At 44.6% G+C, this 57,671-nt stretch carries 53 protein-coding genes, 2 tRNA genes and 1 riboswitch (2 of these 56 cut by a window edge); of the genes, 33 read left to right on the top strand and 22 right to left on the bottom strand.

Annotated elements, in window-relative coordinates:
- The 5 genes from moaE to moaA all read right to left on the bottom strand — a co-directional run.
- Positions 1-8: the 5' end (the start) of a molybdopterin synthase catalytic subunit MoaE gene (gene moaE, locus VEA_RS07105; RefSeq protein ID WP_012841579.1), read on the bottom strand. It extends 448 nt beyond the left edge of the window; the window shows 8 of its 456 coding nt (coding positions 1-8); its start codon is at positions 6-8; its stop codon lies beyond the left edge, outside the window.
- Position 9: 1 nt separating this feature from the next.
- A complete protein-coding gene (moaD, locus tag VEA_RS07100; RefSeq protein WP_005396646.1) occupies positions 10-267 on the bottom strand; it encodes a molybdopterin synthase sulfur carrier subunit in 258 nt (85 codons plus the stop codon).
- Positions 264-743, bottom strand: coding sequence for a cyclic pyranopterin monophosphate synthase MoaC (gene moaC / locus VEA_RS07095; protein ID WP_005396647.1), 480 nt, complete (start codon positions 741-743; stop codon positions 264-266). The genes moaD and moaC overlap by 4 nt, the downstream gene beginning before the upstream one ends.
- 26 nt (positions 744-769) lie before the next feature.
- Positions 770-1,282 carry a molybdenum cofactor biosynthesis protein B gene (gene moaB, locus VEA_RS07090; RefSeq protein ID WP_012841578.1) on the bottom strand — a complete coding sequence of 171 codons (513 nt, stop codon included), beginning with the start codon at positions 1,280-1,282 and terminating at the stop codon, positions 770-772.
- Between the two features lie 105 nt (positions 1,283-1,387).
- Positions 1,388-2,377 (bottom strand): GTP 3',8-cyclase MoaA, encoded by a 990-nt coding sequence (gene moaA / locus VEA_RS07085; protein ID WP_006742808.1) that lies wholly within the window; start codon positions 2,375-2,377, stop codon positions 1,388-1,390.
- Positions 2,366-2,500: riboswitch (molybdenum cofactor riboswitch) on the bottom strand. (Overlaps the previous gene by 12 nt.)
- A gap of 175 nt (positions 2,501-2,675) precedes the next feature.
- Between moaA and VEA_RS07080 the strand changes: the two genes are divergently transcribed.
- Positions 2,676-3,572, top strand: a complete 897-nt coding sequence (locus VEA_RS07080) for a YvcK family protein (protein WP_006742807.1) — start codon at positions 2,676-2,678, stop codon at positions 3,570-3,572.
- 112 nt (positions 3,573-3,684) lie between these two features.
- On the opposite strand, the gene luxU is transcribed toward VEA_RS07080, so the two are convergent.
- The 3 genes from luxU to uvrB all read right to left on the bottom strand — a co-directional run bounded on the left by luxU (position 3,685) and on the right by uvrB (position 7,756).
- Positions 3,685-4,029, bottom strand: a complete 345-nt coding sequence (gene luxU / locus VEA_RS07075) for a quorum-sensing phosphorelay protein LuxU (protein ID WP_012841577.1) — start codon at positions 4,027-4,029, stop codon at positions 3,685-3,687.
- Positions 4,026-5,432, bottom strand: a complete 1,407-nt coding sequence (gene luxO, locus VEA_RS07070; RefSeq protein WP_012841576.1) for a quorum-sensing sigma-54 dependent transcriptional regulator LuxO — start codon at positions 5,430-5,432, stop codon at positions 4,026-4,028. The genes luxU and luxO overlap by 4 nt, the downstream gene beginning before the upstream one ends.
- Positions 5,433-5,725: 293 nt before the next feature.
- The gene (gene uvrB, locus VEA_RS07065; protein WP_006742805.1) at positions 5,726-7,756 is read right to left on the bottom strand and encodes an excinuclease ABC subunit UvrB; all 2,031 of its coding nucleotides are present in this window, start codon (positions 7,754-7,756) and stop codon (positions 5,726-5,728) included.
- A gap of 559 nt (positions 7,757-8,315) precedes the next feature.
- On the opposite strand from uvrB, the gene VEA_RS07055 reads away from it, so the two are divergent.
- The 10 genes from VEA_RS07055 (at position 8,316) to VEA_RS07010 (ending at position 16,775) form a co-directional block, all read left to right on the top strand.
- Positions 8,316-8,391 (top strand) — tRNA-Asn (locus tag VEA_RS07055).
- 328 nt (positions 8,392-8,719) lie between these two features.
- On the top strand, positions 8,720-9,298 hold the full coding sequence (gene rsxA, locus VEA_RS07050) for an electron transport complex subunit RsxA (protein ID WP_005380762.1): 579 nt from the start codon (positions 8,720-8,722) through the stop codon (positions 9,296-9,298).
- A 3-nt stretch (positions 9,299-9,301) separates the two neighbouring features.
- Positions 9,302-9,898, top strand: a complete 597-nt coding sequence (gene rsxB / locus VEA_RS07045) for an electron transport complex subunit RsxB (RefSeq protein ID WP_012841575.1) — start codon at positions 9,302-9,304, stop codon at positions 9,896-9,898.
- Positions 9,899-9,906: 8 nt separating this feature from the next.
- Complete coding sequence (gene rsxC / locus VEA_RS07040) at positions 9,907-12,657, top strand: electron transport complex subunit RsxC (protein WP_012841574.1); 2,751 nt, start codon at positions 9,907-9,909, stop codon at positions 12,655-12,657.
- Complete coding sequence (gene rsxD, locus VEA_RS07035; protein ID WP_012841573.1) at positions 12,657-13,703, top strand: electron transport complex subunit RsxD; 1,047 nt, start codon at positions 12,657-12,659, stop codon at positions 13,701-13,703. The genes rsxC and rsxD overlap by 1 nt, the downstream gene beginning before the upstream one ends.
- A gap of 7 nt (positions 13,704-13,710) precedes the next feature.
- On the top strand, positions 13,711-14,343 hold the full coding sequence (rsxG, locus tag VEA_RS07030) for an electron transport complex subunit RsxG (protein ID WP_006743364.1): 633 nt from the start codon (positions 13,711-13,713) through the stop codon (positions 14,341-14,343).
- Positions 14,343-15,035: an electron transport complex subunit E gene (locus VEA_RS07025; protein WP_005396543.1), complete on the top strand. Its 693-nt coding sequence runs from the start codon at positions 14,343-14,345 to the stop codon at positions 15,033-15,035. The genes rsxG and VEA_RS07025 overlap by 1 nt, the downstream gene beginning before the upstream one ends.
- Before the next feature lie 64 nt (positions 15,036-15,099).
- On the top strand, positions 15,100-15,741 hold the full coding sequence (gene nth / locus VEA_RS07020) for an endonuclease III (RefSeq protein WP_005396542.1): 642 nt from the start codon (positions 15,100-15,102) through the stop codon (positions 15,739-15,741).
- 32 nt (positions 15,742-15,773) lie between these two features.
- On the top strand, positions 15,774-16,190 hold the full coding sequence (gene gloA, locus VEA_RS07015) for a lactoylglutathione lyase (RefSeq protein ID WP_005380739.1): 417 nt from the start codon (positions 15,774-15,776) through the stop codon (positions 16,188-16,190).
- A gap of 150 nt (positions 16,191-16,340) precedes the next feature.
- A complete protein-coding gene (locus VEA_RS07010; RefSeq protein WP_005384886.1) occupies positions 16,341-16,775 on the top strand; it encodes a DUF2753 domain-containing protein in 435 nt (144 codons plus the stop codon).
- A gap of 120 nt (positions 16,776-16,895) precedes the next feature.
- Here the strand turns inward: VEA_RS07010 and motY are convergent, their stop codons facing one another.
- Entirely contained in the window at positions 16,896-17,777 is an 882-nt protein-coding gene (gene motY / locus VEA_RS07005; protein ID WP_012841571.1) for a flagellar protein MotY, read from the bottom strand.
- A gap of 263 nt (positions 17,778-18,040) precedes the next feature.
- Between motY and rnt the strand changes: the two genes are divergently transcribed.
- Both rnt and VEA_RS06995 read left to right on the top strand, forming a co-directional pair.
- Complete coding sequence (gene rnt, locus VEA_RS07000; protein WP_012841569.1) at positions 18,041-18,685, top strand: ribonuclease T; 645 nt, start codon at positions 18,041-18,043, stop codon at positions 18,683-18,685.
- Positions 18,686-18,713: 28 nt separating this feature from the next.
- Positions 18,714-20,039, top strand: coding sequence for a Na+/H+ antiporter family protein (locus VEA_RS06995; RefSeq protein ID WP_041852912.1), 1,326 nt, complete (start codon positions 18,714-18,716; stop codon positions 20,037-20,039).
- Positions 20,040-20,114: 75 nt separating this feature from the next.
- Here VEA_RS06995 and VEA_RS06990 read toward each other — a convergent pair whose 3' ends face one another.
- Both VEA_RS06990 and VEA_RS06985 read right to left on the bottom strand, forming a co-directional pair.
- On the bottom strand, positions 20,115-20,744 hold the full coding sequence (locus tag VEA_RS06990) for a DsbA family protein (protein ID WP_012841567.1): 630 nt from the start codon (positions 20,742-20,744) through the stop codon (positions 20,115-20,117).
- A 74-nt stretch (positions 20,745-20,818) separates the two neighbouring features.
- On the bottom strand, positions 20,819-21,154 hold the full coding sequence (locus VEA_RS06985; protein ID WP_017635833.1) for a Grx4 family monothiol glutaredoxin: 336 nt from the start codon (positions 21,152-21,154) through the stop codon (positions 20,819-20,821).
- Between the two features lie 284 nt (positions 21,155-21,438).
- Between VEA_RS06985 and sodB the strand changes: the two genes are divergently transcribed.
- From sodB to VEA_RS06970, 3 genes are all read left to right on the top strand, one after another.
- Positions 21,439-22,023, top strand: a complete 585-nt coding sequence (gene sodB / locus VEA_RS06980) for a superoxide dismutase [Fe] (protein WP_005396533.1) — start codon at positions 21,439-21,441, stop codon at positions 22,021-22,023.
- A gap of 155 nt (positions 22,024-22,178) precedes the next feature.
- On the top strand, positions 22,179-22,682 hold the full coding sequence (locus VEA_RS06975) for a VC2046/SO_2500 family protein (protein ID WP_012841566.1): 504 nt from the start codon (positions 22,179-22,181) through the stop codon (positions 22,680-22,682).
- 193 nt (positions 22,683-22,875) lie between these two features.
- Entirely contained in the window at positions 22,876-23,559 is a 684-nt protein-coding gene (locus VEA_RS06970) for an SDR family oxidoreductase (protein ID WP_012841565.1), read from the top strand.
- Positions 23,560-23,700: 141 nt separating this feature from the next.
- Here VEA_RS06970 and adhE read toward each other — a convergent pair whose 3' ends face one another.
- Positions 23,701-26,403: a bifunctional acetaldehyde-CoA/alcohol dehydrogenase gene (adhE, locus tag VEA_RS06965; RefSeq protein ID WP_012841564.1), complete on the bottom strand. Its 2,703-nt coding sequence runs from the start codon at positions 26,401-26,403 to the stop codon at positions 23,701-23,703.
- Between the two features lie 650 nt (positions 26,404-27,053).
- On the opposite strand from adhE, the gene VEA_RS06960 reads away from it, so the two are divergent.
- Positions 27,054-27,692: a YchE family NAAT transporter gene (locus VEA_RS06960; protein ID WP_005396528.1), complete on the top strand. Its 639-nt coding sequence runs from the start codon at positions 27,054-27,056 to the stop codon at positions 27,690-27,692.
- A 35-nt stretch (positions 27,693-27,727) separates the two neighbouring features.
- Positions 27,728-28,591, top strand: a complete 864-nt coding sequence (locus tag VEA_RS06955) for an ion transporter (protein ID WP_005396527.1) — start codon at positions 27,728-27,730, stop codon at positions 28,589-28,591.
- A 55-nt stretch (positions 28,592-28,646) separates the two neighbouring features.
- On the opposite strand, the gene asd is transcribed toward VEA_RS06955, so the two are convergent.
- On the bottom strand, positions 28,647-29,762 hold the full coding sequence (gene asd, locus VEA_RS06950) for an aspartate-semialdehyde dehydrogenase (protein ID WP_005396526.1): 1,116 nt from the start codon (positions 29,760-29,762) through the stop codon (positions 28,647-28,649).
- Positions 29,763-30,192: 430 nt separating this feature from the next.
- Here asd and nhaC point away from each other — a divergent pair, with 430 nt between their 5' ends.
- Positions 30,193-31,626: a Na+/H+ antiporter NhaC gene (nhaC, locus tag VEA_RS06945; RefSeq protein ID WP_005396525.1), complete on the top strand. Its 1,434-nt coding sequence runs from the start codon at positions 30,193-30,195 to the stop codon at positions 31,624-31,626.
- 88 nt (positions 31,627-31,714) lie between these two features.
- On the opposite strand, the gene VEA_RS06940 is transcribed toward nhaC, so the two are convergent.
- From VEA_RS06940 to yejK, 3 genes are all read right to left on the bottom strand, one after another.
- Complete coding sequence (locus VEA_RS06940) at positions 31,715-32,878, bottom strand: hypothetical protein (RefSeq protein ID WP_006743275.1); 1,164 nt, start codon at positions 32,876-32,878, stop codon at positions 31,715-31,717.
- A gap of 104 nt (positions 32,879-32,982) precedes the next feature.
- Entirely contained in the window at positions 32,983-34,299 is a 1,317-nt protein-coding gene (locus tag VEA_RS06935; RefSeq protein WP_006743276.1) for an Hpt domain-containing protein, read from the bottom strand.
- A gap of 81 nt (positions 34,300-34,380) precedes the next feature.
- A complete protein-coding gene (gene yejK / locus VEA_RS06930; protein WP_006743277.1) occupies positions 34,381-35,379 on the bottom strand; it encodes a nucleoid-associated protein YejK in 999 nt (332 codons plus the stop codon).
- Positions 35,380-35,464: 85 nt separating this feature from the next.
- On the opposite strand from yejK, the gene VEA_RS06925 reads away from it, so the two are divergent.
- From VEA_RS06925 to VEA_RS06915, 3 genes are all read left to right on the top strand, one after another.
- Positions 35,465-35,692, top strand: a complete 228-nt coding sequence (locus VEA_RS06925) for a YejL family protein (RefSeq protein WP_005380722.1) — start codon at positions 35,465-35,467, stop codon at positions 35,690-35,692.
- Between the two features lie 22 nt (positions 35,693-35,714).
- Positions 35,715-37,523, top strand: coding sequence for a DUF3413 domain-containing protein (locus VEA_RS06920; RefSeq protein WP_006743278.1), 1,809 nt, complete (start codon positions 35,715-35,717; stop codon positions 37,521-37,523).
- A gap of 154 nt (positions 37,524-37,677) precedes the next feature.
- A tRNA-Ser gene (locus VEA_RS06915) sits at positions 37,678-37,768 on the top strand.
- Positions 37,769-37,959: 191 nt separating this feature from the next.
- Here VEA_RS06915 and VEA_RS06910 read toward each other — a convergent pair.
- Positions 37,960-38,883 (bottom strand): histone deacetylase family protein, encoded by a 924-nt coding sequence (locus VEA_RS06910; RefSeq protein ID WP_006743279.1) that lies wholly within the window; start codon positions 38,881-38,883, stop codon positions 37,960-37,962.
- Positions 38,884-39,153: 270 nt separating this feature from the next.
- Between VEA_RS06910 and VEA_RS06905 the strand changes: the two genes are divergently transcribed.
- Together VEA_RS06905 and VEA_RS06900 are read left to right on the top strand one after the other, a co-directional pair.
- Entirely contained in the window at positions 39,154-39,843 is a 690-nt protein-coding gene (locus VEA_RS06905; protein WP_006743280.1) for an SDR family oxidoreductase, read from the top strand.
- Between the two features lie 183 nt (positions 39,844-40,026).
- Positions 40,027-40,233, top strand: a complete 207-nt coding sequence (locus tag VEA_RS06900) for a hypothetical protein (RefSeq protein ID WP_005380717.1) — start codon at positions 40,027-40,029, stop codon at positions 40,231-40,233.
- 44 nt (positions 40,234-40,277) lie between these two features.
- On the opposite strand, the gene VEA_RS06895 is transcribed toward VEA_RS06900, so the two are convergent.
- Together VEA_RS06895 and VEA_RS06890 are read right to left on the bottom strand one after the other, a co-directional pair.
- Complete coding sequence (locus VEA_RS06895) at positions 40,278-42,245, bottom strand: DNA topoisomerase III (RefSeq protein WP_006743281.1); 1,968 nt, start codon at positions 42,243-42,245, stop codon at positions 40,278-40,280.
- A gap of 104 nt (positions 42,246-42,349) precedes the next feature.
- Positions 42,350-42,898, bottom strand: coding sequence for an NAD(P)H nitroreductase (locus VEA_RS06890; protein WP_005380711.1), 549 nt, complete (start codon positions 42,896-42,898; stop codon positions 42,350-42,352).
- A gap of 173 nt (positions 42,899-43,071) precedes the next feature.
- Between VEA_RS06890 and VEA_RS06885 the strand changes: the two genes are divergently transcribed.
- On the top strand, positions 43,072-44,388 hold the full coding sequence (locus VEA_RS06885; RefSeq protein ID WP_012841562.1) for an MFS transporter: 1,317 nt from the start codon (positions 43,072-43,074) through the stop codon (positions 44,386-44,388).
- A gap of 60 nt (positions 44,389-44,448) precedes the next feature.
- Here VEA_RS06885 and VEA_RS06880 read toward each other — a convergent pair whose 3' ends face one another.
- Complete coding sequence (locus tag VEA_RS06880) at positions 44,449-46,461, bottom strand: NADPH-dependent 2,4-dienoyl-CoA reductase (protein ID WP_012841561.1); 2,013 nt, start codon at positions 46,459-46,461, stop codon at positions 44,449-44,451.
- 224 nt (positions 46,462-46,685) lie between these two features.
- Here VEA_RS06880 and sppA point away from each other — a divergent pair, with 224 nt between their 5' ends.
- Both sppA and ansA read left to right on the top strand, forming a co-directional pair.
- Complete coding sequence (gene sppA / locus VEA_RS06875) at positions 46,686-48,536, top strand: signal peptide peptidase SppA (RefSeq protein WP_012841560.1); 1,851 nt, start codon at positions 46,686-46,688, stop codon at positions 48,534-48,536.
- Between the two features lie 164 nt (positions 48,537-48,700).
- Positions 48,701-49,714: an asparaginase gene (ansA, locus tag VEA_RS06870; RefSeq protein WP_012841559.1), complete on the top strand. Its 1,014-nt coding sequence runs from the start codon at positions 48,701-48,703 to the stop codon at positions 49,712-49,714.
- 99 nt (positions 49,715-49,813) lie between these two features.
- Here the strand turns inward: ansA and VEA_RS06865 are convergent, their stop codons facing one another.
- Positions 49,814-50,098 (bottom strand): YeaC family protein, encoded by a 285-nt coding sequence (locus VEA_RS06865; protein ID WP_005380700.1) that lies wholly within the window; start codon positions 50,096-50,098, stop codon positions 49,814-49,816.
- Positions 50,099-50,199: 101 nt separating this feature from the next.
- Between VEA_RS06865 and VEA_RS06860 the strand changes: the two genes are divergently transcribed.
- Positions 50,200-51,021, top strand: a complete 822-nt coding sequence (locus VEA_RS06860; protein WP_012841558.1) for a DUF2989 domain-containing protein — start codon at positions 50,200-50,202, stop codon at positions 51,019-51,021.
- 115 nt (positions 51,022-51,136) lie between these two features.
- Here VEA_RS06860 and msrB read toward each other — a convergent pair whose 3' ends face one another.
- Positions 51,137-51,547: a peptide-methionine (R)-S-oxide reductase MsrB gene (gene msrB / locus VEA_RS06855; protein ID WP_012841557.1), complete on the bottom strand. Its 411-nt coding sequence runs from the start codon at positions 51,545-51,547 to the stop codon at positions 51,137-51,139.
- A gap of 337 nt (positions 51,548-51,884) precedes the next feature.
- Here msrB and gap point away from each other — a divergent pair, with 337 nt between their 5' ends.
- The 5 genes from gap to VEA_RS06830 form a co-directional block, all read left to right on the top strand.
- The gene (gene gap / locus VEA_RS06850; protein ID WP_012841556.1) at positions 51,885-52,880 is read left to right on the top strand and encodes a type I glyceraldehyde-3-phosphate dehydrogenase; all 996 of its coding nucleotides are present in this window, start codon (positions 51,885-51,887) and stop codon (positions 52,878-52,880) included.
- A 158-nt stretch (positions 52,881-53,038) separates the two neighbouring features.
- The gene (locus VEA_RS06845) at positions 53,039-53,923 is read left to right on the top strand and encodes a D-hexose-6-phosphate mutarotase (protein WP_012841555.1); all 885 of its coding nucleotides are present in this window, start codon (positions 53,039-53,041) and stop codon (positions 53,921-53,923) included.
- A gap of 199 nt (positions 53,924-54,122) precedes the next feature.
- A complete protein-coding gene (locus tag VEA_RS06840; protein WP_006741743.1) occupies positions 54,123-56,159 on the top strand; it encodes a methyl-accepting chemotaxis protein in 2,037 nt (678 codons plus the stop codon).
- Between the two features lie 96 nt (positions 56,160-56,255).
- A complete protein-coding gene (gene rlmA / locus VEA_RS06835) occupies positions 56,256-57,083 on the top strand; it encodes a 23S rRNA (guanine(745)-N(1))-methyltransferase (protein ID WP_006741742.1) in 828 nt (275 codons plus the stop codon).
- Between the two features lie 97 nt (positions 57,084-57,180).
- Positions 57,181-57,671 carry the 5' portion of a ChaN family lipoprotein gene (locus VEA_RS06830; protein WP_006741741.1) on the top strand. The gene runs 457 nt beyond the window's last position, so 491 of the gene's 948 nt are visible here — the first part of the coding sequence; the start codon lies at positions 57,181-57,183; its stop codon lies off the right edge, out of view.

Genomic DNA, 57,671 nt, shown 5'->3' with positions numbered 1-57,671 from the left:
GGGTCCATCTTAACCTCCGGTTACCGGTGGGAAAAATGCAACTTCATCCCCCGCTTTTACTTCGGTATCAAGTGGGACAATAGATTGATTAACAGCAGCAAGTAGCTTTCCTGGCTCTAAAGCCAAATCCCACTTACCATTTTTATCAGCGCCCTCTTCCACGAGATGTGCGCGAATCGCTTCAACCGTTTCAAATTGATCATCTAATTCGACACTGTCGATACCAATCAGCTCACGAGTCTGAGCAAAAAAAAGTACTTTAATCATGATTCCGCCTTGAAGTGTCCAGATTTTCCACCCGTCTTTTCTAGGAGACGAACTTGACCGATAACCATGTCTTTTTGCACCGCTTTACACATATCGTAAATCGTCAGTGCAGCAACAGAAGCCGCCGTGAGCGCTTCCATTTCTACGCCCGTTTTACCTGCAAGCTTACAAACAGATTCAATACGAACTTTGTTTTCTGACTCAATAGCCTCCAACTGAACTTCGACTTTAGAAAGCAACAGAGGATGACAAAGTGGAATCAAATCCCACGTTTTCTTTGCAGCTTGGATACCAGCAATTCGAGCCGTCGCGAACACATCACCTTTATGATGCTGACCGGAAACAATCAGTTGCAAGGTTTCTGGGGCCATGTGAACAAATGCTTCTGCACGTGCTTCACGAACCGTTTCAGCTTTTGCAGACACGTCGACCATGTTAGCTTCGCCAGACGCGTTGATATGGGTAAATTGAGTCATTGTTTTTCCTTCGCTTTTAGGAAAGGTTATACAGATAGGTGCGGCATGAAGTTACAAGGGCGATGGCTTGCATCTAACTGCTGCTTGATGATCTTCGTCCAGCCAGTGCGGCACGCACCTGTTGAACCAGGCATTGCGAAGATAACTGTATGGTTAGCAAAACCTGCAATTGCACGCGATTGGATCGTTGACGTACCAATTTCTTCGTAAGACACCATGCGGAATAACTCACCAAAACCTTCTACTTCTTTATCAAACAGAGGCTTCAGCGCTTCTGGCGTGCTGTCACGTGACGTGAACCCTGTACCACCAGTAATAATGATCGCTTGAACATTGTTGTCCGCAATCCACTGAGAAACAATTGCGCGAATTTTGTACATATCATCAATAACAATTTGCTTATCGACAACATTGTGACCCGCTTCTTGAGCGTGTTCAACAAGGTAGCGACCAGAGGTATCGTTTTCTTCGGTACGAGTGTCAGATACCGTTAGAACGGCAATATTTGCAGGTTGAAATTTGCTTTCAGCGTGACCCATGTGTTCACCTATTCTCTTTTAACTTTGATACGTTTGGTATCGATTCTAGAAAAGCGAGGGAAAGCTAGCCTATAAATAAGCTTTCCCTACAAAATTTGAGTTGATTTAGCCGCCGATAGACGCCAGATGTGGCGTCATGCCCGTATTACCATCGTGCAAGAAGTGGCTCACCGACTTAGTTTGTAACTGCGCTTGGATGCGTTCAATAAGCTCACTTTCTTGCTCATCACGTTCCAGTAGATCACGCAGTTCTACACCGTGGTCTCCAAACAAACACAGATGCAGCTTACCCATCGCAGAGACGCGTAGTCGGTTGCAGCTCTCACAAAAGTCTTTTTCATAAGGCATGATTAGACCAATTTCACCCTTGTAATCTGGATGAACAAACACTTGCGCGGGGCCGTCATTATGAGAGCGCACTTTAAGCAGCCAACCGTTTGCAATCAACTGATTACGAATTGCTACGCCGGACACATGATGCTTATTGAATAAATCATCCATCTCACCCGTTTGCATCAATTCGATGAAGCGCAGTTGGATTGGACGATCTTTTATCCAGTTAAGAAACGCTGGCAGCTCGTGATGGTTCAGATCTTTCATCAACACCACATTAACTTTGACTTGCTCATAACCGACCTCGAACGCACGTTCGATACCATTCATGACTTCAGTAAACTTATTTTCACCCGTGATTTGATGGAACATGCGCGGATCAAGGCTGTCCACGCTGACGTTGATGTGAGTTAAGCCCGCTTCACGCCAGTCTGCGACTTGCTTTGCCATGCGGTAACCATTGGTCGTAGTTGCAACTTTTTGGATACCAGGCGTCGTCGCCACTGAGTGGATAATGTCGGTAAAATCTTTGCGTAAACTTGGTTCACCGCCAGTGATGCGCACTTTTGACGTGCCACAATCAGCAAACGCTTTTACGACCCGTTTGATTTCAGGAAGAGATAAAAAAGACGAGTTTTTATTGCCCGAAGGCTTATAGCCATCAGGAAGGCAATAGGTACATTTGAAATTACATACGTCGGTCACAGACAGACGCAAGTAATAGAACTTACGATGAAATTTGTCTTCGAATTGTTGCGCCACGGAACACCTTTCCAAACACGGGAGGCATGGCCATTTCCAATCATGCCCTTGTGACAGTACGCCACTGGCTCAAAACGCTTATCCTCGGACTTAGCAATAGTGAGCTCGGAGTTATGGCAACCAGAGATATGAAACCTCTGATAGCTTTGCGGTGTAAAATACTTAATATTTGTACTGGAATCCAGACTTGAGTGATAAAAAACTCTCTAGAGACACAATTTACCGCTAAGTGAGTACCTTTCGAGCACTCCTTAAGATAAATTGTAGCCGTTTTTTACAAGATTATTAGAAGAACGTAATGAATATCTACACGGATAAAAAAGTGGTCGCTGTTGGCGGTGGTCATGGCTTAGGTCGAATGTTAGCCGCACTACGGGATTTTGGCGGCAATGCAACTGGCATTGTCGCCACAACAGACAATGGTGGCTCAACAGGAAGAATTCGTCACTGCCAAGGTGGAATCGCCTGGGGCGACACACGGAACTGCATTAATCAGCTGATCACAGAACCGTCGATCAGTTCAATGATGTTTGAATATCGCTTCAAAGGTACTGGCGAGCTTGATGGTCATAACCTCGGTAACTTGATGCTTACGGCGCTCGATAACTTATCGGTCAGACCGTTAGATGCCATCAATCTGATTCGAAACATGTTAAAAGTCGACGTTAACATTCTTCCAATGTCTGAACACCCTTCCGATCTTTCCGCGTTATCCGTGGATGGAAAGTGGGTCACGGGAGAAACGAATGTAGACGAGATGGACACCGATTTACGTCGTCTCGATCTATCACCAGAAGTTCCTGCAACTAAAGAAGCAGTGACTGCACTGGCAGAAGCAGACGCTATTATTCTTGGTCCTGGCAGCTTTTTAACCAGCATCATGCCTCCTTTGCTGTTGCCTGAGCTCGGCAAAGCCATTGCCGCCAATGAGAAAGCCAAAGTCATTTTCGTTGCCAACTTGAGCCCGGAGTACGGCCCAGCCGGACGAATGACCATGGCACAAAAATTAGAATGGTGTGAGCGTGCCTGCCAAGGTAGGAAGATAGACGTGGTTCTAGCAGAGGAAACCGAGCAAGAAGTCTTGAGCCAGTGGAATGTAGTGACGGAATCGTTAGCTTCGTCGAACCGAGATTGGCGTCACGACCGAGATAAACTCAAGCTCGCTATTGAAAGCCAGCTAAGGCTTTCGATTTAAAAAAACGCCCTCTAAAGCTAGGGGATAGCTTCAAGTTTACTCGCTGTCAACAATGAAAAAACCCTTCACGTACGTGAAGGGTTTTGTGTAAGAGCCTCATCAGAACAATGCATTACTGCTGCCAATCACGATAAGCGTCGCGTGTTTCGTGCAAAAGATCGAACATCGTTTTTAACTCGTCTGACTCTTCAGCTAACTCACCTGCTTTGGCTTTTTTATCTATCGACATCGCCAATTGACAAAGACGGTCTGCTCCAAAGCTCGCTGCACTGCTTTTTAACGCGTGACTGATTTCTTTTAGGTAACGCAATCGCTCTGTCCCTTGAAACTGAGATAAATTCTCGATGTAGGTATCCATCTCCCCTAAGAAAATATCGAGTAAAACAGGAACATTATCACTGCCAATCTCCATCGACAGTTCATCAATTTTTTGCTGATTTAATACATTCACACTCATACTTTTTGCCGCTCTTCCTTGCCATTCCAAGCCTGTAACTTGCGGTAAATCGTCGACGGACTGACATCAAGGTATCCCGCCGCTCGGGGAATATTGCCATCACACGCTTCAATCGCTTGCTCTATCGCCATTTTTTCTGTCATCCACAACGGCATAATCTCAGACGCAGTCATCACTTTCGGCTCAATGAATTTCGCCACAGAAGACGGACGGTCAAGCGGTTGATTCAGTGGTGGCGGTAACATATCCAACGTGATTTCTTTACCGTTGTTTAGAACAACGATATTGCGCAGCACGTTTTGTAGCTGACGAACGTTGCCAGGCCACTCATAGCTATTAAATCGGTCGATTACATCAGGCGCAAAACGTACGAAGCTTTTTCCTTCTTCGTGCGACATATAGTCTAACAGTGAATATGCAATTTCAATGACATCTTCACCTCGTTCACGTAAAGGTGGCAAATGCAAAGGAATGACATACAAACGATAGTACAAATCTTCACGAAATCGACCTTCTTGTACCTCTTTCCATGGGTCACGGTTAGTTGCACAAACAAAGCGAACATCCACGCTCTTCATTTTTGATGAGCCCACTTTTTGGAACGTGCCAGTTTGAATAAATCGCAGCAATTTGGTTTGCAAATCTAAGTCCATCTCACACAATTCATCAAGGAAAAGTGTGCCACCATCCGCTAATTCCGCTGCACCCTGACGATCATTTGCTGCACCGGTAAAAGCACCTTTCACGTGACCAAACAGCTCACTCTCAATCAAATCTTTTGGAATTGCAGCACAGTTAATCGCAATAAAAGGCTTGTCACCACGCTTGCTTGCCGCATGGATTGCCTCGGCACATACCTCTTTCCCCGTACCACTTTCACCAGTGATGAAGATGCTCGCTTTACTGCTCGCTGCTGAATCAATCGTACGGTAAACCTGTTGCATAGTTTGGCTGCTGCCAATAAAGCCTTGATAACTTTGATTGCCCGGGTTATCCGCCTCGTTTTTTAACTTAGTCGCTTTACGAATCGCATTGTTAACCGTGACACGTAAACGGTCTGCTTCACACGGTTTGATCAAAAAGTCTTGAGAGCCATGACGCATTGCTTCTACCGCGGTATCGATAGAACCGTGAGCGGTCATAAAAATAATAGGTACGTCTGGATGACTCTTTTTTACAGCGTGTAAAACGTCCATCCCCGTCATATCTGGCAGACGAAGATCGAGCAGAATAAGATCTGGAATTCTATGGTTAAGACTTTCAATGGCATCCCTACCTGTACCTACAATATTGATATCTATACCAAGCGGTGTCAGGTATGAGCGGTACAGTGCCGCAACAGATGCGGTATCCTCAACCATTAAAAGGTAACGAGATTTAGGACCTTCAGATTTTTGTTGCATAACCTAGCTAATATTTTGTTGTGTTTTAAACAATAATCGCATTACGCTTTGCATTTTGCAAATAACATTAGCTAAATTATGGGTAAGAGAAAGGATTCAAAAATAATATCAATTATTTAAAAAATGGCATAAACCATGCTGATAGTTTAGTGACCCCTCGGGTCACCTAGCCAACTGACGTTGTTAGTGAACGAGATGTTCACAAAACAAGCCAATAGACCCGACTGCCTATTGGCTTCTTTTTTTTTGCAAGCAATCTAAAACACTTTGCTAAGCTAGATCATTAAGCTTACTTAACTATTTGCGATGAACTGCGCTCTTAGTTTTTCAATCTCGTCACGCTTTTGCGCCGCTAATTCAAACTCTAAATCTTGCGCGTGCTGATACATTGCCGCCTCAAGTCGACTGATTTCTTTTTCCAACTGTTGAGGAGACATGACCTCGTATGTTTGCGAAGGCTCCGCCACTTTCGACAACGGTACCTGTTTAGTATTACGCTGACGTTTAGACTTGGTAATATCGCCCAATTCCATAATATCTTTGATATTTCGTTTGAGCGCTTGCGGCGAAATGCCCATTTCTTCGTTGTACGCTTTCTGCTTCTCGCGGCGGCGGTTGGTTTCATCCATCGCCTTTTTCATGGAGTTGGTGATTCGGTCAGCATACAAAATCGCCTTACCTTCAAGATTTCGCGCAGCACGACCAATGGTCTGAATCAGTGAACGCTCGGAGCGCAAGAAGCCCTCTTTATCTGCATCCAATATTGCAACCAGCGAAACTTCAGGCATGTCCAAGCCTTCTCGTAGCAAGTTAATTCCCACCAGCACGTCAAACTCGCCAAGACGAAGATCACGGATGATCTCCACACGTTCTACGGTATCAATATCTGAGTGTAAGTAACGTACCCTAACATCATGTTCGTGCAAGTACTCAGTGAGATCTTCGGCCATCCGTTTGGTCAATGTTGTCACTAGAACTCGCTCATCTTTAGCAGAACGGAGACGAATTTCAGACAACAAGTCGTCTACTTGGGTCGCTACTGGGCGAACTTCCAATTCTGGGTCAAGCAAGCCTGTTGGACGAACAACTTGATCCGCTACATCACCAGCCGATTTTTCTAGTTCATAATTTCCTGGCGTCGCAGAGACAAAAATCGTCTGCGGTGCTAACGCTTCAAACTCTTCAAACTTGAGGGGACGATTATCTAACGCAGAAGGTAAGCGAAAACCAAACTCCACCAGTGTTTCTTTACGAGAGCGGTCACCTTTATACATGGCACCAATCTGCGGCACCGTCACGTGAGATTCATCGATGATCAACAAACCGTCATGAGGCAAGTAATCAAACAATGTCGGTGGCGGCTCGCCTTCCAATCGTCCGCTGAGATAGCGAGAATAGTTTTCGATACCTGAGCAAAAACCTAACTCATTCATCATCTCGATATCGAATTGAGTCCGCTGGCTAATACGCTGTTCTTCCAGTAGCTTGTTGTTGTCTAGAAGCTGTTTTTTGCGTACTTCTAATTCAACCTTAATATTTTCAATCGCTTCAAGAATGCGATCTCTTGGTGTCACGTAGTGCGTCTTAGGATAAATGGTGTAGCGTGGTAAATCTCGCTGTTTCACCACACCAGTCAATGGGTCAAAAACACTGATGCAGTCAATTTCATCATCAAACATTTCGACACGAACTGCGTCTTGGTCAGATTCCGCTGGAAAGATATCAATCACTTCGCCACGAACCCGAAACTGCCCTCGCTCAAATGCCACGTCATTTCTCGAATATTGTAGCTCTGCCAAACGTCGTAGCATGTCCCGTTGATCAATCACGTCACCACGACGTAAATGCAACATCATTTGCAAGTAAGATTCTGGGTCACCCAAACCATAGATAGCAGAAACAGACGCAACGATAATCGCGTCTTTACGTTCCAATAGTGCTTTCGTTGCGGAAAGGCGCATTTGCTCTATGTGAGCGTTAACCGATGCGTCTTTTTCAATGAAAGTATCCGTCGTCGGGACATAAGCTTCAGGCTGGTAGTAATCGTAGTAGGAAACAAAGTACTCCACCGCATTATTGGGAAAGAATGATTTCATCTCGCCATATAATTGCGCTGCGAGCGTTTTGTTTGGAGCAAGTAATATTGCAGGTCGTTGGGCTTGAGCGATAACATTCGCTAGTGTGAACGTTTTACCCGATCCCGTTACCCCCAATAGTGTTTGATGTGCCAGTCCAGCATCGAGCCCCTCAAGCAGCTGCTTGATCGCTCCCGGCTGGTCACCCGATGGCTGATAATCGGAGACCAATTCATAGACTTTACTCATACCCTTCCTCAACTTTACTGCGCTTTGGCTGTATATATATACACCTTAGCCAATGAAATCTACGTCTATTGAAAATTTACCCACCATTGTTAATAAATTTTCTTGTTTGTCTAGAATGCTGTAGCCATACAAAACCTACTCTGATATAGTACTTCGCCCTAGCTGAAGAGCCACACCCATTCTTCACATTGCAGTTTCCACAACTTTTCCCCAAAAATTGGCCTAAACACTCTTTATCCCCAAAAGCTAGATTTTTATCCACCTTGAATACATTTTGCTTAACATCAATAAATCTATGTTTTAATTGCATATTCTCTGTGTAACTCTGATTAAAAATTCACTAAATAAAAACCAGGTTGCATATAAAAGATCTTTACTCAGATCTCATCAACATAGTTATCCACAAAATTAGTGGATAAGTAACCTCACCCCTTTGCTGACAAGCAGTACAGAAAAGTAAAGCCCTTCCCTCAATATTTTTTGCTAAAAATGTATTTTTTTACTGTTGACAGTAGTTTGGCTGCTCGGTAAGATTCGTCCCGCTTTCAAGCAAAGCAATTCCTCCTTAGCTCAGTTGGTAGAGCGACGGACTGTTAATCCGCAGGTCGCTGGTTCGAGCCCAGCAGGAGGAGCCAAATTCCAGAAAAGCCGTGTCGCAAGACACGGCTTTTTTCGTTTTGAAATAAAAAACTTCTTTCACCATCAATATCTCAAGTGACGACTTAAAATTACTCGCTAAATGTAATTCCCGCCTTCTGAGCAAAAGATTCTTTGAGGAAAGGCAGCACCAGCGTCTTTGTAAAATCCATTCAGCAAGCTGTTCAATTTCTTATTGATTCATCAAAATACCTCACATAGACGACTATTTTTCCATCGTGTATGTAAAACCACATCGTTCACTGGTTGTTATTGGTGTCACAAAACACGATAATATCAAGATCGGATTTTAAGAACGTAATAACTATGACCGAATATGTTTTGTTGTTGGTCGGCACTGTGCTGGTGAACAACTTTGTACTGGTGAAGTTTTTGGGCCTCTGTCCTTTTATGGGTGTGTCCAAAAAACTGGAAACAGCAATAGGTATGGGCTTAGCGACAACTTTTGTGCTAACGCTCGCGTCAGTGTGTGCGTATTTAGTGGAAAGCTACATTCTTCGTCCACTGGGTATTGAGTACCTTCGAACCATGAGTTTTATTTTGGTGATAGCAGTTGTGGTGCAGTTCACCGAAATGGTTGTGCACAAAACAAGTCCAACACTTTATCGCTTGCTTGGTATTTTCTTACCGCTGATCACTACAAACTGCGCGGTATTAGGTGTCGCGCTTCTTAATATTAATGAGAACCATAACTTTATCGAATCGATTATCTACGGCTTCGGCGCCGCTGTTGGTTTCTCATTGGTGTTGATACTTTTTGCATCCATGCGTGAGCGCATAGCTGCCGCCGACGTACCAGTGCCTTTTAAAGGTGCATCGATTGCAATGATTACAGCGGGTTTAATGTCACTAGCCTTTATGGGCTTTACAGGTTTGGTGAAGTAAACAATGAGTACGATTTTAATTGCGATCATCGCGTTAGCGGTTCTTGCTGCGATTTTCGGCGCGATACTTGGTTTTGCTTCTATTCGCTTCAAAGTCGAGGCAGACCCAATTGTGGATCAAATCGACGCAATCTTACCTCAAACTCAATGCGGTCAATGTGGCTACCCTGGTTGCCGCCCTTATGCTGAAGCGATTGCAAATGGCGACCACATCAACAAATGTCCGCCAGGCGGTCAGGCAACAATCGAAAAGCTCGCCGACTTAATGGGTGTTGAGCCAGAAGAATCTGCGCACGATCTCGACAACAAAATTCCAACCGTTGCGTTTATCCATGAAGATATGTGCATTGGCTGTACTAAGTGTATTCAAGCGTGTCCAGTGGATGCAATTGTAGGCGGAACCAAAGCGGTTCATACCGTAATTAAAGACGAATGTACGGGGTGTGACTTATGTGTTGCACCATGTCCAACTGATTGTATTGAAATGATTCCTGTGGCAACCACCACGGAAAGCTGGAAGTGGCAACTTAACTCCATTCCAGTACTCAACATTACGGATGCTGCCGACGATGCAGCGAACGTGAAAGATTCAATTAAGTAAGGTTTCGCATGTTGTCTTTGATTGAACAAATTCGTACAGGCTCGCTTTGGGATTTCCCTGGTGGTGTGCATCCGGCAGAAAACAAAAAGCAGTCCAACAAAACTGAGCTCGTTCACGCGGCTATCCCATCAGAAATTGTATTACCGCTAAAACAGCACATTGGTAAGGCTGGTAACTTATTGGTTGCCGAAGGTGACCACGTATTAAAAGGCCAGCCATTAACGCAATCCGAAACTGGTTTTACCGTTCCAGTGCATGCTCCTACATCGGGTACGATCACCGCCATTGAGCCTAGAACCGTTGCTCACCCTTCAGGTCTGAGTGAACTCTGTGCGGTCATTACCCCTGATGGTAACGATACATGGTGTGACAGAAAACCCGTCGCGGATTACAAACAAGAAACACCTGACGCACTGATCGATATTATTCGTCTCGCAGGCATTTCAGGTATGGGTGGCGCAGGTTTCCCTACCGCAAAAAAAATCCAATCAGGTTTTGCTCGCACAGAGATTCTTATCGTCAACGCAGCTGAGTGTGAGCCATACATCACATCAGATGACAAGCTCATGCAAGAGCATGCCGAAGAGCTCATCCAAGGTATCGAGATTGTCGAACATATCCTGACACCAAAGCTCACGATTATTGGTATTGAAGATAACAAACCAGAGGCAATTAAAGCGTTAGAAGCTGCGGCTCTAAACAAAGATATCGTCATTCGCGTTATCCCGACTAAATACCCTTCTGGTGGTGAAAAACAGCTGATCAAAATTTTGACCAATAAAGAAGTACCAAGCGGCGCAATTCCAGCCGATATTGGTATTTTGGTTCAAAATGTCGGTTCTCTTTACTCAATCAAACGCGCAATCATCGATGGTGAACCGATGATAAAACGCGTGGTGACTCTCACCGGTAAAACATTCAAACAACCACGCAATGTTTGGGCATTATTAGGTACACCAGTACAGGCGTTATTGGATGAGTTTGGCTATAAAGCCGATAAGAAGTTACAACGTTTAATCATGGGTGGACCAATGATGGGCTTCACCCTTCCCCACTCTCAAGTGCCGATTACCAAGACAGCAAACTGTATCCTTGCCCCGACTCGTCGTGAGATCTCTCCACACCAACATGAGATGGAATGTATTCGCTGTAGCCAATGTGCTGAAGCTTGCCCTGCTTCACTGCTACCTCAGCAACTGCAATGGCATGCAAAAGCTGAAGAGTATGACAAACTCGAAGAACTAAACTTAAAGGATTGTATCGAGTGCGGTGCTTGTGCGTTTGTGTGTCCAAGTGAAATTCCTCTCGTACAGTACTACCGCCAAGCAAAAGCGGAAATTCGCACCAGAACACAAGAAGCGGAAGCTGCTGAGCGAGCGAAGCTGCGTTTTGAAGAGAAGAAAGCGCGCATGGAGCGCGAAAAAGCAGAACGTGAAAGTCGCTTTAAGAAAGCAGCCGATCAGCGCCGTAAAGACATGAAATCTTCTGGTGGTGATGATGCGATTGCAGCAGCGATCGCACGAGTGAAAGCTCAGAAGACAGAAACAACAGAAAAAGCAGAGCCAGCCGTGAAACCTGCCGTCGCAGCAGCCATTGCCAAAGCGAAGGCAAAACAGGCCGCAGCCGCTAAAGCAGGCTCTAGTGAACCTGATAACTCAGAAATGGCAAAACTGCGCGAAGAACGCAAACGTCTAGCCCGCGAACGTAAAGCACAAAAAGAGCAAGGCGAAACACCAGACAACAACGCTGATGATAAGAAATCGGCAGTTGCAGCAGCCATCGCCCGAGCTAAAGCGAAAAAAGCTCAACAAGAAGAACCAACCGAAACGTTAGAAGCTCAAGCACCTGCTGAGCAAACCGACGATCCGAAGAAAGCCGCGGTTGCTGCTGCCATTGCACGTGCCAAAGCACGTAAAGCGAAACAAGCAGACTCAACTGAAACTGAAGAAGCTGAAACGCCTACTGAGAAAACCGAAGATCCGAAGAAAGCCGCGGTTGCTGCTGCCATTGCACGTGCCAAAGCACGTAAAGCGAAACAAGCAGACTCAACTGAAACTGAAGAAGCTGAAACGCCTACTGAGAAAACCGAAGATCCGAAGAAAGCCGCGGTTGCTGCTGCTATTGCTCGCGCTAAGGCTCGTAAAGCGAAACAAGCAGACTCAGCTGAAACGGTAGAAGCAGAAGCGCCTACTGAGCCAACCGACGATCCGAAAAAAGCCGCGGTTGCTGCTGCCATTGCGCGTGCCAAAGCGCGTAAAGCGAAACAAGCAGACTCAACTGAAACGGAAGAAACTGAAGCGCCTGCTGAGAAAGCTGAAGATCCGAAGAAAGCCGCGGTTGCTGCTGCCATTGCACGCGCCAAAGCGCGTAAAGCTAGGCAAGAAGAACCAGCCGAAACGGTAGAAGCTGAAACGCCTGCTGAACAAGCTGAAGATCCGAAAAAAGCGGCTGTCGCTGCGGCTATTGCGCGTGCCAAAGCGCGTAAAGCTAAGCAAGAAGAACCAGCCGAAACGGTAGAAGCTGAAACGCCTGCTGAACAAACTGAAGATCCGAAAAAAGCGGCTGTCGCTGCGGCCATTGCGCGTGCCAAAGCGCGTAAAGCTAAGCAAGAAGAACCAGCCGAAACGGTAGAAGCTGAAACGCCTGCTGAACAAACTGAAGATCCGAAAAAAGCGGCTGTCGCTGCTGCTATTGCGCGCGCGAAGGCTCGCAAAGCGCAGCAAGAAGCTAATAAAAATAATACTGAGGAGAACGAGTAGTGTCGTTTTTTATTGCCAGTTCACCGCATACCCACAGCCGTCGTAGCACACCTGACTTAATGAAATGGGTGGCACTTTGTGCTCTCCCAGGTTTAGCGGCTCAGACCTACTTCTTTGGGTGGGGAACGCTTATTCAACTGATTTTTGCCATCGCAGTCGCTGTATCACTTGAAGCCTTAGTTATGGTATTCCGTAAACGTTCGCCGATGCGAGCACTACGTGATAACAGTGCGATCGTTACCGCTTGGTTATTAGCCGTTGCTATCCCACCATGGTCTCCGTGGTGGATTATGGTGATCGGACTTATTTTCGCGATTGTAATCGCTAAACACCTATATGGTGGCCTTGGTCAAAACTTATTCAATCCTGCCATGGTCGCTTATGTGGTCTTGTTGATCTCATTCCCAGTGCAAATGACGAGTTGGAGTGCCCCGACGTCACTCATACCTGATCACGTAAATTTTGCAGATACACTCTCTTTAATTTTTACGGGCTATGATTACGACGGCTTATCGCTTCAGCAAGTTCGAACGGGGGTTGACGGTGTGACAATGGCGACGCCACTTGATGCATTTAAGACCGGCATTCATACAGGTGCAACCCCAAGCGAAGTACTGTCGCAGCCAATATTCGATGGATTAGCTGGCATTGGTTGGCAATGGGTAAATCTTGCCTACTTACTTGGTGGTTTAGTGATGATCAAAAAACGCATCATCCAATGGTATATCCCCGTAGGCTTCCTAGCGAGCCTGACGCTATTTAGCCTCGTGTTCAGCTTGCTGACCCCAGGGGAAACTGCGTCGCCAATCTTCCACTTGTTATCAGGTGCAACCATGCTTGGCGCATTCTTTATTGCAACCGATCCCGTGTCGGCGTCTACCACCGTTAAAGGACGTTTGATCTTTGGCGCGCTTATTGGTGCTTTGGTCTTTATCATTCGCAGTTGGGGCGGCTTCCCTGATGGTGTTGCATTCGCAGTGTTACTTGCAAATATGTGTGTGCCACTGATCGATTACTACACCAAACCTAGAACTTACGGTCACTGAGGTAAACATGTTAACCGCTATTAGAAAAAATGGTCTGACACTTGCGATCTTTGCCTGTGCAACAACCGGATTAGTCGCCTTTACTCAGTACCTAACAAAAGACCAAATCAAGATACAAGAACAACAACAATTGCTTTCTGTTTTGAATCAAGTCATTCCAGAAAATATGCATGACAACGCACTCACGCAAGCCTGCACTATGGTCACGTCACCAGAACTGGGGACATTGCGTGCGATGCCAGCCTACCTCGCCACAAAGAATGGTGAACCGACAGCAATCGCAATAGAATCCATCGCGCCAGATGGCTACAATGGTGAGATAAAAGTTATTACTGGGATTGACAATCAGGGCAATATTTTGGGGACACGCGTCTTAAGCCATCAAGAAACCCCTGGCCTGGGCGACAAAATTGATCTTCGTGTCACCGACTGGATCCTGAGCTTTACGGGCAAACAAGTCACGGAAAGTAACTGGAACTCATGGAAAGTTCGTAAAGATGGTGGTGATTTCGATCAATTTACTGGTGCAACGATCACGCCTAGAGCCGTCGTAAAAGTGGTGCGAAATACCGTTAACTACGTAAACCAATCTCGTGAAGACATTCTTAGCCAGCCTTTGGGCTGTGAAGGAGAGCAGTAATGAGTGAAAATAAATTGCTGATGAAAAACGGTATGTGGAGCAATAACCCTGCTCTCGTACAGCTGCTGGGTCTGTGTCCACTACTAGCGGTTTCTTCCACGATAACCAATGCCTTAGGTCTTGGTATTGCAACCTTATTAGTGCTGGTCGGCTCCAACGTCACGGTTTCTCTTATTCGTAATTACGTACCAAAAGAGATCCGCATTCCTGTGTTCGTGATGATCATTGCCTCTCTCGTTACCTGTGTTCAGTTATTGATGAATGCCTATGCGTATGGTTTATACCTATCTCTTGGTATCTTTATTCCTCTGATTGTAACCAACTGCATCATTATTGGTCGAGCTGAAGCATATGCTTCAAAAAATGATGTTGCGCCTGCAGCATTAGACGGTTTATGGATGGGGCTTGGTATGACAAGCGTTTTGGTCGTGCTAGGTGCCATGCGTGAGTTAATTGGTAATGGCACACTATTCGACGGGGCAGATCTGCTATTAGGAGACTGGGCATCCGCTCTCCGCATTCAAGTTTTCCAATTTGACAACAGCTTTCTGCTAGCGCTTCTTCCACCCGGTGCATTTATCGGTGTTGGTCTGTTGATAGCGCTTAAAAATGTCATCGATAATTCAGTCCAGGCACGTCAACCAAAAGAAGAAAAACCAACCATAGAACGTGCTCGCGTCACCAACGCATAACAAAATAAGGCTCTGTCATAGGAGCCTTTTTCATAAACCGCAGAGACGGTATTGGAAGTCAGCAATGAACAAAATAAAAAGAATCGAAATTCTTGAGCGATTACGAGAAAACAATCCGAATCCTCAAACTGAGCTTAACTGGAGCTCCCCTTTTGAGCTGCTAATCGCGGTATTACTATCAGCGCAAGCAACCGATGTAAGTGTCAATAAAGCCACCGACAAGCTTTTCCCTGTCGCTAATACACCGAAAAGTATTCTCGATTTGGGAGTTGATGGCTTAAAAGAATACATAAAGACCATCGGTTTATTTAACTCAAAAGCAGAAAACACTATCAAGACTTGTAAGATCTTGTTGGAAAAACACAATGGTGAAGTTCCTGAAGATCGTGCAGCGTTAGAAGCGCTACCAGGCGTAGGTCGCAAGACCGCAAACGTCGTGCTCAACACCGCTTTTGGTTGGCCAACCATTGCCGTCGATACGCACATTTATCGCGTGTCGAATCGTACTAAGTTTGCAATGGGCAAAACGGTTGATGATGTCGAGCAAAAGCTATTAAAAGTTGTGCCAAAAGAGTTCAAACTCGATGTGCACCACTGGCTCATTCTTCATGGCCGCTACACGTGCTTGGCGAGAAAGCCTCGCTGCGGTAGCTGCATTATTGAAGATTTGTGCGAATATAAAGAGAAAGTATATCCAGATAGCTAACGCTATTTGAAAATCAAAGCTAGGAGCAAAAAATGTCAAATGGTCGAATTCTCCACACTATGCTTCGCGTAGGTGATCTAGACAAATCCATCAAGTTTTACACTGAAGTTATGGGCATGCAGTTGCTTCGTACGAACGAGAATAAAGAGTACGAATACACACTGGCGTTTCTTGGCTACGGTGACGAATCCCAAGGTGCTGTGATCGAGCTAACTTACAACTGGGGTAAAACTGAATATGACCTAGGTACTGCTTTTGGTCATATCGCCATTGGTGTTGATGATATCTACACAACTTGCGACGCTATCAAAGCGGCGGGCGGTAATGTGACGCGTGAACCAGGTCCAGTAAAAGGCGGAAGCACGCACATTGCATTCGTAAAAGACCCAGATGGTTATATGATTGAGCTTATCCAAAACAAGCAAGCTTCAGCAGGTCTTGAAGGCTAAGTAGCACTTCTGATAATTACTTGTGCTGCAAGTTGAACATCGATTACAGGCAGGTCTGCGATCTGCCTGTCCTTTTATAAACAAAACCCTTTACTTGATAATAATTATCGTTTAGATTTGTTCGCAACTTCGATATGCGGGATTACGATAATGATCAGTGAATGGGAAAAACACACACTTCTAGCCGATACGGCACTTCAACTAGATGACCCTGTTCGCAGCATTCTTCATTACCAGCAAGCCCTAAGCCTGAGTGAAGATATTAGCGAATGTGTGGAAATTGAAGCAGACGAGCGATTGTTAATTTCTGTGATTTCTTGTCATAACTTAGCTCAGTTCTGGCGTTGGGCCGGAGACACTGACTATGAACTCAAATACCTTCAGCTGGCTTCAGAGAAAGTCTTAACACTCATCCCACAATGCCCAAATAAAGAATGTGCAAGCTTTATCGACTCAATAGGATGTTGCACTAAAGCATTAATAGACTTCATGAAACGTCATCCTAATCCGGCTATTGCCAAACAGGTTGAAAAAATAGATACCGCAACCAATTGCGAAGTCATTGCCAAATTCCGCTTAAACTAACATTCAAATTATACAGCCGGACTCACCGAAAGGTGCTTGGCAAAATACCACTAAAATATTATTAACGACGTCAGTAAATCAAAAACGCCGAAGCTTTCAGCTTCGGCGTTTTTATATGCATTACACTTGGGTTCGCCCTAGAGATATCACTACTCGGCGGTTTTTGTCTTTTCCTATCGGCGAACCGTTATCAGCAATAGGACGACGCTTGCCGTATCCTTGCACTTGAATTCGATCTTCCGGTAGCCCTAGAGACTGAAAATAATCACGAAGTGACTCTGCACGTCGCTCAGATAAGCTTTGACTCGCACTTTTGCCATCAGTTGAATCGGTGTACGTCGCCACCAGCACGAGATCGATATCTTGATTATGTCGGATATAATCTGCAATTTGTGATAAACGCTTTTTGGAAGCCTTGGTTAACTGATCGCCTTGTCTTTCGTAGTGCAAAATCGTAAAGGCAATGTCTTCAAAACTGTATTTCAATAAATTGGAAATACAGTCGCTAAACGCGTTGTACTTATTTTGAAACAGCACGGATGACAATGCGACTTCAATTCTCTGATCTCGGCTCTGCCAATCCTGATAACTAAAGGTCGGATAACGCCCTTTTTCCAGCTCAGACAAAATGCCCCATGCTGTTTGCCCTCCGACATAACCATCAAACTGTTTAAAAAACTTTAGGTTTGTAATTCGATCGGCGTGTTCACCTGGTCGCCAAGGTGGCGGCATAGAGATGAGACTGACGTTACGTGTTTCTCCCATCGGACGGCGCATTTTTAACTCAAAGTCTAAATTGATTTTTTTATTCGCACGAGATGAAAATACCGCATCTCCAAAACTTGGAATCGGGTGAACAAGTTGGCATTCTAACGGTGTGTTGACCACCATTTCCCATTGAGATTGCTGTGGAGTGGCAACATAACGTTTGCCCATCACAGCAAAACTGCTTGTGCTAAACAACGAAAATACAACGCCACTAGTAATCAGCCATTTCTTCATCTAAGTACTGTCTCTTAAACGGCAGTCTGTTGCCGTCAATTTGAATCAATAAAACCACTTCACCTGGTATGCAAAAACCTCGCCAACGTGCGAAATATCGTGATATTACGATTAACGTTAATCATGGTAACTCAATCACCCGAAATGCGATCGAGCGTATTGATGAGATGCAAAATAGAATTCCGTTTTTCTCCTAAATTGCGGTTTTTCTCGTCGGTATAATCTGCAATAATGCAGCCTTCGTCACACAAAAATAAGCCGACATGACAATAGAAAATGAAGCTCTGACCTTGAAAAAACGCTTTCGTGGTTATTTCCCTGTGGTAGTAGACGTTGAGACCGCAGGTTTCAATGCTCAAACTGATGCACTTTTAGAAATTTGCGCCGTTACGTTAAAAATGGACGAAGATGGCGTGTTGCATCCAGCCTCCACCATTCATTTTCATGTTGAGCCATTTGAGGGCGCTAACTTAGAAAAAGAAGCGCTAGAATTCAATGGTATTCGTGACCCATATAGCCCTCTTCGTGGTGCAGTTTCTGAGCAAGAAGCGTTAAAAGAGATTTATAAACTTATTCGCAAAGAACAAAAAGCCGCAGATTGCTCGCGCGCAATTATGGTTGCCCATAACGCAGCATTCGACTTAGGTTTTGTAAATGCAGCCAATGAGCGCTGTAAACTAAAAAGAGTCCCTTTTCATCCCTTTGCTACTTTTGACACGGCAACATTGAGCGGCCTTGCTTATGGTCAAACGGTTCTCGCGAAAGCATGCAAAACGGCCGGGATGGAATTCGATAATCGTGAAGCACACTCAGCGCTTTACGATACACAAAAAACAGCAGAATTATTCTGCGGCATTGTCAACAAATGGAAGGCCCTCGGCGGTTGGCCGCTTGTTGACGAAGAATAATAAGTAAACACAACATATTAGGAAAAGTATGAATCCTGTCGTTATATCAGTGTGCGTCATGCTCGTGTTAGCATTGATGCGCGTAAACGTGGTGGTTGCCCTCACGTTTAGTGCCATCGTTGGTGGCCTTGTCGCAGGCATGAGCCTTGGAGACACAGTTGCCGCGTTCGAAAGTGGTTTAGGGGGCGGTGCGACTATCGCTCTGAGCTACGCGATGTTAGGCACTTTCGCCGTTGCTATCTCTAAATCTGGCATCACGGATCTACTGGCAAAAAGTGTTATCAAGCGCTTAAACGGTAAAGAAAACTCGGCGTCAACTACCGGGTTAAAGTACGCGGTGTTAGTCGCGCTCGTTCTTGTCACTATGTCATCTCAGAACGTAATTCCGGTCCATATCGCCTTTATTCCAATTTTGATTCCACCTCTTTTGGGCGTATTTGCGAAACTTAAGCTCGATCGGCGTTTGGTCGCGTGTGTTCTTACTTTTGGTTTGATCACACCTTACATGATCTTACCTGTTGGTTTCGGCGGTATTTTCTTAAACAACATTCTATTAAAGAACCTACATGACAACGGTTTGGAAAACGTGGTTGCAAGCCAAGTTCCAACGGCAATGTTACTGCCAGGTGCTGGTATGTTGTTTGGTCTATTGCTGGCGATCTTTGTTAGCTACCGTAAACCGCGCATCTACGAAGAAACGGAGTTGACTGTCGTTCACGAGACAGATCATGCTATCAATAAAAAGCACATCTTGGTGGCCGCTCTTGGTATTGTCGCCGCATTGAGTGTTCAGCTTTACACTGGCTCAATGATTATTGGTGCTCTAGCTGGCTTTATGGTGTTTACTTTTGGCGGTGTGATTGCTTGGAAAGAAACACACGATGTCTTCACAAAAGGCGTGCATATGATGGCTATGATTGGTTTCATCATGATCGCTGCCGCAGGTTTTGCTGCGGTAATGAAGCAAACAGGTGGCGTTGAGACATTAGTACAGTCTCTCTCTACCAGCATTGGTGATAATAAGCCGCTTGCTGCGCTATTAATGCTAATTGTTGGTCTGTTGGTAACAATGGGTATCGGTTCATCGTTTTCAACCATTCCAATCTTGGCGACAATCTACGTTCCACTCGCGTTGGCATTTGGTTTTTCGCCAATGGCAACAATCGCGCTAGTTGGTACTGCTGCCGCTTTGGGTGATGCTGGTTCTCCAGCGTCCGACTCGACATTAGGCCCTACATCTGGTCTAAATGCCGACGGTCAGCATGAGCACATTTGGGAAACGGTTGTTCCAACCTTTATCCACTACAACATTCCACTGATCATCTTTGGTTGGATTGCTGCAATGGTGCTTTAGTACCTTTGTTTGATGGATATACTTAGTTACGAAAAAGCCGCTCATTGAGCGGCTTTTTGTTATTTGAAATCGCGATTATTGCGCTGGCATATTGTCAATAATACGCTCACGTATCAGTTTCAAGGTAGGCTCTGTTGACAGATAATCCACGGCAATCGGGAAATAAGCGTCGTTAATTTGAAGAACCAAGCTAGGGTAAGAATCCACGCCTAGGCTCTTTGCAAGACTCAGTTGATCTTGGAACACACCTTCTAAGAAAGAGCCGTCCATATCGTTCTTGAACTGCTGAACATTCAAACCAATTTCTTTAGCTAGCTGCAAGTGAGTCGCTTCTTCATGAGGAGGCATCGCACGTAAGTAATACGCATGTTGAATCGCTTCTAGCATCTGCTCATAAGAATCTTGAAAGCCCGCTGCGATAACTGCGCGACAAGATTGGTAAGTGCTTCTTACTGGCGTACAAAGCTTCCAAAAATCGTAGTTAAACTTGGTGCCCAACTGACGCTCAATCTGCTTCCAAATAGCTTCGAGTTTTTGTTGCATCTCTGGTGGCATCGGCAAACTAGTATCTGGCGCAAGACCACCCACCACATACTCAAACTGAATAACGCCTGGCAGTTGCTGTTTCAATTTATCAAGCGTCGGTTTGTAACCCCAACACCAACTGCACATTGGGTCATGCACGTAGTAAAGCTTTATGTTCATTCCACTAACCTAAAAAGAAAAAGGAGCCAGTACGGCTCCTTCGTATTCTATCGCTAAATGTGAGTATTTACGAATTACTCAGCTTGATCTTCAGCGCGCGCTGCAGCTTCTTTGATTAGAGGCTGAAGTTCACCTTTTTGGAACATTTCTAGAATGATATCGCAACCGCCGATAAGCTCGCCTTCAACCCATAGTTGAGGGAATGTTGGCCATTGTGCGTACTTTGGTAGCTCAGCACGGATATCTGGGTTTTGCAGAATGTCTACGTAAGCGAACTTCTCACCACATGCCATTAGAGCCTGTGACGCTTGAGAAGAGAAACCACAGCTTGGCAGTTTCGGTGATCCTTTCATGTACAGCAGGATTGAGTTTTCAGAGATCTGCTGTTTGATTTTGTCGATAGTTTCCATCGCTTCCTCATTCATGGGTTTGAACTTTGTTTATTTGCCACATTCTACTCAATAACGACAGAATAAAAACCATATAATTAATAAGGCTTAAATTCAGGTTGCTTGATGGCGAGCAATTCAGCACTTCACAGCCGCTAACCCCTTAAAATATTTTCATATCGGGGTTTTAATAAAGTAAAAACTTGCTAAAATACTTAGCAAGTCAGCCTTAAAGGCTACATAGCTATAAAAAACACTGGAAGCAATCGAAAGGTCATCCTTTCAAATCAATGGAGAATCGAGTAATGGCATTTGAACTACCAGCTCTTCCTTACGCGAAAGACGCACTAGAACCACACATCTCAGCAGAGACTCTAGACTACCACCACGGTAAGCACCACAACACTTACGTTGTTAAGCTAAATGGTCTTATCCCTGGCACTGAGTTCGAAGGCAAAACTCTAGAAGAGATCATCAAGACTTCTACTGGTGGCGTATTCAACAACGCAGCGCAAATCTGGAACCACACGTTCTACTGGCACTGTCTTGCTCCAAACGCGGGCGGCGAACCAACTGGCGCAGTTGCTGACGCAATCAACGCAGCATTCGGTTCTTTCGAAGAATTCAAAGCGAAGTTTACTGATTCAGCAATCAACAACTTCGGTTCTTCATGGACTTGGCTTGTTAAGAAAGCTGACGGCTCTCTAGAGATCGTTAACACTTCTAACGCTGCTACTCCTCTAACAGAAGAAGGTACAACACCACTTCTAACTGTTGACCTGTGGGAACACGCATACTACATCGATTACCGCAACGTACGTCCTGATTACATGAACGGCTTCTGGGCACTTGTAAACTGGGACTTCGTAGCTGAGAACCTAGCGAAGTAATTTTACTTCCCCCTAAGTTCAATTTAGTCTTATTTTAAAAGCTCGCTGAACCAGCGAGCTTTTTATTTTTCGCTTAAAAACTCCAATTTAATCTCTTCTTTTTCCTAAAGTTCTTCTCAGACACGCCGTTAAAATGGCATCGAGCGAGGAACATCATGCAAATTCATACTTTAGACAAAGCGGCAATTATTAACGAACTTCAGTTCGGCAATGGTATCAACCATGCTGTCCACGAAGGACGTCGTGCCGATTTTGCACTGATTTTGTCGATGTTTTCTAACGATGTACGCGACGTTGTACCTGTAGAGGAAATCAAAGAAGTAGCCACCAGCGAAGATATACTCCGTCAACAACTTGAATTGTCAACGCCTCAAGCTCTTCGTTCTGATAGCAGCAGCTATGAGCTAGCAGCACAGCAAGCAAAACAATTCCACGGTGCAGGTCTACCCTCAGCGAAACTGAGTCACTACTTGAAACCAGACGCCCTGACCTACTTGCCGGAAGATACGTTTAATCTTCCTGAAGACGTTTATCACAACCTATCCGGTCATGAGCGACGCAAATTGGGCGAGCGCAACAAAAACCTCATCCCAGATGCAGGGCTATACAATCAACTAGTGACGGCTCAACGTCAGTATCAAATTCAACTGCAAGTATAGAGATCATTGTTCAACCAACAGCTTGCAGTATCCACAGTCAGAAATGTGACGCCTTACAAATTACCGCACAATAGTCCTCATCCAAAAGCGTTAGTTTGAAGTCTTTCACACTGAGCCTTTCTAATTTCAACCATGCTAATAGCACAAACCACTGGTGTATTTTTTTTTCACACAGGGATACAGTGAAGGTGTTATGGATATTAAAGAATCAATTATTCTCGTCACGTCTGCAGGTTCTGTTATAGGAAGGACTTGTGCTAGTCACTTTGCTCACCTTGGAGCGACGTTGATTCTTTGTGACCAAAACTCTAGCGCTCTAAAATCGAGCTATGAGCAGATTAGTGCCTTCACAGATAAAGTCTATGCGATGAATGTGTGCAGTGATAACACAACGTCCATTAACTTACTGTTTGATCAGATAGAATCGCAGCTGCGTGCGACACCAGACGTGATAGTCAATTGCTGGACGAGCTCTCCCATGCCAGGCTTGATGGCTCCCGAACCTATGAGTACTTACATTGATCACTTGTCTTCTGCAGCACGTTTCCTCTACACCTATGGCCAGGTGGGAGCCGAACGATTTCGCGCTAGAAATAAGAAAGGGGTAATTGTTAACGTCATTTCCCATGACAGCCATGAAGATTTAACGGGAGTCGAAAGCATGGCTGCTTTGGTGTCAGGTTTTACTCACAGCTGGGCAAAAGAGCTCACTCCATTTAATATTCGGGTGGGTGGCGTCATTCCTTCGGTAAACCATACAAGAGAAGAACTTAACGAAAGACACTGGGCCGAGATCCAAGATGAATTGGTTCGCAATACCGCATATATCGTATCAAATGAGTATTTTAGTGGCAGAGTGGTTGCTACAGAAGTATGAATGGACAACGTGTTTGTTGCGTCAATGGATCGCTATTACTCAACTTTCTCAACAAAAAAGCCCCAGTCAAATGACTGGGGCTTTTACTTTTTCCCGGTTAAGGTTTCGTGCTAGCGAAAACCTTACTCACACGACTCTTGATTACGCGTCAGCTTTTTCTTTCTTTGCTTTAGGCGCCGCTTTCGCTGCTTCTTGGTCTGCTTTCTTCTTGATAACTGTTGTACCTTCGAAAGTTTCACCTTCAACGAATGCTTTACCGTAGTAAGAAGCCATTAACACATCTTTAAGTTCGCTAATTAGTGGGTAGCGAGGGTTCGCACCAGTACATTGGTCATCGAACGCTTCAACTGCTAGCTCATCAAGTTTCGCGATAAAGTCTGCTTCAGCTACGCCTGCCGCTTGGATAGACATTGGGATGTCTAGGTTCACTTTTAGCTCATCCAACCATGCTAGTAGACGTTCAATTTTCTGAGCAGTACGGTCACCAGCTTGGCTTAGACCTAAGTGGTCAGCAACTTCAGCGTAACGACGACGTGCTTGTGGGCGGTCGTATTGAGAGAACGCTGTTTGTTTAGTTGGGTTATCGTTCGCGTTGTAACGTACAACGTTAGAGATAAGTAGTGCGTTTGCTAGGCCATGTGGAATGTGGAACTCAGCACCTAGTTTGTGCGCCATTGAGTGACAAACACCTAGGAATGCGTTAGCAAATGCCACACCAGCGATAGTTGCGGCGTTGTGTACTTTCTCACGAGCGATTGGGTCGTTAGCGCCGTTCGCGTAGCTTGAAGGTAAGTATTCTTTTAGCATCTTAAGTGCTTGTAGAGCCTGACCATCTGAGTATTCGTTCGCAAGAACAGATACGTAAGCTTCTAGAGCGTGAGTTACTGCATCGTAACCACCAAATGCTGTTAGAGACTTAGGCATGTTCATCACTAGGTTAGCATCAACGATAGCCATGTTTGGCGTGATTTCGTAGTCAGCTAGTGGGTATTTAGCACCAGTCTTGTCGTCAGTAACAACCGCAAATGGTGTAACTTCTGAACCAGTACCTGAAGTTGTGGTGATACATACAAGCTCAGCTTTTTGACCCATTTTAGGGAACTTGTAAATACGTTTACGGATGTCCATAAAGCGCATTGCTAGTTCTTCGAAGTGAGTTTCTGGGTGCTCGTACATTACCCACATGATCTTCGCAGCATCCATTGGTGAACCACCACCTAGCGCTAGGATAACGTCTGGTTGGTAGCTAGCCATTTGAGCCGCACCTTTCTCTACTACAGAAAGCGTTGGGTCAGCTTCAACATCGAAGAATGTTTGAACTTCCATGCCTTGAGCTTTAAGTAGGCTTACTACGTCATCTGCGTAACCATTGTTGAATAGGAAACGGTCAGTTACTAAGAATGCGCGCTTCTTACCTTCTAGGTCGCCTAGAGCAATTGGAAGGCTACCACGACGGAAGTAGATTGACTTAGGTAGTTTATGCCACAACATGTTTTCAGCTCGCTTCGCTACAGTTTTCTTGTTGATTAGGTGTTTAGGACCTACGTTCTCAGAGATAGAGTTACCACCCCATGAACCACAACCTAGAGTTAGAGAAGGCGCAACGTTGAAGTTGTACAAGTCACCGATACCACCGTGAGTAGTCGGGATGTTGATTAGGATACGAGCTGTCTTCATCTTGTCACCGAAGTAACGGATACGGTCAGCGTTAGTATCTTGGTTAGTGTAAAGACCAGATGTGTGGCCGATACCACCAATCTCAACCATAGTTACCGCTTGAGCAACCGCGTCTTCGAAGTTGTCAGCACGGAATAGACCTAGAGTTGGAGATAGTTTCTCGTGAGCGAATGCGTCATCGTGAGACACTTTACCTAGACCTTCACCAACAAGGACTTTCGTGTCTGCTGGAACTTTAACGCCTGCCATTTCAGCGATTGCCGCTGCTGGCTGACCTACGATTTTCGCGTTTAGCGCGCCATCGATAAGAAGAACTTTACGAACTTTTTCTGCTTCTGCTTTGCTTAGTACGTAAGCTTTGTGAGAAGCAAAACGCTCTTTTACTTCGTCGTACACTTCATCAACGACGATTGCAGCCTGCTCAGAAGCACATACTACGCCGTTGTCGAAAGTCTTAGACATCAGGATAGAAGCCACTGCACGTTTGATGTCAGCAGTTTCGTCGATAACAACAGGAACGTTACCTGCACCTACACCGATTGCTGGTTTACCAGAAGAGTAAGCTGCTTTAACCATGCCTGGGCCACCAGTTGCAAGGATAAGCGCGATGTCATCGTGTTTCATAAGAGCGTTAGAAAGCTCAACAGAAGGTTGGTCGATCCAACCGATGATGTCTTTTGGTGCACCCGCTGCTACTGCTGCGTCTAGAACCAGTTTCGCTGCGTCGTTAGTCGAGTTTTTCGCACGTGGGTGTGGTGAGAAGATGATACCGTTACGAGTCTTCAGAGAGATTAGAGATTTGAAGATCGCTGTAGATGTAGGGTTAGTCGTTGGTACGATACCGCAGATGATACCTACAGGTTCAGCGATAGTCATAGTACCTAGGTTGTCATCCTCTTCTAGGATGCCACACGTTTGTTCGTCTTTGTATTTGTTGTAGATAAACTCAGAAGCGAAGTGGTTCTTGATTACTTTATCTTCAACAATACCCATACCAGATTCTTCAACCGCTTGTTGAGCTAGCGGGATACGGGCTTGGTTAGCTGCAAGCGATGCTGCACGGAAGATTTTGTCTACTTGCTCTTGAGAGTAAGTAGCGAACTCTTCTTGCGCTTTCTTAACGCGAGCAATCATTGCATCTAGTTCAGCCATATTAGTTACAGGCATAGGGAATCTCCTAAAATTAACAAATATTAAAAACTTTTTACTAAGGCTATTACTTATCGTTTTTACTGTTTATCAGTCACTTAGAAAACAAACGTCTTAGTAAATTGCTTTCAGGACTGAGTATAATATTTCAGAGTGTGAAAAAAATTGACTTGGATCAGTTCTCACGACCTAAATACCACCAAAGTGGTGCCCCATCACACTAAAACGACATAACTCACTGATAAACAAATAAATTAATCTTCACTTTTTATTGAACAAAAAAGAAGCAAATAGACAAATAAATAAAAGAAACTACAACAACCTGTAAAAAAGTTTCATTTTTAGCCAACAAAATTACATGTAGGCCCAATTCCTTGTGCTACTGAGAGTATATCGAACCGAATACATCTCTCTACAAACCACCTTAGTTTTTATCAAAAGTGTGCGAATGTTAACGTTTATGTAAAACAGCGCGCTTTGACAGCAACTTTATACGCAACAATTCTTTTCCAGATTAGATACAGTTTATTAAAGAATTAGTTTTTCTCACTAAAACAGTAGGAAATGCGTTAGTTTTTTTCATTTCTTCCAACCCAACTTTTGCCTTACATTACGCCCAAATTACCCCTTCTCCTTTTCACTAATGTGAACTTTAATGAGTACGCAACATGCAAACTTTTGAACTTGCTATCTTCTTGCAGTTTTTTCTTGGTTTGGTCGCCGCAGTAAACCCTGTTGGTATCATGCCTGTGTTTGTGTCACTAACCGGACATATGACACCAGACGAAAAGCGCAATACGGCAACCACAGCGAACGTGGCTGTTGCGATCATCCTGATCATTTCGCTCTTTGCTGGCCAGTTACTATTAGATATGTTCAGCATTTCTCTGGATTCGTTTCGTGTTGCAGGTGGGCTACTGCTGCTTAGCATCGCGTTCTCGATGATGAGCGGTAAACTGGGGGAAGATAAACAAAACAAACAGGAAAAATCAGAATACGTGAGTCGCGAGCAGATCGGTGTTGTTCCTCTTGCGATGCCGCTAATGGCAGGACCAGGCGCAATCAGTTCGACTATTGTTTACGGTGCACGCTACCCAAGCATGTTTGATACGGTAGGCATCAGCATTACAATTGGCTTGTTCTGTCTATGCTCGTGGCTGTTGTTCCGCTCTGCCCCACTGATCGTGCGATTTTTGGGCCAAACTGGTATCAACGTCATTACCCGTATCATGGGTTTGATATTAGGCGCATTGGGTATTGAGTTTATCGCCAATGGTTTACGCAACTTATTTCCAGGATTAGCCTGAGTTTCTATAAAATTGTATGATAGAGCGATTCAACAATGGATCGCTTTGTCATGACGACTGACTCTCTCAAACATACTCTTTATGTCACCATTTTTGGTACTCATACCAAAGCTGGTCGAACCTTCGATATTGCACTCATTATCGCGATTATCAGTTCTCTAATCGTGCTGGTATTAGACTCAATACCATCCGTACGCGCCGAGTGGGCAAAAGAGCTGAAATACTTGGAGTACACTTTTACCGGTTTATTCACTATTGAGTATTTTCTCCGGCTTTATTGCTCTCCAAAACCAGCCGCCTATGCGAAAAGCTTTTATGGCGTCGTTGATTTACTCGCGATTTTACCTACTTACTTAGCACTGTTTTTCCCTTCTGCCTCCTTTATGGGCGTAATAAGAGCACTACGAGTCATGCGAATATTCCGCATACTCAAGTTGGTCCGCTATCTTCAAGAGTCCAACATCCTCTTACGCTCTCTACTGATGGCGCGCAGAAAGATTTTTATCTTCTTTAGCTCTGTCGCCATTATGGTCACGATCTTTGGGTCACTGATTTTTGTCATTGAGGGGCCTGAAAACGGATTTACTAGCATTCCGAAAAGTATTTATTGGGCTATTGTGACCATCACAACGGTTGGATATGGTGACTTGGTACCTCAAACAGATCTCGGAAAAGGACTTGCCTCACTCACCATGTTGTTGGGTTATTCAATTTTGGCGGTCCCTACTGGTATTTTCACAGCAGAGCTTCACCAAGAAATGCAATCGCACAAAGTATTAGTGAAGTGTCCGAACTGTTCTCACGCCGGGCACGACTCTGATGCGACTTACTGTAAACACTGTGGTAGTGAACTGGCCGATCCTGATAAACGCGTTGTTCGTGGAGAAGACGAAGCATAAAAAAGAGCTCCCTAGGGAGCTCTTTTATTTTGTCATCAAACAAAGATTGATGTGATTATGCTTTCTCAGAAAGAATAATGCGTAACGTACGACGCAATGGTTCTGCTGCGCCCCATAGTAGTTGGTCACCAACAGTGAAAGCATTTAGGAAGTCATCACCCATTGCCATCTTACGTAGACGACCTACTGGTACGGACATAGTGCCTGTTACTTTTGCAGGTGTAAGTTCTTGCGCAGTAATGTCACGATCGTTAGGAATCACTTTAACCCAGTCGTTATGAGTGGCGATGATTTCTTCGATTTCATCCATTGGGACATTTTGCTTAAGCTTGATAGTGAGTGCTTGAGAGTGACAGCGCATCGCACCAATACGGACGCAAGTACCATCGATTGGCACAGGCGAGCTTTGTGAGCCCAAAATTTTGTTTGCCTCTGCGCCCGCTTTCCACTCTTCTTTACTCTGACCGTTATCACGTTTCACATCGATCCACGGAATAAGCGAGCCAGCTAGTGGTACACCGAATTTATCGGTAGGGAAAGAACCGCTGCGCATTGTGTCTGCAACTTTTTTATCAATATCTAGGATAGAGCTTGATGGGTTTGCAAGTTCGGAACTTACAGAGTCATTGATAACGCCCATTTGCGAGATCAGTTCACGCATGTTTTGCGCGCCAGCACCAGAAGCGGCTTGGTATGTCATTGCGCTTGTCCACTCAACAAGGCCTTTTTCGAATAAGCCACCTAGACCCATTAGCATTAAACTAACCGTACAGTTACCACCAACAAATGTGTTCGTGCCACCGTGGATGCCTTGTTGGATTTGCTTTAAGTTCACAGGATCAAGCGTGATGATGGAATCTTCCGCCATACGTAACGTAGATGCTGCGTCAATCCAGTAGCCTTTCCAACCGGCTTGTCGAAGTGCTGGGTAAACTTTTTCTGTGTAGCTACCACCTTGACATGTAATTACCGCATCAAGCTGTTTTAAGCTTTCAATATCATACGCGTCTTGCAGTAAGCCTGCGTCTTTTCCTAAGTTAGGAGCAGGAATACCAACTTGAGAAGTACTGTAGAATACTGGTTCGATTAGGTCGAAGTCTTTCTCTTCAACCATACGCTGCATAAGGACTGAACCAACCATACCGCGCCAACCAACTAAACCAACTCTCATCGCATTAACTCTCCATGTATTAAAAAACCTACCCCATAGTTAATTTTTCGCATCAAAATCTCAACCCCTATTTTGTAAATAAGCCTATTTTTTAACCTTTTCCTATGAAAATTCGTGTTAAACGAGATTTTTTAGTGTTTGGTTTGCGATTTCGGCCATTTTTCAAGTAGGGAAAGCCCTGTTACTCCAAATTGGTCTTACCACTCAGTGATAAAATAACACATGAAGCACAATAATTTCACATTACACAACATTTAAAACCAAAAAAGTTAAAACAAACTAACAGTTAATTTCACAAGCAAACGTTTTTGCCGACGAACATCAAGATAAAACACCAAATATTCGAAATATAATTTTTGTTAATGTATGTTATGCGCGATTACAACAAGGAGCGCCTTCCTCTATTGCTCCAAGATTGACAGAGGCACATATGAAGCAAGTTACACCACGCCTACCAAGCTTGATACAGGTATTTATCTCGCTCGGTTTATTTCTACTGCTGGCATTTTCGTTCACTGCCAAGCTAGACCTACCGATCCAGCTAGCGCTGTACATCGGTTGGTTCATTATCATGATATTAGGCATTAAGCTTGGTCATCAGTACAAAGATCTGGAAAAAGCTGCACTAAATGGCATTTCCAATGGACTTGGAGCCGTCTTAATTCTTCTTGCCGTTGGCGCGCTTGTTGGTACGTGGATCTCTGGTGGTATTGTTCCAACCATCATTTACTACGGCCTTAAAGCAATTCACCCTTCTATCTTTTTGCTCGCAACCATGATCATCTGTTCATTGACTGCGCTAGCGACTGGCACCTCTTGGGGCGCTGCTGGTACTGCTGGTATTGCGATGATGGGTATTGGCCAAGGCCTTGGTGTTCCTGCGCCAATCACTGCAGGTGCCGTACTTTCAGGCTGTTACTTTGGTGACAAAATGTCGCCTCTCTCGGATTCAGTAATCCTTGCTTCATCTATGTCTAACGTTGAAGTGATGGAACATATTAAAGGCATGTTGCCGATAGCACTCATTAGCTACATTATTACAGGCATTATGTTTACTGCATTTGGCTTCCACTACGCAGGTCAAGTTGACATGAGCCAGGTAGACTCTGTCATTAAGGCGATGGAACAGCAGTTCTACATCACCCCTTACTCATTTGTTCCTGTGATCATCGTATTGTCACTTCTAGCGATGCGTATGCCTTCATTCCCAGTGATCAGTTTTGGTTCTCTGCTAGGTATTATTTGGGCAGTGATGATCCAAGATGTCGATTTCCTAACCGCGTTCAACACGGCTTGGGCTCCGTTTGCAATCTCATCTGGCGTAGATTTCATTGACTCAATCCTTAACCGTGGCGGCATGTCTTCAATGCTTGGGTCGGTAGCGGTTATCGTATTCGGCCTTGGTTTTGGCGGTCTACTAGATAAAGTAGGCGTGCTAGAGACTATCGCGAAGCTGTTTGAAAAACGCGTTCAAAGTGCAGGTTCATTGGCAACAAGCACAATTGGTACGGCCTTTATGGGCAACGTATTTGGTTCAGCGATGTACGTTTCACTTATTCTGACCCCAAAAATCTGTGCGAAGAACTACGACCGTCTAGGCTACAAACGTAAGAATTTGTCTCGTAACGCAGAGTTCGGCGGCACATTAACATCTGGTATGGTTCCATGGAGTGACAATGGTATCTACATGGCAAGTATTCTGGGTGTTGCGACACTATCTTACGCACCGTTCATGTGGCTAAGCTTTGTATGTATCATCGTGACTATCATCAGCTCCTACATGGGTTGGTTTGTTGATAAATGCGAACCAACAGCGGAAGCAGTTGAACAAGCAGAAGGTGAACTGAAGCAGCAAACCGCTTGAGTTCGCATAGATAGGAAGAATCTCTCTTCCGAGTGAAAGACAAAGAAAAAGAGCGCATTAGCGCTCTTTTTTATATCTCAACCAAACGTTAACTTTGTTTGACTTGCGTTTTCACTGCTGCACGCTTACCAAACCAATAGCCCAAGCCAAGTGGTGCAAAGAATATAACGGCAATGAACAAGATGAAGTAGATAATGGTACTTTTAACGAGCTCAATCAGCTTGGTCATCGCTAAACTGACCACTTCCTGCGAGACTCGGTCCATATCTTGAGCAAACTTCTCACGCTCATGGGTAATGATCTGCGCGATTTCTTGGCGCTCTCTGGCTACCATCAGCTCTAAAGCTTGGCGCTCCTCACCCAATTGAGATAAACGCGCTTGCGTTTTTTGGTCAATATCATCAACCAAAGGTTGTAACTCTACCGCCATTTTCTCTGCCAAATAGCGCATGTACTCTGGATTGTTATCAATAAAGTCCTTCATCGAATCTGCCGTAACTTGTAAGCTATTTAGCGCGGCATTAACTTTTTCGATGCTGGCAGAGCTATTTAATGCTAATAACTGCGCCTTCCAAGTCATAATTTTGGGGGTCTGTTCTGATACAAGGCTTAGACGATCCGAGACATCCCCTAATGCTTCTGGCATTGTACCTAGCGTAGTCACTGCCTCTTCCTCGCTAATTTGATTCGCATCTAACCACCCACGGTAAGCTGGCGTCCTGATCATACTTAAGTCCGCGAATGGATGTTGCTTAACGAACTCTGCAACAAACGCTTGTGTCTTGATGTACACTTCTTGTTTCAACAGAGATTGAGCCAGTTTATCCACCTCTTTCGCTAAGTGATCAGAAACTAGCTTTGCCTCCTCTGTCGCAAACAGTTCATGACCAGGACCAGTCGTAAAGAATTGATCCATCTGTAGCGTAAAAGTCCAAGTATCAATCAGTGCTGCCATTGGCGAGACTTGGTATGCTGCGGCTTGAAGACCTTCTTCAGCATTTATCTTCCAAAGCAAAATATAAGATTGATGGACTTTATCATGCGGCTCATATTGATCGTGCAATGCATCAGCAGCTTGCTCTACCTGAGCAAAAAACTGTTGCGCATACTCACGAGTCAGGAGACGCATATTAAGCTCTTGTTTGGTAAGAGGGACGGTTTGACTCTCGATTTTCACTTCTAACAGGGAGCACCCTGAAAGCATCACAACCAACCCTATCAACATCATTGAAGACAATCGACGAACGGACATGAAAGTACCCTTAACAAATTGTATGGAACAGGAATAAAGCGAACTAAGTCATATAGTTCGGGCCTTTAATACCCCAACTCTGATGATTGTAAGTCAGAGCAATATCAATCTGTTAGCGCTTCTTGTATCTTTTCACTATTGAGAACGTGGTTAGCGAAAAGTATGGTTTGCTTTAGGACATCATCTAAACGTGTCAGTTTCTCTTCCGGCACTTGTTGCCCTTGTTTAATCAACAGCTCAATATCACTCGAAATGCAGTGCAATGGCATTGCCCCTAAACTTCCCGAGACCCCTTTAAGACTATGAGCCGCTCTTTGCGCTTGCTCTTTATCCTCTTCTAATAGCCGATGCATTTTTGAACCATCGCCAGAGTGATCCTGAATAAAGACTTCAAGTAACATTCGCACCGCGCTTTCATCTCCCGATAGCGAGTCCAGCATCTTATTGATATCTATATACGGCTCACGTTCCACGACTGCCACTTGTGATGTGTTCGGCTCATTATGACTCTGTTCGTTAACTTGGCCGTTTTGAGCGCTTTCGGACTGAGCAGAAAAAACAACGTAAGACCCACCAGCTTGCTCAGACTCTTTATCTTCTGCTCTTGATGGTGTTAGCGGCTGAACGGTTCTTTGGGAGAAAAGCCCCCATGAAATAAGAGAAAGAAATAAACCACTGATTACTGACAACCAAGTAACAAAGGTCATCAACTTTTGTTCCAACTGGTCATTTATCGAAGTTAACTGGTTCGGGAAATCAGGATTAAGCAGTTGATTAACTAGATAGCTGCCTTGCGCCTTGGCAGATAGCGCGCTTGAAGTCTGGGCAAGTTGACGCTGAAAAGCACTTCGCTCTTGAGGAGAAAGCGTGTCCGACTCGATAAAGAGTCGGTCTAAATCACGATAAGTATCGCTATTCGTTGCTGAGTCACTAAAAATAGACTCCAAAACAAGTGCGCCTAAGCGATAGTACATTGATTGAATTTGCTCAGAGTTTTCAGCTCGGGCACGGCTCCTTCGCAACTGTTCAGCCAATGATACAAGCTCACTGTCACTCCCTACAAAGGCTCGAGCACTTTCTAAAAATCGATCGGTCGCATAAAGCAATTGAGTAATATCTGGTGTGATTTTTCCTTCAGAAAACTCACTTTCAAGCTGTAAGCGAACTGCATAGGCTAACTGAAGTTTTAGTGAAACTTGGTCGACGTGCTTAACACGATAAGGCAGATCAAAGTTAAAAAAATGTCTGACTTCTTCAACTTTGCTTCCTAGCTCATTCACCGTTGAAATGGTTTGAATCGTTTGTTTGGCTTGCAACCAAATCCCTAGCGCTAAAACACACCATAAAACGAACCAGAACCAAACAAACCGCCTCATTCCTTCTTTTAGCTTCAGCAACACTCGCCCCTCACATATCTCCATTAATTACAAGCATATACTATGGATGTTTCTTATTCACATAAAAAAGAGAGCCATTGGCTCTCTTAATTTGACGATACGGTTTTAGTTGCGACTCAGCTGATCTTTTAGATTTGGAGGCGTACCTTTAATCGTTAAGGTATCCGTCTCTGGGTCATAAAAAATACGCTCGCCAAGCAATAGGCTATCAAAGCTAATATTCAAGCCACCGCCAGCACCAACAAATTTAGTCAGTTTGCGAACCGTCGCACGGTCACCAGGGAAAGATTCTTCAAGCTCGTACCCTTGCTCTTTGGTGAAATCCATAAAGCTTGTGCCATCTTGGCTTGGAGGAAGCTCTCCAGAAAGCTCTGAGATTTGAACCTCATCACCGGATTTAATTTGCTCATTGCAGTAATCGTAAACTTGTTTCTTGTACTCGTTCACTTCTTGCTTTTCTAGCTTCGAGTCAGCACAAAAATCATCCACTGCCTGCATCAACACTAAGTTTTGTTGTTTAGTATCTAAGCCGATGTCCGCTTGCAGGAAATCTAGGAAGAAATCCGCCACTTTACGGCCGACGCGTCCCTTGATGTATTGCAAGTAACGATTAGATTTCTTGTCAGTGTCGTAGCTCGACAAGTCAATGCGTGCCGCAATATCCATTTTGGTGATATCTAGGTAATCCGTCGCACTGATGTCCAAACCTTCGGTCACTTTTAAACTTTGGTTCATTGGTAAGATACCGATGAACAAGTAGTCCGTTGCTAAACTCTGATACTCAGCGAAAACCAAAATACCTTCATCCGCAAATGGGTACTTAATCAACTCTTCTTTCAAGCGATTTGCACTAATTTGTGAGAAGTCGTAAAAATCTCGCTCTCCTTTGCGCATTTCTTGAAGCCAAAATTGAAATTCGCTGTCTGACTGGAAAGAGCCAAAACCTTTACCAGCTTTAGAATGGAATACTCGGTGAAGCTCAGCGACTAAGTTTTCAGTAGATGCATCGTTCTCTAATGATGCTGGACGAAAGTTTACAACTAGCTCGTCCTGATCGTTTTTGCACAGTTGATGCAGAATAACGTTTGAAAGATGAAGGCTCATAGTGATTTTATCTTGCTACAAGGTTTTAGTTGATGGGCATTGTAGGTTATCATAAGCCGCTTTTACTATCATTATTAGAGTCTTTATGCCGATTACATCTAAATATACTGACGAGCAAGTAGAGAAAATTCTTGCTGAAGTAGCAACAGTTCTTGAAAAACACGCTGCTTCTCCTGAGTTGACGCTAATGATTGCCGGAAATATCGCAACCAATGTCTTAAATCAACGTGTTGCTGCTTCACAACGCAAAGCGATTGCTGAAAAATTTGCTCAGGCGCTGATGTCTTCTTTAGAAACACCAAAAACACACTAATAACGGACAATAGAACACATACATGGTAGACAGCGGAAACTCATACGGCGAACGTGTATCTCGACTGGTTGGTTGGGGTCACTGGTTTGCATTCTTCAATATCGTTGCATCGATGTTGATAGGCACACGCTACATTGTTCAGTCTCCTTGGCCCGAGACGTTACTTGGTCAGTTTTATCTGGCGGTTTCTTGGGTTGGTCACTTTGGCTTTCTAGTTTTCGCGCTTTACTTGCTCGTTCTATTCCCGTTAACGTTTATCCTGCCATCGCGGAAATTGTTCCGTTTGGTGGCAGTGATTTTCGCGACCGTTGGGCAAACCATATTATTGATTGATACCCAAGCGTATCAGTCGATCAATTTGCACTTAACTCCTGTCGTTTGGGAGTTACTATTCAGCGAAGATAAAAGTGCACTCAGCACTGATCTACAACATCTGTTTGTTGTAATGCCGCTGATCTTCCTTATTCAGCTCGCTCTATCCGAATGGGTATGGCGAAAACAGCGCAAACTATCTCATAAGCACGTAGGACGTCCTCTAGCAGCTGTATTTTTCCTCAGCTTTATGACCAGCCATTTGGTTTATATTTGGGCAGATGCATACTTCTACAATCCAATTACCAGTCAGCGTTCAAACTTCCCATTGTCTTATCCGATGACGGCGAAGAGTTTTATGGAAAAACATGGTCTACTTGACCGTGAGGAATACCTAAAACGCTTAGCGGAAAATGAAGGCAACGTAGAGTTAGTCAATTACCCTCTGGAAAAGCTAGAGTTTAACCGTCGAGTCAATAAGCTCAACGTGTTGATGATCAGCGTAAACAACCTGCGTGCAGACGCGCTGAATCCAGAAGAGATGCCTAACCTCTATGAGTTTGCCGAAAACAATCAGAACTTCCGTAATCATTACAGTTCAAGTAATGATACTTACGGGGCTTTTGGTTTGTTCTACGGCTTACCAACCAGTTACGCCTCAAGCATCAAGGCGCAAGGTGCTTCGCCAGTGTTACTCGATGTACTGAAAGATCAGGGTTACAACTTCGGCCTATTCAGTGGCAGCGGGTTTGAAGATGATCTCTACTCAGAGATTATTTTCCGCGACTTAAAACTAGCGGAAGACCTCGATGGCACACAAGCTCATACCGATAAGCAATCTATCGCGAACTGGAATACATGGTTAACAGAGAAAGCGAGTCAACCATGGTTTAGTTACATCGAAGTCACCACCGTTGATAATTTTGAATCGATCCCTTCAAATAATGACGAAGAAATGTCCGCAAGTGATCGCTTCAAAAAAGCCTATGAATATGCGGTGAAATCAGCGGATAAAACCGTCGCTAGTATTATTGATGAGCTTGAAAAAAATGGACTATTGACAAACACCATCGTGATTATCACTTCTAATCACGGTAGTGAGTTTAACGAAACCAATACGAACAGCTGGGGCGCAAACAGCAACTACAGTCGTTATCAGTTACAAGTTCCTATGGTAATCCAATGGCCAGGAATGTTGGCTGGTGAATTTAATCACAGCACAAGCCACTTGGACCTTTCGGTCACGTTGTTGCAGGATATGCTCGGTGTATCTTCCAACCCATATGATTACAGTAGTGGTCGTAACCTATTTGACGAAAGTCGTCGCCGTTGGATCCTAGCGGGTGACACTCGTGAGCTTGCCTTAATTACTAGCTCACAAACCACAGTGATCGATAAGTTTGGCAACTACAAGTTGTATGACAGAAATTACAAACGACTTCGAGATGATGCACCGAAGTTGCCAGTTTTGATGCAAGGTTTAACTGAGTTACAGCGTTTTTATTCTAAAAACGATTAATACCTAGCAATCCATATACTATTCAAACTCCCCTTTTTGGGGAGTTTTTGTTTATTTAAACAACACAAACCACAAATTTGCGCAGTAAACATCCAATCAGTTCAACTAGGGGTTTACAACATTTTCAAAGCCTTATATTATGCGCCTCAACAACGGAGAGATGGCTGAGTGGTTGAAAGCACCGGTCTTGAAAACCGGCATACGTTAATAGCGTATCTAGGGTTCAAATCCCTATCTCTCCGCCACATTTAGAAAAAGCCCGCTAAGAAATTAGCGGGCTTTTTCGTATATCCAGATTTGAAAAGATTTGTACAAATCCCTCCTTGAATACAAGCCCAGCAATCGCCACATTCAGAAAGAGCACGCTTAGAAATTAACGACCTTTTCGTTTCAGTGTCCCGTTTTGAATCAGGTTGATACTCACGTCTAGTTGTATTTACTTACCAACAAAGACTTCTTTAGCGGCATTAATGAGCTGCAAATGGATTGGGACAAGGTCTGCATGATTCGTTCGATATCCACCTCCGACGACAGCTGCGACAGGGATACCTCGCGATTTCATTGTTTGCATTAAAAATCTATCACGTTCTAAAATCCCTTGCGTCGAAACATCAAAATATCCCAACTCATCGTCTTGATGTATATCAACACCAGCATCGTAGATAACCAAATCAGGACGATGAAGATTAAGCGCCATATCGACCACTTCCTTAAACGCCATTAAAAAATCCTCATCACCTGTTCCTCGCACCAAAGGCACATCTAGGTCAGACTGAGGCTTTCTAGCCGGGAAGTTTTTGTCACAGTGAAAAGAAAGCGTGATGATATCTGGCTCATCGTGACACAAAGTTGCTGTTCCATCCCCATGATGAACATCACTATCAATGATCAATACTTTATCGACATGTTCGACTTCGAGCGCTTGCCTGGCCGCGATCACTAAGTCATTAAATAAACAAAAACCACTGCCAAACTCTTTGTGTGCGTGGTGATACCCGCCACTCAAATGAATGGCAACACCATACTCAAGTGCTTTATTTGCGGTCAAAGCCGTGCCCGCTGCTGAAGTTAGCGTTCTGGTAATGAGAGACTCACTCCAAGGAAAACCTATTCGGCGCATCTTCGCAGCTGGCATGTTTCCATTCACAAGTAAGTCGACGTATTCCTGGTCATGAACACGTTTTACTTCCTCAACAGTTAATGCTTCTGGCTGGAAAAACTGCACGTGTTCTTTCCAGTTATCTTTCTCCATATGTACCAATACCGATTCATAGAGGTACTGGTACTTCATAATTGGGTAACGATGCCCCTCTGGCAACTCAAGTTGAGAATAAATCGGGTGGTAGATAAATGGCAGCATGAGAAATTCTTAATAACAATGGTAACGAAATAGTATCAACTTCAAGGGTTGAATAAAATGCAATTTAATTGATAATGATTTTCAATATCAATTAAATTTAATATACATATGAATTCTACTTTCTTTGCTATTCTCGGCGCACTGTTTGGCTCTCTTTGTGCTCTGTCCCTATTTTCATCTCTCGTTGTTGGTGCGTGGTGGCTGGTTGATTTTATTGCGCTTAGCTAACACAATGACTTTCAACTGAAATCAAAAAATATAGGTGTTTGTATGAGTCAAACCGTCTTTATTACCGGAGCAAATCGCGGCATTGGCCTTAGCTTAACTGAGCTGTACCTAAAGCAAGGCCATCAAGTACACGCTACCAGTCGTTCCTTGAAGAACAGTTCAGAACTACAAACTCTAGCCTCACATTACAGCAATCTAGTTTTGCACGAACTGGATGTCACTCACTACGAACAAGTCGCTCTGCTTGCCGATAAACTCCCTGCCATCGACTTACTCATCAATAATGCAGGATATTACGGCCCCAAGGGATATGGCTTTGGAGACACTGACGTAGAAGAATGGCGTAAAGTCTTCGAAGTAAACACCATTGCACCGTTAAAACTGGTTGAGCACTGTTACCCTCGCTTACAACAAGGCAAGATGAAAAAGATTGCTTGTATCTCATCAAAAGTGGGGAGCATGACGGAAAATACGTCCGGTGGCGGTTATATTTATCGTTCATCGAAAGCGGCGCTAAACTCGGTTGTTAAAAGCTTGAGCAATGATTTAACACCTGAAGGATTTACCGTTTTAGCGCTTCATCCTGGTTGGGTAAAAACGGCAATGGGCGGGCCAAATGCATTGATAGATACGCAAGCCTCCGCGCAGGGCCTAGCGAACGTGATAGAGCTGAGTACACCGCAACTTTCAGGTCGATTTATTAACTACGATGGTACTGAGCTACCTTGGTAGCAGCGTTAAGAAACAACCATCAATAAACCAAATAACACCTAAGCTAGGCTTCATAATCGTGACTTGGTTGGCAAACATAATGTTCATCGGCGATCTACCAGCATAATTCGCGCAATCTAACTTGAATTTATCTATATCCAATCCAGACTTATGAAAAAGTAGAACAATTAAGGAGAAGGCACGATGGCAGCAGATAGGGATTTGGTTAATTTTAGCGAAGAGCACGAGCTAAACTACTGCTTGAGAAGTGCTGGTAAACGCCAAACTCAAGCGAATCGAGATACATTAGTTGACTTGGGCAACCAGGTGAAAGAGGTACTGGACAAACGCGTGTTAACTCAAGGTGAAGTAAGAGGCGCGATCCAAAACCACGGCGACCTGTTCGAGTAATCTATTTTCAAGCATGCGCGGTGTTTAATTACGCCGCGCTTGTCCTATGCCCGCTTACCTTTGGTTGCACGGGATTTAGTCGCACTACCACTCTTTGAATAACTACGCTTTTTACGTTTAAACGCAGGACGTTCCACCTTGGGTAGATGACGCAATGAATCAGGGATCGGCCCTGCTTTTACTTGTGCCATCAAGCCATCAATGCGTTGCTCTAGTGCTTGCATAAACGGCTGATATGCCTGATTTCTCTCTGCCATACCTTGTAACTGGTGCTCCCAATGAGCCGTCATATCTGGGTACGTTGAATCTTCTGGCAAGGCATGAATGAGACCTCTTCCCGCAGGAGAGCTGAGAATTGATTTACCTTGACGCGTGAGCAGTTGGCGTTTGAACAGCGTGTCCAAAATACCAGCGCGAGTCGCTTCCGTACCTAGCCCATCAGTATCACGAAGGATTTTTTTTAGTTCTTTATCCGCAACGTAACGGGCGATCCCGGTCATCGCTTGCAACAGCGATGCTTCGGTAAAGTGCTTTGGTGGCTCGGTTTTTCGGTCTTTTATTTCCCCTTCACGACAAGTTAACACGGTGCCTTCGGGTAACGGTGGAACGGCATCAATACCTTCATCTTCCTTGTCAGTTTTGCCCATTAGCGCTTTCCAACCCGGCGAAACTAACTGACGACCTTTCGCGATAAACGTACCACCAGCGATATCGAAAACCAATTTCGCTTCTGCGTAAACCGCCGCCGGATAAAACTGCATGAGATACTGGCGCGCAATCAATTGATACACTTTCATCTCATTGCCGGAAAGCGCATTCACATTAGCTTGCTTCGGTGTAGGGATAATCGCATGGTGCGCATCCACTTTTTTATCGTTCCAGGCTTTGGACTTTAATGCTAAGTCTGCTCCCTGAACGGCACCTTGCAACTCTTTTGCGTTATTCGCAATAGCAGTTGTCACCGTCCCTGCTTGTGAGTAGTGTTCCATCGGTAAATAGCGACAATCTGAACGCGGGTAAGTGATCAGCTTGTGCTTTTCATACAATGCCTGACAAGTATCTAGTACTTGTTGCGCACTCATACCATAGCGCTTCGCGGCATCGATCTGTAAAGCAGATAACGAATAAGGTAATGGTGCTGATTGCTTGGTTTGCTTTTGTTCCGACTCCGTCACTTTCGCGGGTTGATTTGCAATACGGTTTGCAACGTTTTCCACTAACTTACGGTTTAACACTCGCCCTTCTTCATCCTGCCAAGGCTTGCATGCCTCACTTGGCTTCCAACGAGCACGAATATCAAATGTACCATTGGCATCTTGATACGGAATCAGAGCATGTAGGGTAAAATAGTCCTTCGGGACAAAGTTTTCGATTTCTTCATCACGACGCACCACTAAGCCAAGAACTGGCGTTTGCACTCGCCCTACCGAGAGAACACCTTGATACCCTGCCTTTTGACCAAGCAAGGTATAAGCACGAGACATGTTCATGCCATACAACCAATCAGCCCGAGAGCGGGCCAATGCAGAAACTGAAAGTGGGATAAACTCGCGATTACCGCGCATAGAACTGAGTGCGCGTTTAACCGCAGGTAAGTTCAAGTCGGAAATCAGCAAACGCTGTGTGGATTCCTTCTTGGTTTTAGATAACTTGCAATAGTCGAGAACTTCATCAACTAACAGCTGACCCTCTCGGTCTGGGTCTCCTGCATGAATGACTTCGTTAGCTTCTTTGAGCAATTTACGAATCACTGTTAATTGCTTACTTGCGCTTTTCCTCGGTCTGAGCTGCCATTGCTGCGGAACAATTGGTAAATCTGCCATATTCCACTTTTTATAACGCTCATCGTAAGCGTCAGGTTCGACTTGTTCGAGCAAATGGCCGATACACCAAGTAACGATATCCCCGTTCCCACAGCGGATGAATCCTTGATCTTTCTTTTGAGGGTTTGGCAGTGCAGCGGCAATCGCACGGCCTAAGCTTGGTTTTTCAGCAATAAACAGACGAGACATAACGTTTTGGAAATAAATATAATTAGGGCCACATTAACGAATGTAGCCCTAATAAATCAAGAAAAACTGTATAAATAAACAGTCAAGTTTGTTTAAGTTTTCAGTTATAGAAATTCAACAAACTGAGAGAGGTCACGCTCAGGAACTTTCATCGGTGTACAACCAGGCGTACCTAGGTACAAGAAACCAACAATCTCATCGTCGCCTTCTAAACCAAACGCTTGATGAACTTCTGGATGGAACATCCACTTACCTGAGCGCCAAAAACCTTGAAAGCCTTGTGCTACGGCTGCCATTTGCATCGCTTGTACAGCGCATCCCGCAGATAAGTGTTGCTCTAGTGCTGGCACTTTCTCATGTTCCGTTACTTTAGCAATCACCGTGATCACCATTGGTGCGCGAAATGGTGCATTCTTTACCTTTTCGACCACCGCTTCATCACTATTTTCAGCTTCTGCCGCTTTTACCAAGATATCTGACAGTTTTTTCAAACCATCGCCCTGTGCGATAACGAAACGCCAAGGGGTTAATCCCGCATGGTCAGGCGCACGAAGGCCTGCACGAATGATGTTCTCAAGAGCTTTACCTTCTGGTGCAGGCGCAGATAACTTCGCGATAGATCGGCGATTGAGCAAAAGATCGAGAGCGTCCATGAAAGAGTCCTTATCGAATATCGTTGTTATTTTGTTTACGCTACTTTAGCACAATCTGCTCCTGCGAATAACAACCGGTTTTCTATGGGCTTGATAACGTGCTTCACTTAACATCAAGCTGGATTTAATGTTAATTTATTCGCGAAATGAATAAGTTGAACATAGGCAGGTTGATGAACAAGGATAAACAAAACAGCATTTACGAAAAGATCGTTAATGACGAAGATGCCCGTGCCTGTAAGGCGATTCCTGAATCAGCTTGTCATCAAGTTCCCGGCAACTTTCTTAAAATCATTCTTGCTCAGTTTTTAACGAAGGTCGGCGATGCGTTAATCAACCCCAAAGTCACGTTGCCGTGGATACTACAAAGTCTTGGGGCACCGGTTTACTTAATTGGTTGGCTCGTTCCTATTCGTGAGTCAGGTTCCCTTATCCCACAACTTAGTATTGCGCACTATATTCGTCGCCTCCCAGTAAGAAAATGGGTCTGGGTAATTGGCAGCATCTTGCAGGCTCTTTCCATATTTGCGATCGGATTGGTCGCATTAACTCTGACAGGAGCTGCTGCGGGTTATGGTGTAATTGCATGTCTTGTGATCTTCAGTCTCTCACGCGGTTTAAATTCCGTCGCATCAAAAGATGTGTTGGGCAAAACCATCCCTAAAAACCAACGAGGTCAAGTCAACGGCTGGTCTTCAAGCGCTGCTGGCCTTGTTACACTACTTTTTGCTAGCCTTCTGGCACTAGCCTGGTTATGGGACGTAGAGCCGACGGAGCGCTTTTACAGTCTGAATTTAGGGTTAGCGGGCGCCATATGGCTTATTGCGGCATTAGTTTATGCACGAATTAATGAGTATGCCGGTGAGGTAGACGGTGGTCGAAATGGCGTCCTTGAGGCATTTAAACAACTCGCGTTACTTAAAACAGACCTGACCTTTCGTCGATTCGTTATCACGCGGACACTATTTTTATGTTCTGCGCTGAGTGCACCGTACTACGTTGTGCTGGCACAGCAATCTCTGGGTGGACAGCTCTGGGTTCTAGCTCTCTTTATGTTTGCGAGTGGCTTGGCCTCCTTTGTGTCAGGTCCTTTCTGGGGAAGAATGTCCGATCGCTCTAGCCGCAGTGTGATGGTCATCGGCGCAACGATGAGTGCGCTACTTGGCGTTGTTTTATTTGTTTACGATACGTGGGTCACCGCTAGCCAAAGCTTCCTATTCGTGATTCCTCTGCTCTACTTTTGTGTGTGCATTGCCCACGACGGAATACGAGTCGGACGAAAAACCTACTTAGTTGATATCGCGGAAGGTGACAAACGGACGAGCTATGTAGCCGTGAGTAACACAGTGGTTGGGATAATGCTGCTTCTAATGAGTTCTCTTGGTGTTATGTCGAACTTCTTGAGCCTTTCAGCTGTGGTGTTAGTGTTCTCTTTTATTACTTTTGCTGGCGTGGTAATGGCCAAACAACTGCCAGATATTAGTGACTAGTTCTATACAAAAAAAGCTGCGCTCAAAGCGCAGCTTTTATGGTAAACACACATTAAAAGGCTAGAGTTTTACCGCCAATTTAACACCTTGACGAATCGCACGCACAGCATCAAGTTCACCCGCATGGTCAGCTCCGCCAATGATATGAATCTTCTCTCCAAGTTCAGACCATTTATCTTCAAATGGACGAACAGACTCTTGCCCCGCACAAATGACGACTTTGTCCGCGTTCAATAACTGTTCTTTTCCATCTACATGAATGTGCAAACCTTGATCATCAATTTTATCGTAAGACACGCCACCGACTAAATGTACGCCCCGTTTTTCAAGGGTACGTTTATGGATCCAACCTGTCGTTTTACCCGGACCTTTACCTACGCGGCCTTTACGACGCTGAAGCACCCAGACTTCTTTATCGCTGACCGCATCAGGGTAAGGGTATAAACCACCCGGTTGAGACATCTCTTTGTCGATTCCCCATTCATGCAACCAGTCATCCAACGTTTGTCCAACTGGCTCTGTGAGCATGGTCGCGACATCTACGCCAATACCACCTGCACCAACGATAGCCACTTTCTCACCGACTGGCGTTTTGTCTCGAATGAGTGTTTGATAGTCGACGACTTTTTCTGGGTTCTCAATTCCATCAATATTGACTTTACGTGGCTCGACACCCGACGCCATCACGATCTCATCGTATTCTGTTAGTAGGTCATAGTTCGCTTCCGTCGATAAGTGCAGATTCACGCCTGTTTCATCAATACGGTTAGCGAAATATCGTATCGTCTCTCGAAACTCTTCCTTACCAGGGATCTGCATCGCAAGACGGAACTGACCACCGATGCGGTCGCTCTTTTCGAACAAATCAACCTTATGGCCACGTTCAGCCAGTGTAGTCGCACAAGCCAAGCCCGCCGGACCTGCTCCGACAACGGCAATGTTTTTCTTCTTAAAGGCTGGTTCAACAACGATTTCGGTTTCATAGCACGCAAGTGGATTCACTAAGCAACTGGCGCGCTTACCTTTAAACACGTTATCTAGACACGCCTGATTACAACCAATACACGTATTGATAAGCTGCGCTTTTTCCTGTTCGGCTTTAGCAACAAAGTAAGGATCAGCCAAGAATGGGCGCGCCATCGAAACCATATCGGCATGCCCAGAAGATAGAATACGTTCTGCTTCGTCTGGCGTATTTATTCGGTTACAAGTGATGATAGGAACCGAAACGTGAGGCTTAACTTTTTCCGTAACCCACGTAAACGCACCGCGTGGTACTTGAGTCGCAATGGTAGGAACTCGAGCCTCGTGCCAACCGATACCCGTATTGATAATCGTGACGCCAGCCTCTTCAAGCGCTTTCGCCAATTCGATAACGTCTTCAAATGTGCTGCCCTGCTCGACAAGATCCAGCATAGAGAGACGGAAAATGATGATGAACTTGTCACCCACCGCCTTACGAACCGCTTTGACAATTTCTAGCGGAAAACGCATACGTTTTTTGTAACTGCCACCCCATTCGTCGTAACGCATGTTCGTGCGCTTACATAAGAATTGGTTTATCAGGTAACCTTCCGAGCCCATTAACTCGACGCCATCATAACCAGCAAGCTGGGCTAACTCAGCGCTATTTGCAAAGGCATCAATGGTTTTCTTTATCTGGCGGTCGCTCATTTCACTCGGAGCAAACTTTGCAATTGGCGCTTTAATGCCAGACGCACTTTGCGAGAATGGATGCATGGCATAACGCCCAGCATGGAGAATTTGTAGGGCAATTTTGCCACCGTGCTTGTGCACCGCTTCTGTCACAACTTTGTGGGCCTTGGCATGCTTTGGCTTGCTGAACTCAGCACTCAATGGGTGCAAACGACCGCGTAAGTTAGGAGAAAAACCTCCGGTAACAATCAGTCCAACACCGCCTTTCACGCGTTCTTCATAGAAAGCGGCGAGCTTCTGTAATCCTTCTTTGTGCTCTTCTAAGCCCGTGTGCATTGATCCCATCAGGACTCGGTTTCGTAATTGTGTAAAACCGAGATCCAGTGGCTTTAATAGGTTTGGGTACATGGCAGACATCACTTAACATCCATTGTTATTATCATGGTCTGACCAGATTAAGCCCGCTCAACCAAAAAATCAAACAAGCGTTTACATTTTTGTAACACCGATCAATCTCGCGTGAAAATATGCCAATTGTTGAGTGGTCGTGATAAGCTAAAAAAATGTTATCTTTTGAGATCTTAGAGATAAGAACCCATACTTTGTTAGACTCGGCGTAACTATCTCGTTATGGAGACAAGATGAAAAAACTCTTCAAATTTATTGGTTTGATATTTAAAGGGATATGGAAGAGCATCACCTTTATCAGACTCGCACTGGCAAACCTGATCTTCTTGCTGATGATTGCCGTTTTCTACTTTGCTTTTACTTATACCGGAGACGGTCAACCCGTCGTCGAAAAAGAGTCGGCATTGGTGATGAACCTTTCAGGTCCGATTGTCGAACAAAGACGCTATGTAAATCCAATGGACTCTTTTGCTGGTTCCCTTTTGGGCAATGAGTTACCGAAAGAAAACGTCCTTTTCGATATCGTTGATACTATTCGCTACGCGAAAGACGATCCTAAAGTGTCTGGATTAGTGCTAGCACTGCGAGACATGCCAGAAACAAATCTCACGAAATTACGTTACATCGCGAAAGCGTTGAACGAATTTAAAGCGTCAGGTAAACCCGTTTACGCCGTAGGTGATTTTTACAACCAAAGCCAATATTACTTGGCAAGTTACGCTGATAAAGTTTACCTGGCACCTGATGGCGGCGTATTGATTAAAGGTTACAGTGCCTATTCAATGTACTACAAAACGTTATTGGAAAAGCTCGATGTTTCTACTCATGTTTTTCGCGTAGGTACTTATAAATCCGCTATCGAACCTTTTATTCGTGATGACATGTCCGATGCCGCGAAAGAGTCTGCAACACGCTGGGTTACTCAGTTGTGGAGTGCTTTTGTTGATGACGTAACCACAAACAGAAATATTGATGCGAAAGTGCTTAACCCAACCATGGATGAGCTGATTGACGAAATGAAGTCAGTGGATGGTGATCTTGCTCAGCTCGCGGTTAAACTAGGCTTGGTTGATGAACTCGCGACACGCCAAGACATTCGCACTCTATTTGCAAAGCAGTTTGGTAGTGACGGCAAAGACAGCTACAACGCGATTGGTTACTACGACTACCTTGCAACGATTCGCCCTGATTACACACTACCTCAGCACGATATCGCCGTTGTTCTAGCCAGTGGCGCGATTATGGATGGTCAACAACCTCGTGGTACTGTCGGAGGTGACACCGTCGCAAGCTTGTTGCGTCAAGCACGCAATGATGAAAAGGTGAAAGCGGTCGTGTTGCGAGTAGATAGCCCTGGGGGTAGTGCCTTTGCCTCTGAAGTGATTCGCAACGAAGTAGAAGCACTGAAACAAGCAGGCAAGCCAGTTGTTGTATCCATGTCGAGTTTAGCCGCTTCTGGTGGTTATTGGATTTCAATGAGCGCAGACAAGATCGTTGCTCAGCCAACAACACTGACGGGTTCCATTGGTATTTTTAGTGTCATCACCACGTTTGAAAAAGGCTTTAGCAAGTTAGGCATTAATACTGATGGCGTTGGCACATCGCCGTTCTCTGGTGACGGTATTACCACTGGCCTTTCTGACGGCGCGTCTCAAGTATTCCAATTAGGTATCGAGCACGGTTATAAGCGCTTTATTTCTTTGGTTGGCGAGAATCGCGATATGTCTCTAGAGGAAGTCGACAACGTCGCTCAAGGTCGAGTTTGGACTGGACAAGACGCCCTATCCTTTGGTCTTGTTGACCAAATGGGTGACTTTGATGATGCCGTAGAACTAGCGGCGAAACTGGCGAATGTGACTGATTACGGCATTTACTGGGTAGAAGAACCGCTTTCTCCTACTGAACTATTTTTACAAGAGTTCATGAAACAGGTGAAAGTCTCTCTAGGTATTGATGCAACCAGCTTGCTACCAAAAAGTCTTCAACCCGTAGCTCAACAGTTCGAACAAGACGCAAGCTTGCTACAAAGCTTTAACGATCCTAAAGGTCAATACGCATTTTGTTTGAACTGCCAAGTGCAGTAGCTTTTTCATTAATATTACAAAGGGTATCTCTACTTGAGGTGCCCTTTTTATTACGCTCAACATCTCCTCAGATGACTTTCTGATGCTGTGCGCATAGCCTCGCATCTCAAGGTTATTTAGGTATATAATCCCCGCCTCTGTTCCCCTACATGAAAGAAAAAACGATGACTAGAAAACACATCTACATCGCTTACACCGGTGGCACCATCGGAATGCAAAAATCGGATCACGGCTATGTGCCTGTTGCTGGCTTTATGGAAAAGCAACTAACAAGCATGCCAGAGTTTCACCGTCCTGAAATGCCGGATTACACTATCCACGAATACGACCCTCTGATTGACTCATCAGATATGACGCCTGCCGACTGGCAGCAGATTGCGGATGATATTCGTGACAACTATGACAAATACGATGGTTTCGTCATCCTACATGGTACTGACACCATGGCATATACAGCATCTGCATTGTCTTTCATGCTTGAAAATCTTGGCAAGCCAGTGATTGTTACAGGTTCACAGATCCCTCTTGCGGAGCTGCGTTCTGACGGTCAAGCAAACCTATTGAATGCTCTGCATATTGCCGCAAACTACCCGATCAACGAAGTTACTTTGTTCTTCAATAATCAGTTGATGCGTGGTAACCGCAGCACAAAATCTCATGCGGACGGTTTTAATGCCTTTACTTCACCAAACCTTCCTCCACTACTGGAAGCTGGGATCAATATTCAAGTAAGCAACAGCGTAACCGTTGGTGCACAACCAGAAGGTGAGTTTAAGGTTCACAACATCACGCCACAACCAATCGGTGTGATCACCATGTATCCTGGTATATCACATGAAGTTATTCGTAATACGCTTCGTCAGCCTGTAAATGCTATGATTCTTCTGACTTTTGGTGTCGGCAACGCGCCTCAAAACCCTGAGCTACTGGGCCACCTAAAAGAAGCCTCTGAGCGCGGCGTTATTGTCGTGAACCTAACTCAATGTTTGGCAGGCAAAGTGAATATGGGCGGCTACGCCACGGGTTGTGCACTGGCAGACTCTGGAGTTATCAGCGGCTTTGACATGACGCCAGAAGCGGCACTAGCAAAACTGCATTACCTTCTAAGCCAAAACCTTTCTTACGAAGAAGTGAAAGAGAGAATGCAGCAAGTACTGCGTGGTGAGATGAGCCTATAAATTCAAGCTTACTACGATCTAAAAAGCCCAATAGAGATTGGGCTTTTTTCTTTTAAAGTCAAAGTAGTAAACGACACTCTGTAAAATCAAAGGTTACACTTAATCAATGTTCGGATTGACACGAACAATGTCGCTCTCTTCTCCGCTAAATTGTTTTTTAAGTTCTTGCTTCGATTTAAAGCTGATTTCACCACCTGCCGCAACCGTCATATGCTGCGCATCAGTATTATGTTTTGATTGATACAACATCACAGCTTGCATACACGAATCTCGCTGCTCTTTAGAAAGTGTTGTACCCTCTGGCCATCTTCCCGTTTCTACTGCATAGACTAAGCGATCATAAACTTCTGGAGTCATCGCTTGTAATAGTTGTTCTGCGTCCATAATGTACCTTCTTATTACATTCTATTTACAGAACATAACGGGTTAAGAAACTGAGTCAAGAATACGAAAATGAATTGGTGTAACGGATCACAAGCAAAACCATGAAAAGAACACACTGGTTACTTCTCAGCCTCACAAGTCTCGCACTAACGGGCTGTTTCGAAGGTAACGTGACAACCGAAGAGTTGTGCCAAAAAACACCAGAGCTGCGCTGCGAACAGCTCAATATGGATGACGGGCAATGTCGAGTTCCCAGAACAAACTTAGTATGGCATCGGTTTGAGCAACTGAAATATCCATCAGAAGCCAATCAAATTATCGAATACGGTCTGGTCGCTGAATATAGGAAATGCTTAGAACTCGCCTCTCAGATCACACCTATTGCTCAAAGTGCTCTCAAGAGACAGCGTTTTAACGCTTTGGTACACAGTATTGATGAGCTAGAACGCATCGTAAACGAGTTAAAAGGCTCAGAAGACCCCGCTACTTTGTATTTTTTGTGGTCTCAAACGGGTGACATCCAAGCTCGTCGCGCATTTTTACAAATGGAAGGCTCACCCAAGTTAAATACTGCTGAGATGCAATATGCATTAGCTACTTTCTATACTAATCGAGATGCTAAGAAAACGTTGATACTGCTGAATAAAGCGTTGTCTTTATCGGATGAAGACAACCTTAATCCGATCATTCTCAAATCAATGGCAAGCATTCATCAAGGGCTTGGAGAAAAAAAGCGCGCGTATCTGTGGGCAATGGTTGCAAAAAGATTCGACGTCCCGCTTGCTGATGAAAAGCAGCTCAAGCGTATGTTTAATTTTAGTCATGCAGAGCATTATCAGCAGCTAGATGAATTAGCTGAATCGGTGGCAAAAGCCATAGAGAGAGGGAACTACTCTCCAGCAATGATACCCAAAGAGATATAAACGAAAAAACTCCCGCAATTGGCGGGAGTTTTTCGTTGGGTCAAACTACACTCTGTTTTCTACTTACAACAAATCGTATTGAAAGGATAAAACACTATCGAGCACAATTTTGTCGTTATTGTTCTGATTTGTTGAAAATTAACGACACCGAATTAACACAAAAACGCTCACCCGTGGTCTGTGGGCCATCTTCAAAAACGTGCCCTAGATGGCTATCACATGCGGCACAACGAATCTCTGTACGTACCATTCCGTGACTCAGATCTTCTAAATAGCGCACCGCTTGATCATTGATGGGCGCATCAAAACTTGGCCAACCACAGCCAGAGTCATACTTGTTATCAGAGACAAAGAGAGGGGCATGGCAACAGGTACAAGCATAAACACCCGTCTCTTTATTATGCAGTAGTTTACCGCTGAAAGGCGGTTCTGTACCTTGCTCTCGGCAGACACGAAACTCTTCTTCAGAAAGTTGCTCACGCCACTGCTCATCTGACTTCGCCACTTTTTTCCCGTTTTGTTCCACGACTTTCTGCTCCTTCTTTACTGTTTTTGGTATTGACTTTTTTAGCAAAAAACTTGCTTCTCTTAACAGTTGTAGCACATACTTTCTCACCAGGACACCATGCGTAATTAATTTGATAAGAGCACTTATCTCACCAGTTATATTACGCCAACTGGACTACAGAAGAATCAGTTAAAAGTTTAAAAAACGAACATTTGCGAAGAATTGTTAAAAAAAGCGTCGCTTTTTTTTGACTTTAAACAAGTTAAGTCCGATTATCACTTGCAGATGTTTACTGGATTCTGTAATTTTACTACCAGTTATCTTTAATCAGAAATTAAGTTGTGGAGCAACTATAATGACTATCAAAGTAGGTATTAACGGTTTTGGCCGTATCGGTCGTTTCGTATTCCGTGCAGCGCAAGAGCGTGCTGACATCGAAGTTGTAGGTATCAACGACCTTATCGACGTAGATTACATGGCATACATGCTTAAGTACGACTCAACTCACGGCCGTTTCAACGGTACTGTTGAAGTTGAAGGCGGTAACCTAATCGTTAACGGTAAAACTGTACGTGTTACTGCAGAGCGCAACCCAGCGGACCTTAAGTGGGACGAAATCGGTGTTGACGTTGTTGCAGAAGCAACTGGTCTTTTCCTAACTGACGAGACTGCACGTAAGCACATCGAAGCTGGCGCGAAGAAAGTTGTTCTAACTGGTCCTTCAAAAGACGCTACTCCAATGTTCGTAATGGGCGTTAACCACGCGACTTACGCTGGTCAAGACATCGTTTCTAACGCTTCTTGTACTACTAACTGTCTAGCGCCTATCGCTAAAGTTCTTAACGACAAGTTCGGTATCGAATCTGGTCTTATGACTACAGTTCACGCTACTACAGCAACTCAAAAAACTGTAGACGGTCCTTCTGCTAAAGACTGGCGCGGTGGTCGTGGTGCTTCTCAAAACATCATCCCATCTTCAACTGGTGCTGCTAAAGCTGTAGGCGTTGTTCTTCCAGAACTAAACGGCAAACTAACTGGTATGGCTTTCCGCGTACCAACAGCTAACGTTTCTGTAGTTGACCTAACAGTTAACCTAAAAGAAGGTGCATCTTACGAAGCTATCTGTGCAGCAATGAAAGAAGCTTCTGAAGGCGAGCTAAAAGGTGTTCTAGGTTACACTGAAGATGCAGTAGTATCTCAAGACTTCATCGGTGAAGTTCAAACTTCTGTATTCGATGCTAAAGCTGGTATCGCTCTAACTGATAACTTCGTTAAAGTTGTATCTTGGTACGACAACGAAATCGGTTACTCAAACAAAGTTCTAGACCTAATCGCTCACATCTCTAAGTAATTAGATAGTTAGCAATTAGCGAATAACTTCGTTAAAGAAAAGGCGGCTCTAGAGTCGCCTTTTTTGTATCTGGAATTTGAGAGAATACCTCGGCGCTGTTGCATTGTATTTGCGACGGATGTCGAAACCCTATTTTCCCCAATGATAGGAAACAGCACATGGATTTAAAAACTCTCCCAGCTCTAACCGTGTTATCTGATAACGTTACTGTCGTTGAAATTGATCAGGTCAAAGTAGTACGTGTTATTCATGAGAAAGCGACAGCAGGCATCTCCTTACATGGTGGTCACGTTGTTTCGTTCACTCCTGCTGGTCATGAAGATTTGATTTGGATGAGCGAGAAGGCGATTTTCGACGGGAAAAAAGCCCTGCGAGGCGGCATTCCCGTTTGCTGGCCATGGTTTGGGCGTATTGCAGCACCGGCTCATGGTTTCGCACGTACTGCTGAATGGGAGCTGGTTGAACATCGCGAGAACGATAACGGCGTGATTGTTGAACTTGCTCTGTTCCCGACAGAAGAAATCCACGATATTTGGCCACATATGTTTGACGCTCGTTTGGTGGTTGAAGTTGGCGATGAGCTAAAAGTGACACTCAAAGTCATGAACATCGATGACGAAGCTTGGACCTTCTCTGGCGCGTTACATACTTACCTAAACGTTGGAGACATTAAGCAAGCACAAACGACAGGCATGGGTGCCGAGTACATTGATAGCTTGAAAGCTGATGCGGTATGCCAAGGTGGTGATGTTCTGCAACTCACAGACACCATTGATCGCGTTTACACGCAACCAGAAGCGAAAATTTTGGTAAAAGATCCGGAACTGAATCGTACATTAAGCGTGGAAAACCATGGTCATAACTCCGCGGTACTTTGGAACCCTTGGGCAGAAGGTGCACAAGGTATGGCTGATATGGCTGACGATGGTTACCAAACCATGCTGTGTGTTGAATCTACTGTTCACGCTCCAAGTATCGAGCAAGGTAAAACGCTCCAGCCAGGTGAGACTCATGAACTTGTCACTGTAATTTCAGTGCAGTAGTTGTAACCAGCTCAAAGGTCGGGGATACCCGGCCTTTTTTGTAATAAAAGCCTCACTTAGATGGTCCTCTCTCAACTAACTTATTGGTTATCAGTCACTTTTGACTATTTCATTAATAAATATCAAAAAATTCGATCATATAAACCGATAGCATGCCGATACAAAACTCATAAATAATAAAAATATCAGGAATTGATCTATGTTAGAGAGATACCGAAATCAAAGTGTCGGATTCCAGTTAAAGCTGGTTATCACTTTGTGTCTATTCATTGCTTTCAGCAGTATTGCTGCGCTTGTTTACCGTAACGCTTCCGATGTTCTATTGGAAAGCACCCTTAAAGAGCACCAATCTAAAGTAGAGTCGATGGCTAAAACCATTGCTGGCCAATTCGATGCTTATCTGCATACCGCTAAAGTGCTCGAGTCCACTTTTCGTAATGGTTACCTTGCCGGTGTTTATGTCGAAAACTATACCGTTGATTTCATGGGTCATGAAATACCAAACATCACTCAATACAGTGAAAGCTTAATTAACGACACAAAGCTGGTCGATAGCTTCACACGTGATACCGGTGCTATCGCGACTTTATTCGCGCCTTTGGGAGATGACTTTATCCGTGTATCTACCTCACTAAAAGATCCTCAAGGTCAAAGAGCAGTGGGAACCACACTAGGTCTCGACCACCCAGGTTATCAGCAACTAAAAGCTGGTCAGCCATATTACGCTCAAATAAAGTTGTACGGCGAACGCTACATTACCTATTACTCTCCAATTAAAGATGCAACAGGAAAAGTTGCAGGGTTATCGTTTATTGGTTTACCCGTAGATCAAGCAACACAAACGCTATTCGATGCGCTAGAAGAGATTAAATGGGGCGACACTGGCTATACCATCATTGTCGACAACGACGACAACAATCTTGGTAAGTACCTACTCCATCCGACTAAAAGTGCAACCGACCCTTCAATCACAGAAGTTCGTGACTACGAGGGTAATAAGCCTTTCCATAAAATTTTTGAACAAAAGAGCGGATTAATTCTCTACCCTTACCAATTCGGCTCAACAGTCGGCGAAAAGTACTTAGTGTTTACCGAAGTACCAGGCTGGAACTGGAAACTACTGGGTGGTACGTTCATCAAAGAAGTGACCAAAGGCAGTGATACACTACTCAAACTTATCGCCATCATTTCTTCGGTAGCGGCAATCATTACTTTTGTTGTACTGACACTTTTCTTGAATCGCAGCTTACAACCTCTGGCCGTTCTAAACTCCTATATGACTCGCTTGGCGGGCGGCGAGGTCAGCTTGAACGTCCCATCGTCTCGTAAGGCATCAAAAAATGAAATTACGAACCTGAATACGGGTGTCGCCAGTATGGCAAGTCAACTCAATGAACTTGTTGGTAAGATCCGTTCCACAAGCGACTTAGTAGAGAGCAACTCCACCAGCGTTGCCAATGATGCCCATAGCAATTTAACCCAAGCTGACCGCCAACAAGAAGAAGTAGAACAAGTGGTAACAGCAATCGAAGAGATGGCCTCTTCTGCTCAATCGGTTGCCCAACAAGTCGAAAGTATTGCGGAAAACGTACGCTCAGCGAATACCGATAGTCAATCTGGTCTCGCGATTGTAGAAGGCGTATGTATCGATGTTGCTCAACTCAACGATCAGTTAGATCAATCAGCAGCGGCTATCGAGCAAGTCAATCGCGATAGTGAGAGTATTCAAACCGTCACGAAAATGATTGATGAGATTGCAGAGCAAACCAACCTACTTGCGTTGAATGCAGCCATTGAAGCCGCACGAGCAGGTGAGCAAGGTCGTGGCTTCGCAGTTGTAGCAGATGAAGTGCGCACACTTGCGCACCGTACACAAAGCTCAGTTCAGGATGTAGTTGAAATTATTGAGAAGCTAAAAGGCTCTACTCATAATGCAGTTAATATGATGACTGACAGCCAACGCAGTGCCAATCAGGTCTTGGACAAAGCACAAGACGCAGGTACAGCATTAGAGGCCATCGCAGTACAAGTCCAGTCGATAGCGTCTCAAGCCGACGCCATTGCTGCGACCTCAGAAGAGCAAGCGCAAGTATCCCAAGAAATTGCTGCAAATGCCCATTCTATCAGTGAGCTAAACCGAGAAAGCCGCAACACCAGCGCGAAAACCTCGCAAAGTGCCATTGAACTGCAACAACAAGCTCGGAACTTGAAAGAGCAAGTCGACTTCTTCCACTAATAGTGAATATGAGCCGATTCCATCGGCTCTTTTTGTTTCACTTGAGACCACGCTTTTTGATAGAATTTGCCGCCCTACTTTCTGTTCGAGATCGTCATGAACTATCAATGCCCTTTATGCCACCAAGCTCTAGCGTTAAATGAAAAAACGTTTAAGTGCGAAAACAATCATCAGTTTGACTTAGCAAAAGAAGGCTACGTTAACTTGATGCCAGCGCACCACAAACGTTCTAAAGATCCTGGTGACAATAAAGAGATGATGCAAGCTCGTCGTCGATTCCTTGAGGGGAATTACTACAACCCAATGCGCCAAGAGGTTGCGCAGCTGTGTGCGAAATACACAGAGGGAACCGATCATCAATTATTAGATATTGGTTGCGGCGAGGGTTACTACACGGATCAAGTGCAGAAAACGATACAAACGCAAACGGACGATGCGACGATATATGGATTGGACATTTCAAAAGTTGCGATTCGTTATGCGGCGAAGCGCTACACACAGTGCCACTTTAGCGTCGCTTCTAGCCATCGGCTTCCTTTCGCGAATGAATCCTTAGATGCTATTTTGCGCATTTATGCCCCTTGCAAAGCAGAAGAGCTTCAGCGCGTTGTAAAAGAGAACGGTGTGGTCATCACGGTGACACCTGCAAGCCGTCACTTATACCAACTACGTGAACGCATTTATCAAGATGTTCGTCTTCACAGTGAAGAGCCAGAACACATTGAAGGATATGAATTAGAGCATCAACAACATCTTAACTATGTTATGAATTTGAAGGACGGGGCCGCATTCGATTTATTGCAAATGACGCCATTCGCATGGAAAGCAACCGATGCACTTCGTGAAGAGTTGAAGTCCGCTACACTCTATCAGTGTGAGGCTGATTTTATGCTGCGCGTATATCGCAAAAAGTCCACTCAGTAATAATAGTGGCAACCAACAAACGCAAATAGTTATCATTTATATTGATTCATTGCTCAGCCTCCATTAATATCATCCGGACATTTTTGGAGGCTTTTCAATGCGCTTTTCTATTTTAAGCTTGCTCTTTGCTGGCTTACTTACTGGTTGTTCTTCTGTTCCATCAACCAACTCTCACCCTACCTCTGCGGAAGTCACTACTTTTTACGACTACCAACTTTACACTCCTTCTGGTGAGCACATCGCTCTAAGCGAACTACCAAAAGAGCTGCGACAAGCAGATGTTATTCTTATTGGTGAATGGCACACACATGCCGGCGTTCATCGCTTTCAAACCGATATGCTCAAACAACTTTCATCTTATGACCGCCCACTCGCGTTATCAATGGAACAATTTACCCGCGACAAACAACCTGTTGTTGACGCTTACCTGCGTGGGGAAATCGGTGAACAGTACTTGATGAAACAAGCCAATGCTTGGCCCAATTATGAGAGCGACTATCGCCCTCTCGTTGAGTTTGCTAAGCAGAAAAATCTCCCGGTGATTGCAGCGAATGCACCAAAGGGCATTGTCCGATGTATTGGTCGTCA

Origin of the sequence: Vibrio antiquarius, from assembly GCF_000024825.1 — a bacterium.
Taxonomy (GTDB): Bacteria; Pseudomonadota; Gammaproteobacteria; order Enterobacterales; family Vibrionaceae; genus Vibrio; species Vibrio diabolicus.
This window is presented reverse-complemented; position numbering and strand designations above follow the sequence as displayed.

Coding starts and splice junctions, on each gene's coding strand:
- sodB (WP_005396533.1), top strand. CDS start 21,439: ATGGCATTTGAACTACCAGCTCTTCCTTACGCGAAAGACGCACTAGAA.
- moaB (WP_012841578.1), bottom strand. CDS start 1,282: ATGGGTCACGCTGAAAGCAAATTTCAACCTGCAAATATTGCCGTTCTA.
- VEA_RS07010 (WP_005384886.1), top strand. CDS start 16,341: ATGATCAGTGAATGGGAAAAACACACACTTCTAGCCGATACGGCACTT.
- VEA_RS06960 (WP_005396528.1), top strand. CDS start 27,054: ATGCAAACTTTTGAACTTGCTATCTTCTTGCAGTTTTTTCTTGGTTTG.
- VEA_RS06900 (WP_005380717.1), top strand. CDS start 40,027: ATGGCAGCAGATAGGGATTTGGTTAATTTTAGCGAAGAGCACGAGCTA.
- VEA_RS06890 (WP_005380711.1), bottom strand. CDS start 42,898: ATGGACGCTCTCGATCTTTTGCTCAATCGCCGATCTATCGCGAAGTTA.
- VEA_RS07025 (WP_005396543.1), top strand. CDS start 14,343: ATGAGTGAAAATAAATTGCTGATGAAAAACGGTATGTGGAGCAATAAC.
- moaD (WP_005396646.1), bottom strand. CDS start 267: ATGATTAAAGTACTTTTTTTTGCTCAGACTCGTGAGCTGATTGGTATC.
- asd (WP_005396526.1), bottom strand. CDS start 29,762: ATGAGAGTTGGTTTAGTTGGTTGGCGCGGTATGGTTGGTTCAGTCCTT.
- VEA_RS06990 (WP_012841567.1), bottom strand. CDS start 20,744: ATGAACATAAAGCTTTACTACGTGCATGACCCAATGTGCAGTTGGTGT.
- VEA_RS06880 (WP_012841561.1), bottom strand. CDS start 46,461: ATGTCTGCCATGTACCCAAACCTATTAAAGCCACTGGATCTCGGTTTT.
- VEA_RS06905 (WP_006743280.1), top strand. CDS start 39,154: ATGAGTCAAACCGTCTTTATTACCGGAGCAAATCGCGGCATTGGCCTT.
- adhE (WP_012841564.1), bottom strand. CDS start 26,403: ATGCCTGTAACTAATATGGCTGAACTAGATGCAATGATTGCTCGCGTT.
- yejK (WP_006743277.1), bottom strand. CDS start 35,379: ATGAGCCTTCATCTTTCAAACGTTATTCTGCATCAACTGTGCAAAAAC.
- VEA_RS06865 (WP_005380700.1), bottom strand. CDS start 50,098: ATGGACGCAGAACAACTATTACAAGCGATGACTCCAGAAGTTTATGAT.
- VEA_RS07080 (WP_006742807.1), top strand. CDS start 2,676: ATGAATATCTACACGGATAAAAAAGTGGTCGCTGTTGGCGGTGGTCAT.
- nth (WP_005396542.1), top strand. CDS start 15,100: ATGAACAAAATAAAAAGAATCGAAATTCTTGAGCGATTACGAGAAAAC.
- VEA_RS06995 (WP_041852912.1), top strand. CDS start 18,714: ATGAATCCTGTCGTTATATCAGTGTGCGTCATGCTCGTGTTAGCATTG.
- VEA_RS06910 (WP_006743279.1), bottom strand. CDS start 38,883: ATGCTGCCATTTATCTACCACCCGATTTATTCTCAACTTGAGTTGCCA.
- VEA_RS06845 (WP_012841555.1), top strand. CDS start 53,039: ATGGATTTAAAAACTCTCCCAGCTCTAACCGTGTTATCTGATAACGTT.
- VEA_RS06885 (WP_012841562.1), top strand. CDS start 43,072: ATGAACAAGGATAAACAAAACAGCATTTACGAAAAGATCGTTAATGAC.
- VEA_RS06985 (WP_017635833.1), bottom strand. CDS start 21,154: ATGGAAACTATCGACAAAATCAAACAGCAGATCTCTGAAAACTCAATC.
- VEA_RS06975 (WP_012841566.1), top strand. CDS start 22,179: ATGCAAATTCATACTTTAGACAAAGCGGCAATTATTAACGAACTTCAG.
- luxU (WP_012841577.1), bottom strand. CDS start 4,029: ATGAGTGTGAATGTATTAAATCAGCAAAAAATTGATGAACTGTCGATG.
- nhaC (WP_005396525.1), top strand. CDS start 30,193: ATGAAGCAAGTTACACCACGCCTACCAAGCTTGATACAGGTATTTATC.
- rsxB (WP_012841575.1), top strand. CDS start 9,302: ATGAGTACGATTTTAATTGCGATCATCGCGTTAGCGGTTCTTGCTGCG.
- rnt (WP_012841569.1), top strand. CDS start 18,041: ATGACAATAGAAAATGAAGCTCTGACCTTGAAAAAACGCTTTCGTGGT.
- VEA_RS06840 (WP_006741743.1), top strand. CDS start 54,123: ATGTTAGAGAGATACCGAAATCAAAGTGTCGGATTCCAGTTAAAGCTG.
- luxO (WP_012841576.1), bottom strand. CDS start 5,432: ATGCAACAAAAATCTGAAGGTCCTAAATCTCGTTACCTTTTAATGGTT.
- ansA (WP_012841559.1), top strand. CDS start 48,701: ATGACTAGAAAACACATCTACATCGCTTACACCGGTGGCACCATCGGA.
- VEA_RS06920 (WP_006743278.1), top strand. CDS start 35,715: ATGGTAGACAGCGGAAACTCATACGGCGAACGTGTATCTCGACTGGTT.
- rsxG (WP_006743364.1), top strand. CDS start 13,711: ATGTTAACCGCTATTAGAAAAAATGGTCTGACACTTGCGATCTTTGCC.
- rsxA (WP_005380762.1), top strand. CDS start 8,720: ATGACCGAATATGTTTTGTTGTTGGTCGGCACTGTGCTGGTGAACAAC.
- VEA_RS06895 (WP_006743281.1), bottom strand. CDS start 42,245: ATGTCTCGTCTGTTTATTGCTGAAAAACCAAGCTTAGGCCGTGCGATT.
- gap (WP_012841556.1), top strand. CDS start 51,885: ATGACTATCAAAGTAGGTATTAACGGTTTTGGCCGTATCGGTCGTTTC.
- VEA_RS06935 (WP_006743276.1), bottom strand. CDS start 34,299: ATGGAGATATGTGAGGGGCGAGTGTTGCTGAAGCTAAAAGAAGGAATG.
- VEA_RS06940 (WP_006743275.1), bottom strand. CDS start 32,878: ATGTCCGTTCGTCGATTGTCTTCAATGATGTTGATAGGGTTGGTTGTG.
- sppA (WP_012841560.1), top strand. CDS start 46,686: ATGAAAAAACTCTTCAAATTTATTGGTTTGATATTTAAAGGGATATGG.
- moaC (WP_005396647.1), bottom strand. CDS start 743: ATGACTCAATTTACCCATATCAACGCGTCTGGCGAAGCTAACATGGTC.
- uvrB (WP_006742805.1), bottom strand. CDS start 7,756: ATGAGTAAAGTCTATGAATTGGTCTCCGATTATCAGCCATCGGGTGAC.
- motY (WP_012841571.1), bottom strand. CDS start 17,777: ATGAAGAAATGGCTGATTACTAGTGGCGTTGTATTTTCGTTGTTTAGC.
- VEA_RS06970 (WP_012841565.1), top strand. CDS start 22,876: ATGGATATTAAAGAATCAATTATTCTCGTCACGTCTGCAGGTTCTGTT.
- VEA_RS06955 (WP_005396527.1), top strand. CDS start 27,728: ATGGATCGCTTTGTCATGACGACTGACTCTCTCAAACATACTCTTTAT.
- rsxC (WP_012841574.1), top strand. CDS start 9,907: ATGTTGTCTTTGATTGAACAAATTCGTACAGGCTCGCTTTGGGATTTC.
- VEA_RS06860 (WP_012841558.1), top strand. CDS start 50,200: ATGAAAAGAACACACTGGTTACTTCTCAGCCTCACAAGTCTCGCACTA.
- rlmA (WP_006741742.1), top strand. CDS start 56,256: ATGAACTATCAATGCCCTTTATGCCACCAAGCTCTAGCGTTAAATGAA.
- VEA_RS06925 (WP_005380722.1), top strand. CDS start 35,465: ATGCCGATTACATCTAAATATACTGACGAGCAAGTAGAGAAAATTCTT.
- gloA (WP_005380739.1), top strand. CDS start 15,774: ATGTCAAATGGTCGAATTCTCCACACTATGCTTCGCGTAGGTGATCTA.